General features: G+C 69.0%; 49 protein-coding genes and 3 pseudogenes. 28 read left to right on the top strand and 24 right to left on the bottom strand.

The features are described from left to right. The 3 genes and pseudogenes from MKL09_RS27550 to MKL09_RS27560 form a co-directional block, all read left to right on the top strand. Positions 1-351: pseudogene (locus MKL09_RS27550) on the top strand (porin); the annotation flags it as partial. A 1402-nt stretch (positions 352-1753) separates the two neighbouring features. Next, positions 1754-3355, top strand: a complete 1602-nt coding sequence (locus MKL09_RS27555; protein ID WP_244025162.1) for a porin — start codon at positions 1754-1756, stop codon at positions 3353-3355. Between the two features lie 224 nt (positions 3356-3579). Beyond that, a pseudogene (locus MKL09_RS27560) lies at positions 3580-5173 on the top strand (porin). 209 nt (positions 5174-5382) lie between these two features. Here MKL09_RS27560 and MKL09_RS27565 read toward each other — a convergent pair. Then, the gene (locus MKL09_RS27565; RefSeq protein ID WP_244025163.1) at positions 5383-5589 is read right to left on the bottom strand and encodes a hypothetical protein; all 207 of its coding nucleotides are present in this window, start codon (positions 5587-5589) and stop codon (positions 5383-5385) included. Between the two features lie 443 nt (positions 5590-6032). Here MKL09_RS27565 and MKL09_RS27570 point away from each other — a divergent pair, with 443 nt between their 5' ends. The 4 genes from MKL09_RS27570 to MKL09_RS27585 all read left to right on the top strand — a co-directional run bounded on the left by MKL09_RS27570 (position 6033) and on the right by MKL09_RS27585 (position 12816). Further along, positions 6033-7637, top strand: coding sequence for a porin (locus tag MKL09_RS27570; RefSeq protein WP_244025164.1), 1605 nt, complete (start codon positions 6033-6035; stop codon positions 7635-7637). Between the two features lie 558 nt (positions 7638-8195). Then, the gene (locus MKL09_RS27575) at positions 8196-9791 is read left to right on the top strand and encodes a porin (RefSeq protein ID WP_244025165.1); all 1596 of its coding nucleotides are present in this window, start codon (positions 8196-8198) and stop codon (positions 9789-9791) included. A 310-nt stretch (positions 9792-10101) separates the two neighbouring features. After that, entirely contained in the window at positions 10102-11484 is a 1383-nt protein-coding gene (locus tag MKL09_RS27580; protein ID WP_244025166.1) for a 2-hydroxycarboxylate transporter family protein, read from the top strand. Between the two features lie 24 nt (positions 11485-11508). Continuing rightward, on the top strand, positions 11509-12816 hold the full coding sequence (locus MKL09_RS27585) for an MFS transporter (protein WP_244025167.1): 1308 nt from the start codon (positions 11509-11511) through the stop codon (positions 12814-12816). A gap of 9 nt (positions 12817-12825) precedes the next feature. On the opposite strand, the gene MKL09_RS27590 is transcribed toward MKL09_RS27585, so the two are convergent. Continuing rightward, positions 12826-13479: a GntR family transcriptional regulator gene (locus MKL09_RS27590; protein ID WP_244025168.1), complete on the bottom strand. Its 654-nt coding sequence runs from the start codon at positions 13477-13479 to the stop codon at positions 12826-12828. Between the two features lie 100 nt (positions 13480-13579). On the opposite strand from MKL09_RS27590, the gene tcuA reads away from it, so the two are divergent. After that, positions 13580-15094: an FAD-dependent tricarballylate dehydrogenase TcuA gene (gene tcuA / locus MKL09_RS27595; protein WP_244025169.1), complete on the top strand. Its 1515-nt coding sequence runs from the start codon at positions 13580-13582 to the stop codon at positions 15092-15094. A gap of 177 nt (positions 15095-15271) precedes the next feature. Next, the gene (gene addB / locus MKL09_RS27600; protein WP_244025170.1) at positions 15272-18448 is read left to right on the top strand and encodes a double-strand break repair protein AddB; all 3177 of its coding nucleotides are present in this window, start codon (positions 15272-15274) and stop codon (positions 18446-18448) included. A 197-nt stretch (positions 18449-18645) separates the two neighbouring features. Here addB and MKL09_RS27605 read toward each other — a convergent pair whose 3' ends face one another. Both MKL09_RS27605 and MKL09_RS27610 read right to left on the bottom strand, forming a co-directional pair. Next, positions 18646-19875, bottom strand: coding sequence for an acyl-CoA dehydrogenase (locus MKL09_RS27605; RefSeq protein WP_244025171.1), 1230 nt, complete (start codon positions 19873-19875; stop codon positions 18646-18648). A gap of 109 nt (positions 19876-19984) precedes the next feature. Beyond that, positions 19985-20914, bottom strand: a complete 930-nt coding sequence (locus MKL09_RS27610; protein WP_244025172.1) for an AEC family transporter — start codon at positions 20912-20914, stop codon at positions 19985-19987. Between the two features lie 217 nt (positions 20915-21131). Here MKL09_RS27610 and MKL09_RS27615 point away from each other — a divergent pair, with 217 nt between their 5' ends. Then, positions 21132-21788 (top strand): class I SAM-dependent methyltransferase, encoded by a 657-nt coding sequence (locus MKL09_RS27615; RefSeq protein WP_279606157.1) that lies wholly within the window; start codon positions 21132-21134, stop codon positions 21786-21788. Between the two features lie 22 nt (positions 21789-21810). On the opposite strand, the gene MKL09_RS27620 is transcribed toward MKL09_RS27615, so the two are convergent. Both MKL09_RS27620 and MKL09_RS27625 read right to left on the bottom strand, forming a co-directional pair. Beyond that, positions 21811-22290 (bottom strand): hypothetical protein, encoded by a 480-nt coding sequence (locus tag MKL09_RS27620; RefSeq protein WP_244025174.1) that lies wholly within the window; start codon positions 22288-22290, stop codon positions 21811-21813. Positions 22291-22379: 89 nt separating this feature from the next. Beyond that, entirely contained in the window at positions 22380-23582 is a 1203-nt protein-coding gene (locus MKL09_RS27625; RefSeq protein WP_244025175.1) for a trans-sulfuration enzyme family protein, read from the bottom strand. Between the two features lie 138 nt (positions 23583-23720). Between MKL09_RS27625 and MKL09_RS27630 the strand changes: the two genes are divergently transcribed. Then, positions 23721-24239 carry a TspO/MBR family protein gene (locus tag MKL09_RS27630; RefSeq protein WP_244025176.1) on the top strand — a complete coding sequence of 173 codons (519 nt, stop codon included), beginning with the start codon at positions 23721-23723 and terminating at the stop codon, positions 24237-24239. A gap of 9 nt (positions 24240-24248) precedes the next feature. Here the strand turns inward: MKL09_RS27630 and MKL09_RS27635 are convergent, their stop codons facing one another. From MKL09_RS27635 to MKL09_RS27655, 5 genes are all read right to left on the bottom strand, one after another. Beyond that, positions 24249-24644: a CCDC90 family protein gene (locus tag MKL09_RS27635; RefSeq protein ID WP_244025177.1), complete on the bottom strand. Its 396-nt coding sequence runs from the start codon at positions 24642-24644 to the stop codon at positions 24249-24251. 65 nt (positions 24645-24709) lie between these two features. Then, entirely contained in the window at positions 24710-25240 is a 531-nt protein-coding gene (locus MKL09_RS27640) for a phosphate-starvation-inducible PsiE family protein (protein WP_244025178.1), read from the bottom strand. Positions 25241-25356: 116 nt separating this feature from the next. Next, the gene (locus MKL09_RS27645) at positions 25357-25914 is read right to left on the bottom strand and encodes a DUF4337 domain-containing protein (RefSeq protein WP_244025179.1); all 558 of its coding nucleotides are present in this window, start codon (positions 25912-25914) and stop codon (positions 25357-25359) included. Between the two features lie 86 nt (positions 25915-26000). After that, positions 26001-29141 (bottom strand): efflux RND transporter permease subunit, encoded by a 3141-nt coding sequence (locus MKL09_RS27650; protein ID WP_244025180.1) that lies wholly within the window; start codon positions 29139-29141, stop codon positions 26001-26003. Positions 29142-29151: 10 nt separating this feature from the next. After that, positions 29152-30393 carry an efflux RND transporter periplasmic adaptor subunit gene (locus MKL09_RS27655; RefSeq protein WP_244025181.1) on the bottom strand — a complete coding sequence of 414 codons (1242 nt, stop codon included), beginning with the start codon at positions 30391-30393 and terminating at the stop codon, positions 29152-29154. A 248-nt stretch (positions 30394-30641) separates the two neighbouring features. Between MKL09_RS27655 and MKL09_RS27660 the strand changes: the two genes are divergently transcribed. After that, positions 30642-30824: a hypothetical protein gene (locus MKL09_RS27660; protein WP_058193970.1), complete on the top strand. Its 183-nt coding sequence runs from the start codon at positions 30642-30644 to the stop codon at positions 30822-30824. 80 nt (positions 30825-30904) lie between these two features. Here the strand turns inward: MKL09_RS27660 and MKL09_RS32135 are convergent, their stop codons facing one another. From MKL09_RS32135 to MKL09_RS27680, 5 genes and pseudogenes are all read right to left on the bottom strand, one after another. Then, positions 30905-31027, bottom strand: a complete 123-nt coding sequence (locus tag MKL09_RS32135) for a hypothetical protein (RefSeq protein WP_279606155.1) — start codon at positions 31025-31027, stop codon at positions 30905-30907. A gap of 55 nt (positions 31028-31082) precedes the next feature. Then, a pseudogene (locus tag MKL09_RS27665) lies at positions 31083-31322 on the bottom strand (MerR family DNA-binding transcriptional regulator); the annotation flags it as partial. A 146-nt stretch (positions 31323-31468) separates the two neighbouring features. Continuing rightward, on the bottom strand, positions 31469-32512 hold the full coding sequence (locus MKL09_RS27670) for a glycosyltransferase (protein WP_244025182.1): 1044 nt from the start codon (positions 32510-32512) through the stop codon (positions 31469-31471). After that, positions 32509-33603 (bottom strand): glycosyltransferase, encoded by a 1095-nt coding sequence (locus MKL09_RS27675; protein ID WP_244025183.1) that lies wholly within the window; start codon positions 33601-33603, stop codon positions 32509-32511. The genes MKL09_RS27670 and MKL09_RS27675 overlap by 4 nt, the downstream gene beginning before the upstream one ends. A 352-nt stretch (positions 33604-33955) precedes the next feature. Further along, the gene (locus MKL09_RS27680) at positions 33956-35050 is read right to left on the bottom strand and encodes a glycosyltransferase family 4 protein (protein WP_244025184.1); all 1095 of its coding nucleotides are present in this window, start codon (positions 35048-35050) and stop codon (positions 33956-33958) included. A gap of 185 nt (positions 35051-35235) precedes the next feature. Here MKL09_RS27680 and MKL09_RS27685 point away from each other — a divergent pair, with 185 nt between their 5' ends. The 6 genes from MKL09_RS27685 to MKL09_RS27710 all read left to right on the top strand — a co-directional run bounded on the left by MKL09_RS27685 (position 35236) and on the right by MKL09_RS27710 (position 39150). Then, complete coding sequence (locus MKL09_RS27685) at positions 35236-35934, top strand: cytochrome b/b6 domain-containing protein (protein WP_244025185.1); 699 nt, start codon at positions 35236-35238, stop codon at positions 35932-35934. After that, positions 35931-36671 (top strand): molybdopterin-dependent oxidoreductase, encoded by a 741-nt coding sequence (locus MKL09_RS27690; RefSeq protein ID WP_244025186.1) that lies wholly within the window; start codon positions 35931-35933, stop codon positions 36669-36671. Before MKL09_RS27685 ends, MKL09_RS27690 begins: the two co-directional genes overlap by 4 nt. A gap of 43 nt (positions 36672-36714) precedes the next feature. Continuing rightward, positions 36715-37689, top strand: coding sequence for an SPFH domain-containing protein (locus tag MKL09_RS27695; protein WP_244025187.1), 975 nt, complete (start codon positions 36715-36717; stop codon positions 37687-37689). A gap of 3 nt (positions 37690-37692) precedes the next feature. Further along, positions 37693-38142 (top strand): NfeD family protein, encoded by a 450-nt coding sequence (locus MKL09_RS27700; RefSeq protein WP_244025188.1) that lies wholly within the window; start codon positions 37693-37695, stop codon positions 38140-38142. A gap of 146 nt (positions 38143-38288) precedes the next feature. Beyond that, positions 38289-38654, top strand: coding sequence for an ArsR/SmtB family transcription factor (locus MKL09_RS27705; RefSeq protein ID WP_244025189.1), 366 nt, complete (start codon positions 38289-38291; stop codon positions 38652-38654). Beyond that, on the top strand, positions 38632-39150 hold the full coding sequence (locus MKL09_RS27710) for an SRPBCC family protein (protein WP_244025190.1): 519 nt from the start codon (positions 38632-38634) through the stop codon (positions 39148-39150). Before MKL09_RS27705 ends, MKL09_RS27710 begins: the two co-directional genes overlap by 23 nt. Positions 39151-39431: 281 nt before the next feature. Here MKL09_RS27710 and MKL09_RS27715 read toward each other — a convergent pair whose 3' ends face one another. After that, positions 39432-42299 (bottom strand): phosphoenolpyruvate carboxylase, encoded by a 2868-nt coding sequence (locus MKL09_RS27715; RefSeq protein ID WP_244025191.1) that lies wholly within the window; start codon positions 42297-42299, stop codon positions 39432-39434. 108 nt (positions 42300-42407) lie between these two features. Here MKL09_RS27715 and MKL09_RS27720 point away from each other — a divergent pair, with 108 nt between their 5' ends. Then, positions 42408-42710, top strand: a complete 303-nt coding sequence (locus MKL09_RS27720) for a hypothetical protein (RefSeq protein WP_244025192.1) — start codon at positions 42408-42410, stop codon at positions 42708-42710. After that, positions 42707-43348, top strand: coding sequence for a hypothetical protein (locus tag MKL09_RS27725; RefSeq protein WP_244025193.1), 642 nt, complete (start codon positions 42707-42709; stop codon positions 43346-43348). Before MKL09_RS27720 ends, MKL09_RS27725 begins: the two co-directional genes overlap by 4 nt. A 121-nt stretch (positions 43349-43469) precedes the next feature. Here MKL09_RS27725 and MKL09_RS27730 read toward each other — a convergent pair whose 3' ends face one another. Next, a complete protein-coding gene (locus tag MKL09_RS27730; protein ID WP_244025194.1) occupies positions 43470-43829 on the bottom strand; it encodes a helix-hairpin-helix domain-containing protein in 360 nt (119 codons plus the stop codon). A gap of 226 nt (positions 43830-44055) precedes the next feature. Here MKL09_RS27730 and rpmF point away from each other — a divergent pair, with 226 nt between their 5' ends. After that, positions 44056-44244, top strand: a complete 189-nt coding sequence (gene rpmF / locus MKL09_RS27735) for a 50S ribosomal protein L32 (protein ID WP_003601373.1) — start codon at positions 44056-44058, stop codon at positions 44242-44244. Between the two features lie 308 nt (positions 44245-44552). Here the strand turns inward: rpmF and MKL09_RS27740 are convergent, their stop codons facing one another. Next, positions 44553-44867 carry a hypothetical protein gene (locus MKL09_RS27740; RefSeq protein ID WP_244025195.1) on the bottom strand — a complete coding sequence of 105 codons (315 nt, stop codon included), beginning with the start codon at positions 44865-44867 and terminating at the stop codon, positions 44553-44555. 121 nt (positions 44868-44988) lie between these two features. Further along, the gene (phaR, locus tag MKL09_RS27745) at positions 44989-45582 is read right to left on the bottom strand and encodes a polyhydroxyalkanoate synthesis repressor PhaR (RefSeq protein ID WP_244025196.1); all 594 of its coding nucleotides are present in this window, start codon (positions 45580-45582) and stop codon (positions 44989-44991) included. A 330-nt stretch (positions 45583-45912) separates the two neighbouring features. Here phaR and MKL09_RS27750 point away from each other — a divergent pair, with 330 nt between their 5' ends. The 4 genes from MKL09_RS27750 (at position 45913) to MKL09_RS27765 (ending at position 49350) form a co-directional block, all read left to right on the top strand. Continuing rightward, positions 45913-47097: an acetyl-CoA C-acetyltransferase gene (locus tag MKL09_RS27750; protein ID WP_244025197.1), complete on the top strand. Its 1185-nt coding sequence runs from the start codon at positions 45913-45915 to the stop codon at positions 47095-47097. Between the two features lie 116 nt (positions 47098-47213). Then, entirely contained in the window at positions 47214-47942 is a 729-nt protein-coding gene (gene phbB, locus MKL09_RS27755; protein WP_244025198.1) for an acetoacetyl-CoA reductase, read from the top strand. Between the two features lie 697 nt (positions 47943-48639). Then, the gene (locus MKL09_RS27760; protein WP_244025199.1) at positions 48640-49089 is read left to right on the top strand and encodes a hypothetical protein; all 450 of its coding nucleotides are present in this window, start codon (positions 48640-48642) and stop codon (positions 49087-49089) included. A 21-nt stretch (positions 49090-49110) separates the two neighbouring features. Beyond that, entirely contained in the window at positions 49111-49350 is a 240-nt protein-coding gene (locus MKL09_RS27765) for a hypothetical protein (protein ID WP_244025200.1), read from the top strand. A 206-nt stretch (positions 49351-49556) separates the two neighbouring features. On the opposite strand, the gene MKL09_RS27770 is transcribed toward MKL09_RS27765, so the two are convergent. After that, entirely contained in the window at positions 49557-50783 is a 1227-nt protein-coding gene (locus MKL09_RS27770; RefSeq protein WP_244025201.1) for a glycerophosphodiester phosphodiesterase family protein, read from the bottom strand. Positions 50784-50881: 98 nt separating this feature from the next. On the opposite strand from MKL09_RS27770, the gene MKL09_RS27775 reads away from it, so the two are divergent. Then, positions 50882-51796 (top strand): DMT family transporter, encoded by a 915-nt coding sequence (locus tag MKL09_RS27775; protein ID WP_244025202.1) that lies wholly within the window; start codon positions 50882-50884, stop codon positions 51794-51796. An 80-nt stretch (positions 51797-51876) separates the two neighbouring features. Next, entirely contained in the window at positions 51877-52809 is a 933-nt protein-coding gene (locus tag MKL09_RS27780) for a 2-hydroxyacid dehydrogenase (RefSeq protein WP_244025203.1), read from the top strand. Between the two features lie 20 nt (positions 52810-52829). Here the strand turns inward: MKL09_RS27780 and MKL09_RS27785 are convergent, their stop codons facing one another. Continuing rightward, complete coding sequence (locus MKL09_RS27785) at positions 52830-53258, bottom strand: cupin domain-containing protein (protein WP_244025204.1); 429 nt, start codon at positions 53256-53258, stop codon at positions 52830-52832. A gap of 78 nt (positions 53259-53336) precedes the next feature. On the opposite strand from MKL09_RS27785, the gene MKL09_RS27790 reads away from it, so the two are divergent. After that, positions 53337-53960 (top strand): ribonuclease D, encoded by a 624-nt coding sequence (locus MKL09_RS27790; protein ID WP_244025205.1) that lies wholly within the window; start codon positions 53337-53339, stop codon positions 53958-53960. A gap of 162 nt (positions 53961-54122) precedes the next feature. Here MKL09_RS27790 and MKL09_RS27795 read toward each other — a convergent pair whose 3' ends face one another. Together MKL09_RS27795 and glnA are read right to left on the bottom strand one after the other, a co-directional pair. Then, the gene (locus tag MKL09_RS27795) at positions 54123-54761 is read right to left on the bottom strand and encodes a VOC family protein (protein WP_244025206.1); all 639 of its coding nucleotides are present in this window, start codon (positions 54759-54761) and stop codon (positions 54123-54125) included. A 50-nt stretch (positions 54762-54811) separates the two neighbouring features. Continuing rightward, on the bottom strand, positions 54812-56221 hold the full coding sequence (gene glnA / locus MKL09_RS27800; protein WP_244025207.1) for a type I glutamate--ammonia ligase: 1410 nt from the start codon (positions 56219-56221) through the stop codon (positions 54812-54814). Between the last annotated feature and the right edge of the window lie 258 nt (positions 56222-56479).

Below are 56479 nucleotides of genomic sequence, written 5' to 3' on the forward strand. Positions count from 1 at the left end.
CAGGGCGCGATCTACAACCTCGTGAGCGGCTTGGCCGGCAGCAACCCGTTCGGCTCGAACGCGGTTGGCACGCCCGGCACCCGGTTCTACCAGCTGAGCCAGGCCCTGCGTGATACCTACCAGTTCGTGGCCGGTGCGAGCCTGATCTGGTCGCCGGTCAAAGACCTCGATATCGGCGTGGAAGGCTTGTACACGCAGATCGGCCTGAAGAATGGCCGGGCGATCGACCTCGATAAGAGTCCGACGGCCTACGCTAACATTGCCGGTATCAACGCCGGTACTTTTGCGGTCCGTACCGCGACGCAGGACGCGGTCTCACAGGTCCGCTTCCGCGTCCAGCGCGACTTCTAAGCCGCAAAGGCGGCGCCGGGGACGATCCCGGTGCCGCACCCCGTGCTCCACGGATCTCAAGGCCCAGCCCTCGGCTGGGCCTTTTTCGTTGCGGACGGGCCTGGGGAGCCTGGGCACCGCAGCCCGCCTGCAATGCCCGCCACGCAGACTCCGCGTCGGCGCAGGCCTGAGCGCGGAACCGCTTGGGCCGGGCGAGGGCGTCGAAACAGGCACTGAGAACCCAGCCCTTTCAAGGTGTTGGGCTGAGAGCCAGGACACGGCGTCGGGCCGGTCTGCGCGGCCCTTTTCCGGGGCGCATGCAGCGCCAGCGGAATGCGACCCGGACCCAGCACACGACGGCGCGCAGCGTCCGCCTGATCAACCCGCGCCGTTGGCGCGGCGCTTCGTGTGCTGGGTCCCAGATCAGGTTCCGCTTCGCTTCACCTGTCCGGGGAAAGGGCGCGCGTGATCTGCTCAGAGGCGATGATCCCACGACGCGCATCTGGCCAGACACCTTGAAAGGGCTGGCTGAGAACCCTTCCCGATTGCAGCGCGATCGATGGCGGTTCCGGCACCCGTCCCGACCCCCGCCCGCCGGCTCGCAGCAGCCTTCCAGTCTGAGATACGAATCGAGGCGTCGGCCGGCCGACGCGTGCATCAGGCGCCCCAGGGTCCTGACGGCGCCAGGCGGCGTCCAAGGCCGATAAAGGCAGGCGCCCGGGCGTGACCCCGACGGCCTTCCGCCCCCGTCTGCACGAAGGTCTCTGGTCGGCCGCCCTGGCCCCGCGCACCGATGCACCGCCGGCATCCGCGCCACCACTTCGTCTCGAACCTGATCCCATCGGAGCACCCTGCGGCCCCGACTCGGGCGCGCTGCCGCGGCGCTGAAACCAGGGGCGCCTCCCGAATCGCGGCGCCGATTCGTTCGAATCACCGCCGCGCCGGCCTTCGTGCTCGCTGCGTTCGGGCGCTGGGAAACCGAAAGCCGACGGCTCCGTTCCGGCGTCGGGTGCTGTCGCCCTGTCGATGCCGGCAGTCGTTCGCCGCGGCAGGGTCTCTGCCCGTTGCGGGCGGTCGACCTAAACTAAAATCTCCACCAGCGGATACATATCGATGGGCATGCAAAATAAATAATCGGCACCTATTTAGTATATACCTCGATATATGAATCAATATGTCTATAAAATACTTATATGACGTTGCGATCGTGCAACAACATTGAGCAATCATTGTCGATATATAAAATCGATGTTGCTCATATACGCAGCGACCCATCATATGAAACCGCATAGAGGCATCTCGGACACGGGGTATCTCTAAAATCTGCTATCAAAATTGCAGATTGAAACAAAAATAGACGCTGCGATGACCCGATAAACCGGGATCGTTGTGGTTATCGGGTCTAGAAGCTTTGGAGATATTTATGAAGCTCTTGAAGAGCTCGCTGCTCGGCTCAGCCGCCGCCTTCGCGGCGGTCGGAGCAGCCCATGCCGCCGACCTGCCGGTCAAGAAGGCCGCGCCGATCGAGTACGTCCGCGTCTGCACCGCTTTCGGCGCCGGCTTCTTTTACATCCCGGGCACCGACACCTGCCTGCGCGTTTCCGGCCGCGCCCGGTTCGAGGGCGGCTATATGGGCAGCAACTCCCGCAGGAGCGGGGATGGTGGCGACACATCGGGCTACCAGGGCCGCCTGCGCATCAACCTCGATGCCCGCACCCAGACCGCCTACGGCACCCTGCGCGCCTTCGTGCGCCTCGATGCCGGCAGCCGCACCGGCTATTCGGGTATCGGCCGGTCCGGTACCCAGGAGCGCATCGGCCAAGCCTACGGCGGCACCGGCGTCGATCAGGCCGGTCGCGATCAGCAATACGTGAACGTCGACAAGGCGTTCATCCAGTTCGCCGGCCTGACCGCCGGCCGCGCGTCGTCGTTCTTCGACTTCTACGCCCACGACTTCGAGATCACGAGCAACACCGCGGGTTCGGACATCGCCTCAACCAACCTGTTCGCCTACACGGCGACCTTCGGCAACGGCCTGTCGGCGACCCTGTCGGTGGAAGACCCGGTCTTCCGCCGCACGCCGATTTTCGCGCCGTCGGGCGGCACCGCCCCGGTCAGCCCCGTCTTCGTCGGCTACACCAGGGGCGCGCCGTCCAGCTTCTCCAACATCGACACCATCCAGCGCGAGCGTCTGCCCGACTTCGTCGGCGCCCTGCGCCTCGATCAGGCCTGGGGCTCGGCTCAGCTGTCGGCTGCCACGCATGAGTTGAACGTCGGCAATATCGCGCTCGGCGCTCCCACCGGTACCGGCACCCCTGTCAATCTCGCGCACACCAACAGCGTCCAGGGCTGGGCGGTGCAGGGTGGCCTAAAGGTGAATGCACCGTTCGTTGCGCCGGGCGACGCCCTGTACTTGCAGGGTGCCTACGGTGATGGTGCGCAGCTCTACACAGGCTATTCCGCGTTCAGCGGCTCCTACTTGCAAAATGCTGCGACGATCCAGGGCCAGAAGCTCAACCAGTTCTTCTCGGACGCGACGATCAATCCGTTCACCGGCCAGTTGCAGACATCGCAGAGCTTCACCGCGGTCGCGTCGTACCTGCACTACTGGACCCCGGAATGGCGTTCGGCCTTCTTCGGCTCCTATGGCGAGCAGAGCTTCTCGCGGAGCGCCCGCCTCGCCCAGGGCGCGGCCTATGCCCTTGTGAGCCCGACCGTTGCGACCGGCATCAATGCCGTCGGCGTGCCGGGCACCCGGTTCTACCAGCTGAGCCAAGCGCTGCGCGACACCTACCAGTTCGTTGCCGGCGCGAGCCTGATCTGGTCGCCGGTGAAGGACCTCGATATCGGCGTCGAGGGCCTCTACACGCAACTCGGCCTGAAGCGTGGCCGGGCGATCGACCAGGACAAGAGCCCGACTGCCTACGCGAACGTCGCGGGCATCAACGCCGGCACCTTCGTGCCGCGCACCGCGACGCAGGATTCGATCTCGCAGGTCCGCTTCCGCGTCCAGCGCGACTTCTGATTTGACACATCGGTGCCGGGGCTTCTGTCCCGGCCCCTTTCCCCGTGCATGTCGCCTTCCAAGGCCCGGTTCCGCGCCGGGCCTTTTTTGTTGCGAGCGTTCTTCCGCTGACCGGTCGCCCCCGATCTCCCGCCGCCTTCGGCCTCCGCGCAGAACAATACTCTGCAACGTGCAGAATATACCTGGCGTATGGGCGGAATTATCATCAAAAATTGAGGCTGTTGATGAAACGATTGCAGCATTATTTGCTCGGCTCAGCCGCCGCTTTCGCCGCGATCGGAGCCGCCCACGCCGCCGACCTGCCGGTGAGGAAAGCAGCGCCGATCGAATATGTCCGCGTCTGCTCGGCCTACGGCGCCGGATTCTTCTACATCCCCGGCACCGACACCTGCCTGCGCGTGTCCGGCCGCGCCCGATTCGAGGGCGGCTACATCACCGCCTATACCCGGCAGGCCGGCACCAACAGCGGCGACACGTCGGGCTACCGGGGGGTTGGCGCGCTTCAACCTGGATGCCCGCACCCAGACAGCCTACGGCACCCTGCGCGCCTTCGTGCGTCTCGATGCCGGCAGCCGGGCCGGCGCGGCCGGCGTCGGCCGATCCGGCACCCAGGAGCGCATCGGCCTCGCCTACGTCGCCACCGGCGTCGATCAGGTCGGCCGGGTGCAACAGGTCATGAATGTCGACAAGGCGTTCATCCAGTTCGCGGGGCTCACCGCCGGCCGCGCCGCGTCGTTCTTCGACTTCTACGCCCACGATTTCGAGATGTCGGGCAGCACCGCCGGCTCGGATGTCGCCTCGACCAACCTGCTCGCCTACACGGCGACTTTCGGCGGCGGCGTCTCGGCGACCCTGTCGGTGGAAGACCCGGTCTTCCGGCGCACGCCGATCTTCGCGCCCTCGGGCGGCGCCGCGCCGGTCAGCCCCGTTTTCGTCGGCTATACCCGCGGTGTACCGTCGAGCTTCGCCAACGTCGACAGCATTCAGCGTGAGCGCCTGCCCGACTTCGTCGGCGTCCTGCGCCTCGACCAGGCCTGGGGCTCGGCTCAAGTATCGGCCGCGATGCATGAGCTGAACGTCGGCACTCTCACGCTCGGCACCGGCGCGAACGCCGCCGTCGCGCGCACCAACAGCGTCCAGGCATGGGCGGTGCAGGGCGGTCTGAAGGTCAACGTGCCGTTCGTCGCGGCGGGCGACGCTCTGTACCTGCAGGGCGCCTATGGCGACGGTGCGCAGTTCTATACGGGCTACTCCGCGTTCAGCGGTTCGGCTTCACCGAACGCCGCCACGATCCAGGGCCAGAAATTCAACCAGTACTTCTCGGACGCGACGATCAACCCGTTCACCGGCCAGTTGCAGACCTCGCAGAGCGTCACCGCAGTCGCGTCGTATCTGCATTATTGGTCGCCGGACTGGCGCTCGGCCTTCTTCGGCTCCTACGGCGAGCAGAGTTTCTCCCGGAGCGCCCGGCTCGCCCAGGGCGCGGCCTATGGTCTTGTGGGTCCGGGCGTCATCACCGGTAACAACGCTGTCGGCGCGCCGGGCACCCGGTTCTACCAGCTGAGCCAGGCGCTGCGCGACACCTACCAGTTCGTCGCCGGTGCGAGCTTGATCTGGTCGCCTGTTAAGGACCTCGATATCGGCGTCGAGGGCTACTACACGCAGATCGGCCTGAACCGTGGCCGGACGATCGACCAGGACAAGAGCCCGACCGCCTACGCCAACGTCGCGAATATCAACGCCGGCACCTTCGTGCCGCGCACCGCGACGCAGGACTCGGTCTTGCAGATCCGCTTCCGCGTCCAGCGCGACTTCTGATCCGACGGACCGGTGCCGGGGCGTCAGGCCCGGCACTGGCTTCGTGCATCTCGCCTTCCAAGGCCCGGCCCCGCGCCGGGCCTTTTTGTTGCGGGCGTTATCGAGACCGCCGCTTATCGCGCTCCCGCGCCCCGTTATCCGTCTCGATCTCTGACCGCCTTTGGTCCGCCAGCACGGCTCCATGGCCCGCTGCCCGGCCGTTGGGATGGTCAGGGGCGCTCGCTGCGCAGGCGATGCCGCGCATCGCCGCTTCCGAGTCGATGCGCGGCATCGGCCCAAGACGTGACGGCCGGATTCGGAATCCGCGCGCCGCCGAAGCCCAATGGGATCGACAGCGCTTTCGAGTGGATCGATGGCCGATACGATTCGCCGGCGAGGATCTGCGTGGCGGTTTCTCGTGTCGATTCCCGCGCCATCAGTGCCTGCAGCCTGAGGGCTAGCGAGGATGTGGGTCCGATAGCGACGGAAGGCGCGCGCCGGCTCGCAAGCCGATCGCGTCGTCTGCAGACCCGTCATGATCCACGAACTGGCGCGGTATTTTTGAATTGACGACGGCAGTAACACAACTAAGCACGCAATAAAAATAATAAGTTCGAAGATCTTCGCAAATTTACTTCGTAATAATCAGTAGCTTGCCTGTTGTTTGTTTGCAACAAAACCAAAATTGCAAGGTCCCTCTCCAGAATGACCGTTGCCCCCTAAAGATCTACGATGCAGGATAATCATCTAAGTTCGCGTCATATGTGGCGGGATCAAGAATAAACATTTTTTCAAAACGCATAATGAGAGAAAAACGTTTGGCAGGAGGAGCGTCCCGAGAAGCGGTGCCGTTGTCGGCGTCAAACATCGGGGGATGTTGATGAGTTTGTTGGATCGTTTCTGGCTCGGTTCTGCTGCGGCCTTCGTTGTGATCGGAGCCGCTCCGGCTGCCGACCTGCCGGTAAAAAAGGCCGCGCCGATCGAATATGTTCGCGTCTGCACCACCCACGGCGTCGCGTTCTTCTACATACCCGGTACCGATACCTGCCTGCGCATCTCCGGCCGTACCCGGTTCGAGGGCAACTATCAGACGACCTACTCGCGCCAAGCCGGCAACGGCGACACTGCGGGCTATCGAGGGCTGTTGCGCTTCAATCTCGATGCCCGCACCCGGACCGACTTGGGCACCCTGCGCGCCTTGGTGCGCCTCGATGCCGGTTCCCGCACCGGTCTCATCCATTCCGGCACTCAACTGCGCATCGGGCATTCTTACGCCGCTACCGGGGTCGACGAGGCGGGCCGCGCACAGCAGCATGTGAATGTCGACAAGGCGTTCATCCAGTTCGCCGGTCTGACCGCCGGTCGTGCGGCTTCTTACTTCGACTTTTACGCCCACGACTTCGAGGTGTACGGCGCTACCTCCGGCTCGGATACGTCGTCGACCAATCTGCTCGCCTACACGGCCACCTTCGGCAACGGCTTCTCGACGACCCTGTCGGTCGAAGATCCGGTCTACCGCCGCACGCCGGTCTTCGCGCCGTATTCGATCACGGCCACGACTCCGGTCAGCCCCGTCTTCGTCGGATACGCCGGCGGCCTGCCGTCCCGCTACGGCACCGTCGACAGCATCCAGCGCTCCCGGCTGCCCGATTTCGTCGGTGCCCTGCGCCTCGATCAAGATTGGGGTTCCGCCCAGATCTCGGCCGCCACGCACGAGATCAACGTCGGCAACCTGAGTACCGCCGTGGCCGAAAGCGCCGGTGGTGTGGTCACCGGGATCTCACACACCAACTCGGTCCAGGGCTGGGCGGTGCAAGGTGGCGTGAAGGTGAACGCGCCATTCATCGCCCTGGGCGATGCCCTCTATCTGCAGGGCGCCTACGGCAACGGAGCACAGACCTATGTCGGCTATTGCATGATTGCCGGCTGCTACGCGCAGGCCAATACCGGATTCGGAGGACAGAAATTCGTGCAGTCCTTCGCCGATGCGACGATCAACCCGTTCACCGGTCAGCTCCAGACATCGACCAGCTTCTCTGCGGTCGCGTCGTATCTGCATTATTGGTCGCCGGACTGGCGCTCGGCCGTCTTCGGCTCCTATGGCGAGCAGGATTTCTCGGGCGGTGCCCGCTTGGCGCAGGGCGCGGCCTACAGCCTCGTGAGCCCGAACGCTGCCGTCTCCTTCGGCGCCAACGCCGTCGGCGTGCCGGGCAGCCGGCTCTACCAGCTGAGCCAGGCGCTGCGCGACACCTACCAGTATGTTGTCGGTGCGAGCTTGATCTGGTCGCCGGTGAGAGATCTCGATATCGGCGTCGAGGGTTTCTACACCCAGGTTGGCGTGAAGAGCGGCCGGGTGATCGACTCCGACAAGAGCCCGACCGCCTACACCAACGTCGCCGGCATCAACACCGGCAGCTTCGTGCCGCGGACCGCGACGCAGGACTCGGTCTCGCAGATCCGCTTCCGCGTCCAGCGCGATTTCTGATCCGACGGACCGGTGCCGGGGCTTCAAGCCCGGCACCGGCTTCGTGCATCTCGACGTCCAAGGCCCGGCCCCGCGCCGGGCCTTTTTGTTGCGGGTTCCGCCGCGAACGCCCGTCGTCCGCGATCCAGAGCCGCTTCGGCTTCGGTCCACGCCAGGCTCGATCGCCGCCTGAGCCTGCGAAGGCGTCACATTGGGGCGGGTGTGTGCAACGGCCGGCATGCTGTGATCAAACAATAAACACACGATCTAATTCATTTTGCCTCAATGGATAAGGTAAAACATCGACTTGAGATCAATTGAATCGGCAAACATATTGCGCATTAAACTGATAATTTTGTTTGTTGCACGTCTGCAACAACATCATAATTGTTCCATCACGTGCTTGAATGCGCATTGCTAGCTAAAAAATTGGATCGCACAATGGATTGTGAAAGATGAGTCTTGGACAATCCGCTCCAGAAAAATCTTCCGCTTAAAATATAAAAATAATAATAGCCTGCGATTGGCAGGGAAATGGGAAGCGTTGCCGCCGTCGGCTTCAAACTTCTGGGGGTCTTGATGCATTTGTTGAAGCGTTTCTTGCTGGGATCCGTCGCCGCACTCGCCGCGGCCGGATCCGCCCACGCCGCCGACCTGCCGGTAAAGAAGGCCGCGCCGATCGAGTACGTCCGCGTCTGCACCGCCTTCGGCGCCGGCTTCCTCTACATCCCGGGCACCGACACCTGCCTGCGCATCTCGGGCCGGGCCCGGTTCGAGGGGGCCTACCAGACCTCGTCCAGCCGCCAGCCGGGCGCTGCCGGCGACACGTCGGGCTATCGGGGGCTGGCGCGCTTCAACCTGGATGCCCGCACCCAGACCGCCTACGGCACCCTGCGCGCCTTCGTACGCCTCGATGCCGCCTCGCGCACGGGCGTCATCCATTCCGGAACGATGCTGCGGATCGGCCAAGCCTACGCCGCCACCGGCGTCGACGAGCGGGGCCGCGCGGAGCAATACGTGAACGTCGACAAGGCGTTCATCCAGTTCGCCGGCCTGACCGCCGGTCGCGCGTCCTCGTTCTACGACTTCTACGCCCACGATTTCGAATTCTACGGCGCCACCTCGGGCTCCGACAATTCATCCACCAACCTGCTCGCCTACACGGCCACCTTCGGCAACGGCCTGTCGGCGACCCTGTCGGTGGAAGACCCGGTCTTCACCCGTTCGCCGGTCTTCTCGCCGTCTGCGAACGCGGCCACCCCCGTCTTCGTCGGCTACACCGACGGCCGGCCGTCCCGCTACGGCAACGTCGACACCGTCCAGCGCTCGCGGCTGCCCGACTTCGTCGGCGCCCTGCGGGTCGACCAGGCCTGGGGCTCGGCCCAGCTCTCGGCCGCCACGCACGAGATCAATGTCGGCAACCTGAGCACCGCGACGCCTGCGGGCGCGGGCGGCGTGCTCACTGGGATCCGGCACGCCAATTCGGTCCAGGGCTGGGGCGTGCAGGGCGGCGTGAAGTTCAACCTGCCATCGATCGCCCCGGGGGACACCCTCTACCTGCAGGGCGCTTACGCTAACGGCGCGCAGAGCTATGCCGGCTATTGCATGATCGCTGGCTGCTACGCGCAGTCCAACACCGGCTTCGACACCCAGAAGTTCGAGCAGTACTTCGCGGACGCGTCGGTCAACCCGTTCACCGGCCAGTTGCAGACATCGACCAGCTTCTCGGCGGTGGCGTCGTACCTGCATTACTGGTCGCCGGAATGGCGCTCGGCCCTGTTCGGCTCCTACGGCGAGCAGGATTTCTCGGCCGGTGCCCGCCTGGCCCAGGGTGCGCTGTTCAGCTTGGTGAACCCGAACGGCGCCAACAGCTTCAGCACGAATGGCGTCGGTGTGCCCGGCACCCGGTTCTACCAGCTGAGCCAGGCGCTGCGGGACACCTACCAGTACGTGGTCGGCGGCAGCCTGATCTGGTCGCCGGTGGCCGATCTCGATATCGGCGTCGAGGCGTTCTACACCCAGGTCGGCGTGAAGAGCGGCCGGGTGATCGACCTCGACAAGGGCCCGGGTGCCTACGGTGCCGTTGCTGCCATCAACAACGGCAGCTTCGTGCCACGCACCGCGACGCAGGATTCGATGACGCAGGTCCGCTTCCGCGTTCAGCGCGACTTCTGATCCGACCGGCCGGCCCCGATCTTGGGGTCGGCCCCGTGCATCGCGACCGCACCGGCCCGGCCTCGCGCCGGGCCGGTGCGCGTCGGGCATCCGCGTGCCGTGATTGACAAGCCGGCTTGATCCCCGCCTCCAATACAGGTTGCACGCTTTGTTCCGCGGATCGCGTTGCCGGTCTCCGCGGGCGCTGATACGCCGGACTCGACTTTATCTCCGCCGACCGTGCGGCCCAGGTCGCGACCGTCGGGGCGGCCGGGGCCACGCGGCGAAGGCCGGAACGGCCCGCGCGTGGTCGGAAGTCCGGAGGAAGCCGATGACCAGTACCGCCTCGACCAGCCCCGTGCCGGCCCCCGTCGAATCGCCCATCGTCGAGCGCCGCGCGTCGCGATTCTGGCCGGAGGGCTGGTGGCGCCTCGTCGACATGAAGATCGGCATCATCCCGCTGCCGCTCTACGTGATCGTGGCGATCCTGCTGGTGGTCCTGGTCCAAGAGGGCGAGGTCAAGCCGGACGGGCCGACCATGATCGCCGTGCTGGTGATGGGCGGCTTCACCTGCGCCGAGATCGGCAAGCGCATCCCGATCCTGCGCAACATCGGGGCGGGTGCGATCTTCGCGACCTTCATCCCCTCGGCGCTGGTCTATTACAAGCTGGTGCCGCCGCAGATGGAGAAGGCGATCTTCGATTTCACGAAGTTCACCAACTTCCTCTACATCTACATCGCCACGATCATCGTCGGCTCGATCCTCGGCATGGACCGGGACGTCCTGATCAAGGGCTTCCTCAAGATCTTCGCGCCGCTCGCAATCGGCTCGGTGGTGGCGGCGATCGTCGGGACGCTGGTCGGCACGGCCCTGGGGCTCGGCCCCTACAAGACCTTCTTCTTCATCGTCGTGCCGATCATGGCCGGCGGCGTCGGCGAGGGCGCGATCCCGCTCTCGATCGGCTACGCGGCGATCCTCGGCCAGCAGCAGGGCCTCGTCTTCGCCCAGGTGCTGCCGCCGGTGATGCTGGGCTCGCTCACCGCGATCATCTTCGCCGGCACCCTCAACGCCGTCGGCAAGCGCTACCCGCATCTCACCGGCGAGGGCCGGCTCCAGCCCGGCGCGGAGGGCATGGAATCGAGCGACGCCCAGGCCCGATCCGAGGCGGCGAGGGGCCAGATCGATGCCGCCACGATCGGCGCGGCCGGGCTCACGGCCATCACCCTGTACCTGCTCGGGGTCATCGCGCACCACCTGGTCGGCCTGCCGGCGCCGGTGGCGATGCTGTTCCTGGCGGTGTTCGCCAAGCTCGGCAGCGCCGTATCGCCCCATCTCCAGGCCGGCGGCTTCGTGGTCTACAAGTTCGTCCAGGTCTCGATGACCTACCCGCTGCTCTTCGCCATCGGGGTGGCGCTCACGCCCTGGAACGAGCTGATGGCGGCGTTTACCCTGGTGAACCTGATCACCATCGTGTCGACGGTGGCCACGCTGATGGTCACCGGCTTCTTCGTCGGCCGCGCGCTCGGGATGTACCCGATCGAGACCGCCATCGTGAACGCCTGCCACAGCGGCCAGGGCGGCACCGGCGACGTGGCGATCCTCACGGCGGCCAACCGCATGGCGCTGATGCCGTTCGCCCAGATCGCCACCCGGATCGGCGGCGCCCTGACCGTGACCGGGACGATCCTCGCGATGAAATGGATCGGGGTCTGAGCGTGAAAGCGAGAGCGTTGCATCATGGCCGGTGATCCGGGCGCCGTCGGGGCGACCCTGCAATCCAGGATCGGGGCGATCCTCCGCGCCACGAGCGGCAACTTCCTGGAGATGTTCGACTTCTTCCTGTTCGGGTTCTACGCCAGTTCCATCGCGCGGGCGTTCTTCCCCTCGGGCAACGAGACCACCGAGCTGCTCCTGACCTTCGGGACGTTCTGGCTCGGCGCGCTGATGCGGCCCCTCGGGGCGATCGTGCTCGGCGCCTATATCGACCGGATCGGGCGTCGGAAGGGGCTGATCGTCACCCTGGCGATCATGGCGAGCGGAACGGTGCTGATCGCGTTCTGCCCGAGCTACGGGACGATCGGCATCGCCGCGCCCCTGATCGTGCTGGCCGGGCGCCTGCTGCAGGGTTTTTCCGCCGGCGTCGAGATCGGCGGCGTCTCGATCTACCTGTTCGAGATCGCCACGCCCGGACGAAAGGGCTTCTACACCTCGTTCCAGTCGGCGAGCCAGCAGGTAGCGATCCTGTTCGCGGCCGTGATCGGCTACGGTCTCAATGCTTACCTGACCAAGCAGCAGATCGGCGATTTCGGCTGGCGCATCCCGTTCTTCATCGGCTGCCTGATCGTGCCGTTCATCTTCTTCATCCGGCGCTCCCTGCAGGAGACCCAGGAATTCGCCCGGCGGACCCACCATCCGAGCACGCGCGAGATCCTCACCACGGTGGCGGCCAATTGGCGGATCGTGCTGCTCGGCATGATGCTGTCGACCATGACCACGGTGACCTTCTACATGATCACCGTCTACACCCCGACCTTCGGCAAGACCGTCCTCAAGCTCACCGAGACCGACAGCCTGATCGTCACCCTGTGCGTGGCGATCACCAACTTCATCTGGCTGCCTGTGGGCGGCGCACTCTCGGACGCGGTCGGGCGCAAGCCGGTGCTGCTGACGATCTCGATCCTGTCGCTGCTCACCACCTACCCGGCCCTGCACTGGCTGGTGGCCGACCCGACCTTTGCCAAGATGCTCGGCGTCGAGCTGTGGCTGTCGTTCTTCTTCGGGGTCTACAACGGCGCGATGATCGTCTCGCTGTCCGAGGTCGTGCCGGCGCATGTGCGGGCCAGCGGCTTCTCCCTGGCCTACAGCCTCGCCACGGCCTTGTTCGGCACCGCGACCCCGATGGTCTCGACCTATCTGATCGACCAGACCGGCGACCGGGCGGCGCCGAGCTACTGGCTGATGGCGGCGGCCGCCTGCGGGATCGTTGCGACGCTCGCCCTGTTCCGGGGCGGCCCGCGGGAGGCGCGGATTCCGGCTCACGCCTGAGGGCGGGGGCTACACCCCCTGCCAGATCCGGATCCGCGCCTTGAAGGCGGCCCGGATATGCGCCCGCGCCGCCGCCTCGGCACCGTCGCCGTCATGGTCCCGGATCGCCGCGACGATCGCGGCGTGCTCGTCGAGCGATTCGCCGGCGCGCTCGGGCGCGGCGAGGGTCGTGGCGCCGGGCAGCAGCACCAGCGACAGGCGCATCGTCTCCAGGGTGGCTTGCAGGAACCGGTTGCGGGCCGCCGCGTGGATCTGCCGGTGGAACAGCCGGTTGCTTCGGGCGAGCGCCGTTGCATCCCCGGTCAACGTCCGGTCGCGAACAATCATCTCCTCCAGGATCTCGGTCTCGACCGCGCTGGCATGGATCGCGGCGAGCCGGGCCGCCGTACCCTCCAGAACCGCGCGCAGGTCGTAGAGCTCGCTGACCTGCCCGTAATCGAGCTGTGCCACGCTGGCGCCCCGGTGGGGCTCGTGCGCGACGAGTCCCTGCGCCTCCAGGCGGCCCAGCGCCTCGCGCACCGGCGTGCGGCTGATCGCGAACCGCTCGGCCAGCTCGGCCTCGCGCAGGCGGCTGCCGGGGGCGAGTTCGCCTTCCTCGATCGCCTGCAGCAGCCGTTCATAGGCGGCGGCTCCGTTGGAGCGCTCCGATTCGCTCGCCTTCATACCCGGCTCTCCTTGAGCGTGGCCATAGCGCGAAACGCAGCTGCGCGGAACACTTGCCGCCAATTGCATGCGAGCGTATACAATCGAGGAGCGAGTTCATATGGTGGAGGCGGCGATGCAGGATCGGCAGGCGGGACCCTTCGATGTCGTGGTGGTCGGCTCCGGCAACGCCGCCATGAGCGCGGGCCTCGCCGCCCTGGAGCGCGACGCCTCGGTGCTGATGATCGAGAAGGCGGAGCCGGACCTCGCCGGCGGCAACACCGCCTACACGGCCGGCGCCATGCGCTTCGTCTACCAGGGCAACGACGACCTGATCCCGCTCTTGGCCGACCCGGACGATCCGCGCCTGCCGCGCACGGATTTCGGTGCCTACACGGCCCAGACCTTCGAGTCCGACCTGCTCGGCTTCAACGACGGACGGCCGCTCTCGCGCGAGCAGCGCATCCTGATCGACGAGAGCGGGGCGGCCCTGCGCTGGCTCTCGACCCAGGGCGTGAAGTTCGAGCCGATCTATTCGCGGCAATCCTTCGAGAAGGACGGGCGCTTCGTGTTCTGGGGCGGCCTGACGCTCGCCACCCACGACGAGGGGTTCGGGCTCGCCCGGGCCGAGCTGGAGGCCTTCACCAAGGCCGGCGGCGAAATCCGCTACGGCTGCCCGGCCACCGGGCTGATCGTCGAGGCGGGCCGCGTCGTCGGTGTGGAGACGCCCCAGGGCGCGGTCCGGGCCAAGGCCGTGGTCCTGGCCTGCGGCGGCTTCGAATCGAACCCCGAGCTGCGCACTCGCTTCATCGGTGACGGCTGGGACAAGGCTCGGGTCCGCGGCACGCCGCACAACCGCGGCGACGGGCTGGAGATGGCGCTGGCGCTCGGCGCCAAGCCGCACGGCTTCTACGGCGGCTGCCACGCCACGCCGATGGACCTGCACACCCCCGATTACGGCAATCTCGGCCTGCCCCACGGCGAGCGCAAGCACTACCGCAAGATCTGCTATTTTTTGGGCCTCATGTTGAATGCTGACGGGCAGCGGTTCGTTGACGAGGGCAAGAACTTCCGCAACTACACCTATGCCCAGTTCGGCCGCTCGATCATGGAGCAGCCCGGCCACGTCGCCTGGCAGATCTTCGATGCCAAGGTCGATCACCTGCTCTACAGCGAGTACCGGTTCCACGACGCCCATTTCGCCGAGGCCGACACGCTCGACGGTCTCCTGGACAAGCTCGACGGCATCGACCGCGCGGCGGCCAAGCGCACCATCGCGGCGTTCAACGAAGCCGTGGACGGCACCGTGCCGTTCGACCCCACCGTGAAGGACGGCCGCGGCACCAAGGGGCTCCCCCTGCCGAAGTCGAACTGGGCGCAGGCGATCGAGACCGGGCCGTTCAAGGCTTACCCGGTCACCGGCGGCATCACCTTCACGTATGGCGGCGTCGAGGTCGGGGAGGGCGGCGGCGTCCGGCGCGAGGACGGCAGCGAGATCCCCGGACTCTACGCCTGCGGCGAGATGGTCGGCGGCGTGTTCTTCAACGGCTATCCCGGCGGCTCGGGCCTCACCTCCGGCGTCGTCTTCGGGCGGCGGGCGGGCTACGGCGCTGCCGCAGCTGTGCGGGGGGCGTAGGCTTCCGCCGCCTACCGTCATTGCGAGCGGAGCGAAGCAACCTAGGGAAACACCACGTTCGGAAATCGTGCGCTGCACTGGGTTGCTTCGCTGCGCTCGCAATGACGGCGCGTGTCATCGCTCGCCAGCGTCGCACGCCCCTGTCCCGGTCCTTCGCGCGCGCGTACAAGGCGCTCCATGTCAGACCGGCAGGCCGTCTTCACCATCACCCGGGGCGTCCCGTTCCTGCCGACGCTGGCCGAGGCGCTGCTGTCCGGCCGGCTGGTCGGGCCGGTGGCGGAGGATCCGCTGGCGCTGGCCGCGGTCACGATCTACCTGCCGACCCGGCGAGCGGCGCGGGCGCTGGGCGCCATCCTCGCCGACCGGCTCGGCCGCCGGGCGCATGAGCGCGGCGCGCCGGGCTACGCGGCCCTGCTGCCCCGGATGATCCCCCTGGGTGAGGCCGACGAGGCGGAGCTCGACCTCGCCTCCGAGCCGCTGCTCGAGGACAACGATCCGCTCAGCACGCCGATGCCGCCCCTGGAGCGCCGGCTGATCTTGGCCCGCCTGGTCCAGGCCTGGGCGAAGTCGGTGGACCGCACGCTGCTGCCGCTGGATGCCGAGGTGCCGTTCCTGGTGCCGTCCTCCCCCGCGGACGCGGTCGGGCTCGCGGGCGATCTCGAGCGGCTGATGGATGCGCTCACCGTCGAGGGCCTGCCCTGGTCGGAGATCGGCGCCGCCGTCGAGGCCGAGTATTCCCGCTATTTCGGCCTGACCTTGGATTTCGTGAAGATCGCCGCCGAGAACTGGCCCAAGCTCCTGGCCGAGCGCGGCCTGTCCGATCCGGTCGCCCGCGCCCGCGGCCTCGTGCTCGCTGAGGGCCAGCGCCTGGCGCGGACGGCCCCGACGGACCCTGTCATCGTCGCCGGCTCGCTCGGCTCCGTGCCTGCCACCGCCCGGCTGATCGCGGCCGTGGCGAAGCTGCCCCGGGGCGCCGTGGTGCTGCCCGGGCTCGATCTCGACCTCGACGAGGCTGGCTGGTCCGGCATCGACACCGGCGAGGGTTTTTCGCGCATGATCGCCCACGGACATCCCCAGGCGGTGCTGCACCGGCTGCTCGGCCCGGACAATCTCAGCCTGTCGCGGTCGGATGTCGTCGCGCTGGGGGATCCCGATGCCGGACGGGCGGCCCGGGCCGCTTTGCTGTCGCAGGCCCTGCGCCCGGCCGACACCACCGACGCCTGGGCTGATCTCGACCCGGACAAGCGCGACGCGATCGCCGAGGCCGGCCTGGCGGGCCTGGCCCTCGCCGAGGCCGCCGATGAGCGTGAGGAGGCTTTGGTCGCGGCGCTCGCCCTGCGCGAGACCCTTCAGGTGCGCGGCGCCACCGCGGCCCTGGTCACGCCGGATCGCGGGCTCGCCGGCCGGGTCGCCGTCGAACTCCTGCGCTGGGGCATCGTCGCCGAGGACTCGGCCGGGCTGGCGCTCGCCGGAAGCCCGGCGGGGCGGCTCGCCCGGCTCACCGCGGAGCTGGCCGCCGACCTCGCCCGCAACCAGGCCGAGGCAATCCCGGCCCGGCTGATCGCGCTGCTCTCGCACCCGATGGTCCGCCTCGGCCTGCCCCGGTCCGACGTGGTGCGCGGTGCCGCCGCCCTGGAGATCGGGCTGCTGCGCGGCCCCGTCCCGGCCCCGGGTTTTTCCGGGCTGCGCAATGCGCTGGCGGCCGAGCGGGTCGGGCCGCTGGAGCGCCGCCCCCGGGCCAAGCGCCGCCTGAAGGATATTGATTGGGATCTCGCCGCTGACCTGCTCGCCCGGCTGGAGCAGGTCTTCTCCGAGTTCCCCGGCGCGGAGGGCGCGGGCGAATGCGATCTCGTCGCCACCGCCGCCCGGCACCGCGCCGCCTGCGATTGGCTGCTCGACGGCCCGGAGGATGCCCCCGAGGAGGCTGAGGACGGCTCCCTGTCCTGCCTCGACGCCCTGTTCGACGATCTGGAGATGGCCGAGCCCGGGCTGATGCCGGGGCGGTTCGACGATTACGCGACCTTCTTCACGTCGCTCGCCCGGGAGCGCCTGGTCGGCTGCTCCGGCGAGGCGCCGCATCCGCGCCTGCGCATCCTCGGCCTGCTGGAGGCGCGGCTGCTGTCGGTGGACCGGGTGGTGCTCGGCGGGCTCGACGAGGGCGTCTGGCCGGTGCGGACCCTGACCGACGCATTCCTCAACCGGCCGATGCGCGAGCGGGTCGGCCTCAACCCGCCCGAGCGGCGCATCGGCCAGATGGCGCACGACTTCGTGCAGGCGCTCGGCTGCCGCGACGCGGTGATCACCCGGGCGCTCAAGCGCGAGGGCTCGCCGACCGTGCCGTCGCGCCTGATCCAGCGTCTGCGCGCGCTTGCCGGCGATGCCCGCTGGGAGGCGGTGCTGGAGGCCGGACGGCGCTTCACCGGCCTCGCCGCCAGCCTCGACGCGGCCCCGCCCGAGAAGCGGCTGAAGCGCCCGGCGCCGCGGCCGGACCCGGCCCTGTTCCCGCGCTCGCTCAGCGTCACCGAGATCGAGACGCTGGTGCGCGATCCCTACAGCATCTTCGCCCGCCACGTGCTCGGGCTCGATCCCCTGGAGCCGCTGGCGGCGGCGCCGAGCGTCGCCACCCGCGGTTCGCTGGTCCACGACGTCTTCGCTGAATTTGCCAGCCGCCATCCGCAAGACCTGCCCCAGGATCCCGAGCAGCGCCTGCTCAACCTCGCCGTGAACGCCTTCGCGACGATCGAAGCGGAGTATCCGGAGCTCTACGCCGAGTGGTGGCCGCGCTACGAGCGCATGGCCGGCGCCTATCTCGCCTGGGAAGCGCAGCGCCGGCCCGGCTTGCGCCGCATCCACCCGGAGGTGTCCGGGCGCTGGGTGATCCCCCTAGGCCGCGAGAGCTTCACCCTGCGCGCCCGGGCCGACCGGATCGAGATGCGCCCGGACGGCAGCGCCTGCATCGTCGATTACAAGACTGGCACGCCGCCCTCGGCGAAGATGATCTTTTCGGGGTTTTCGCCGCAGCTCACCCTGGAGGCGGCGATGCTGATGCACGGCGCCTTCGACGGCCTGCCGCCGGTGAAGACGACGCCGGACCTGCTCTACGTCCACGCCTCGGGCGGTCGGAAACCGTTCGTCCCGGCCCCTGTGAAGCCTCCGCGCGGCGAGGAGCGCAGCGTCGACGCGATCGTGGCCGAGCACGCCACCCGCCTGAGGGGGCTGGTGGCCCGCTTCCTCACCGGCGAGGCCGCCTACACGGCCCGGCCCTACCCGCAATATGCCAGCCAGTACGGCGCCTACGACCACCTGGCGCGGGTGCTCGAATGGTCGCTGGGCGGGGAGGAGGGTGGGGAGTAGCGGCGTTCCTACCGACACCGTTCCTATCCCACCCGCGCCCTCATCCTGAGGCGCCGGAGCGTAGTGGAGGCCTCGAAGGAGCCCTCCAGCCAGCCCCGCGATTTATGGAGGGCTCCTTCGAGGCGGCTGCGCCGCACCTCAGGATGAGGGGGTGGGTGAGAGGTGACGGGGCGGGGGAGGGGCTCCGTCCCCAAGTCTTAAAAGAAAGCCTGCAGCCCGGTCTGCGCGCGGCCCAAAATCAGCGCGTGGACGTCGTGGGTGCCCTCGTAGGTGTTGACCGTCTCGAGGTTCTGGGCGTGGCGCATCACGTGGTACTCGCCCATGATGCCGTTGCCGCCGTGCATGTCGCGGGCGGTGCGGGCGATGTCGAGGGCCTTGCCGCAATTGTTGCGCTTGATCAGCGAGATCATCTCCGGGGCCATCCGGCCCTCATCCATCAGCCGCCCGACCCGCAGCGAGGCCTGGAGGCCCAGCGTGATCTCGGTCTGCATGTCGGCGAGCTTTTTCTGGATCAATTGCGTCTGGGCGAGCGGCCGGCCGAACTGCTTGCGCTCCAGGGTGTAGTTGCGCGCCCGGTGCCAGCAATCCTCGGCCGCGCCCATGGCGCCCCAGGAGATGCCGTAGCGCGCACGGTTGAGGCAGCCGAACGGACCTTTGAGACCCGAAACGTTGGGGAGCAGCGCGTCCTCGCCGACCTCGACGCCCTCCATGACGATCTCGCCGGTGGTGGAGGCGCGTAAAGACAGCTTGCCCTTCAGGGTCGGGGCGGAGAGGCCCGTCATGCCCTTCTCGAGGACGAAGCCCCGGATCGCGCCGTCATGCGCGTCGGACTTCGCCCAGACCACGAACACGTCCGCGAAGGGGGCGTTCGAGATCCACATCTTGGCGCCCGAGATCCGGTAGCCGCCGTCGATCTTTTCCGCCTTGGTCTTCATCCCGGCGGGATCGGAGCCCGCATCCGGCTCGGTCAGGCCGAAGCAGCCGATCCACTCGCCCGAGGCGAGCTTCGGCAGGAATTTCTGGCGCTGTTCCTCCGAGCCGTAGGCGTGGATCGGGTACATCACCAGGGAGGATTGCACGCTCATCATCGAGCGGTAGCCGGAATCCACCGCCTCGACCGCCCGCGCCACCAGGCCGTAGGCGACGTAGGAGGCGCCGGCGCAGCCGTATTCCTCGGGCAGGGTCACGCCGAGAAGGCCCAATTCGCCCATCTTCCGGAACAGGCCGGGATCGGTCTTCTCCTCGGCATAGGCCTCGACGATGCCGGGCAGGAGCTGCTCCTGCGCAAAGCTCTGGGCGACGTCGCGGATCGCCCGCTCGTCCTCGGTGAGCTGGTCGTCCAGCAGGAACGGGTCCTCCCAGACGAAGCGGGCAGAGGCCGGGGCCGACGGGGAGGCGCTGCCCGGGGGGCGCATCGGAGCGTTCATGGGATTTCCTCGCCTGCAGGGTGTGGCGGGCTTCGGCCCCGCGCTTGGCGTCACCCTAGACCCACACGGCCTGCGGTCCAACGCGCCCGGTGACGCTGGGCTTCGAGCGTCACGCCCGGCCGAGGATCGTCAGCCAGAGGAGCGTCGTCAGCGGGGCCATCAGGGTCGAGACCAGCACCGAGGCCGCGACCATCCCGGTCTCGGTCCGGTAGCGGGCCGCCAGCAGGTAGGCGTTGATCCCCACCGGCATCGCGGCGAACAGGGTGGCGACGCCCGCATAAGCCGGCGGCATCGCGAAGACGTGGAAGGCGAGCACCCACACGGCCAGCGGATGCAGCAGGTTCTTCAGGCTCGCGATCACCAGCGCACCCTTCAGGTCGAACAGCACCCGGTAGCGCTTGAGCCCGGCGCCGAGCGCCACCAGCGCGCAGGTCGAGGCGGTGCCGGCGAAGGCGTCGATCAGGGCCTTGGGGATGCCTGTCGGGGTGACGCCGAGACTCTTCATCGCCATGCCGATGAGCAGAGCCACGAAGATCGGGTTCTTGAGCAGCACCAGGGCGAGGCCGCGGATGCGCGCCAGCACCGGCAGGCCGGAATCGGATTCGATCAGGAAGGTCGCGCAGCCCATCATCAGCGGCAGATGGACCGCGAGCAGCATGAACAGCGGGAAGGCGCCGTCCTCGCCGTAGGCCTGGAGGATCATCGGCACGCCGACGAACACGGTGTTCGATTGGCTCGCCGCGAAGCCGTGCAGGATCGCGCCGCGCCGCTCGATCCCGGCCCGCCGCCTTGCGATCAGCGTGCCGACGAACCAGGACAGGCCGGCCCCGCCGAAATACGCGGCCCAGTAGGTCCAGGCGATCTCGCCGGTCATCCCCGGCCGGGTCAGCGTGGCGACGATCAGGGCCGGCACCGCGACGGCGAAGACGTATTCCGACAGGCCGTCGCTCACCTTGTCGGAGAGCAGCCCCGCGAGCGCCGCGCCCCAGCCGATCAGGACGATCCCGAAGATCGGGGCGATGATGGCGAGGGCGTTCACGGATCCGGCGGGGCTGGGATTGGAAAGGGCTCGTCCAGGCGCATAGCATGGCGGCGCAGGCGTTTGCGCAGATTCACGGAGCATCCGGGGCATGCCACGAGACAGCGAATCCGAAATTCATCGAGCTGCCGCGGGCGGCTACAATGCACAGGCGGCCGCCTACGTCACGGGCCGGCCCGATTACCCCGCGGCCGTGGCAGACTAGCTCACCACGGATCTGGATCTTCGCCCGGGTCGTTCCGTGCTCGATCTCGGATCGGGCACCGGCAAATTCCTGCCTTACTTGCGGGCGACCGGCGCGACGATTGTGGCGGTGGAACCGGTCGCCGCGATGCGCGCGCAACTTGCGATCCAGCATCCCGACATGGCCGTGCATGCGGGGACCGCGGAGGCCATCCCGCTGGACTCGGGGAGCCTCGACGCGGTCGTCTGCGCCCAATCCTTCCACTGGTTCGCCAATGCAGGGGCACTTGCCGAGATAGCCCGGGTCCTGCGCCCCGGCGGCCGGCTTGGTCTAATCTGGAACGCGCGCGACGAGTCGGTATCCTGGGTCGCCGCTCTGTCGCGGATCACGGATCCCCACGAGGGCGGCGCGCCGCGCTACCGCACCGGCGCGTGGCGGACCCTGTTTCCTGCTCCCGGCTTCGGCCCCCTGCGCGAATGCCACTGGCCGCATGCGCATCGCGGGGCGCCTGAAACCGTGATCGTCGACCGCACCTTCTCAGTGAGCTTTATCGCGGCCTTGCCGGACCCGGAGCGCGCAGGCATCGCTGCGGCGGTGCGGGCGCTCGTCGCCGACGCCCCCGAACTCGCCGGCAAGGATGTCGTCGCGTTCCCCTACGTGACGGCCGCGTTCAGCTGCGTGCGATCCTGACGCCGGGTGGCGTCGCCGCAGCCTACTTGTTCTCCAGGACCTCGATCGGGTTCGTGCGCTGGGTCGCGGGCGGTTCCTTGGTGATGCTGGCGCCGCCTTCCCGCTGCGCCTTGACGTCCTTGGGCGAGCCCGGGCCGCCCACTGCCGTACCGCCCTGGCCGGACTGGGTCGGCACGGAGCCGGAGGCCAGTTCCAGGCAGGTCACCATCTCGACATAGGACGGGTAGCCGCCGGCCTTGAACTGGTTCTCGCACTGGCGCTTGGCCGCGGAGGTGTAGCTGCCCCAGTGGCTCTCGGCCTCGCGCTTGGCCTCGCGCTCGGAGCGGAGGCAGCCGTCGTAGTTGGCTTGGTCGCTGATCGAGGTGTTGGCGACCTGCGCCGACTTGCAGGTCGTCTCCACGTCGAGGTTCGGCACCGTGTCGGCCCGGGCGGATCCGGAGGCGAGGGCCAGGGCGAGGAGCGCGAGCGCCCCGGGGACGGAGGCACGGAAGGGGACGGGCATGGTCGTCAGGCTCGCGGTCTGTGGCGATGGTCGCCGGCGGATTTGCCGGCACAACGCGCCAGGACGGCCTTCGGCACCACGCGCGCTCATCAGTCTCCATGCGCGCTGCGCAGCGCTTGGTCGAGGTCGCCGTACAGGTCCTCGGTGTCCTCGAGACCGGTGGACAGGCGCAACAGGTCCGGCGGGCAGGGGCTACCCGGCCCCTCGACCGAGGCCCGGTGCTCGATCAGGCTCTCGACGCCGCCCAGCGAGGTCGCGCGCTTCCACAGCCGCACCCGCGCCGCTGTGGCGATCGCCCCGGCCTCGCCGCCCGTCACCCGGATCGACAGCATGAAGCCGAAGCCGTCCTGCATCTGCCGGCGCGCCACCGCGTGCCCGGGATCGTCGGGCAGGCCCGGATAGAGGACGTGGCTCACAAGTGGATGCCCGTTCAGGCGCTCGGCGAGCTGCAGGGCGCCGGCCGATTGCGCCGCCGCCCGCAGGTGCAGGGTCCGCAGCGACCGCATCAGCAGATAGGCCTCGAACGGGCCGAGGATCCCGCCGCTCCCGGCCCGGATCCCGCGGATCCGCTCCCAGAACGCGTCCGCCTTGGCTCCGGCGAGCACGCCCGCCACCACGTCGGAATGGCCGTTCAGGATCTTGGTGCCGGAATGCATCACGATGTCGGCGCCGAGCTCCAGCGGGCGGGTATGCACCGGAGAGGCCGCCGTGGAATCGACCGCCAGCCGCGCCCCGGCCGCGTGGGCGATCTCGGCGGCGGCCGCGATGTCGGTCACGGTCCAGAGCGGGTTGCCGGGGGTCTCGATCCAGACGAGCTTGGTCCGGCCGGGCTCGATCGCGGCACGCAGGGCGGCGGTGTCGTCGGTATCCACGAAGGTCAGGCCCAGCCCGCGCCGGGGCGCCTCCTCGCGCAGCCAGCGCTTGAGCGCCCAGTACATGACGGTGCCGGCGACGACGTGGTCGCCCGGCTCCAGGGCGCCGAATACGGCGGTCGCCGCCGCCATGCCGGAGCCGAACAGCAGGGCGCCGGCCTGCGCGCCCTCCAGCATCGCCAGGACGCTTTCCGCCTCGCGCACCGTGGCGTTGTCGGGCCGGGCGTAGCAATAGCCCGAGGAGTAGCCGTTGTCGGGATCGCGGATGAAGGTGGTGGAGAGGTGCAGCGGCATCACCACCGCGCGGGTCTCGGGCTCGATCCGGCCCATGGCCTGCGCGGCGAGGCTGCGGCGGGAGAACCCGGTCGGCGTACCGTTGCCGGTATCCGTATCCCGGTGAGGCGCGTTAGGGTCTGACATCTGGCGATTCCGGCGGATGGAAGCAGGCGCGTGCCACGGCGCACGGGCCCCTGCAACCTGCGCCCTGACCCTGGATCCTCTTGCCCGAAGGCCGGCATCCATCTTTCGGGATGATGCTTGAGCGGAGAACGACCGACGATGCTTGCCGCGACACAAGTCCCTGTCCGTCCGGCCCTGCCGCGCTGGCTCCGGCTGGCGGCCGCGATCGTGCCGGTGATGATCACCGCCTCGATCGGGTCGGCCGCGACCCAGGCCGAGATCCCGGGCTGGTATGCGGGTCTGAACAAGCCGTTCTTCAACCCGCCGAACTGGGTCTTTCCGGTGGCCTGGACCCTGCTCTACACGATGATCGCCGTCGCGCTGTGGCGGCTGCTCGGCGCCATGCCGCGCACCGGGCCGAGCCGCGAGGGCTGGTGGCTGGCGCTGGCCGCCTTCCTGGTCCAGCTGGCGCTGAACGCCGCCTGGACGCCGGTGTTCTTCAGCGCCCACGCGATCGGCGCCGGGCTGATCGTGGTGGCGATGCTGCTGGTCATGGTGCTGTGGACCATCCGCCTGTCCTGGCGGTTCGACCGGGTTGCGGCCTGGCTGCTCGTGCCCTACGGCGCCTGGGTGGCGTTCGCGACCTTGCTCAACGCCGCGATCCTGCGGCTGAATTGAAGGGGCCGCTCAGTGCGGGCTCTTGGTCAGCGCGACGATCGCGCCGACGACCACGATCGTCTGGAAGCCGATCGCCGAAAGCACCCACTTCAGGATTTCGTACCTCGTGTCGGCGATCTCGGTTCTGAGATCCGAGCGCACGAGGGAAATCTCTGACTTGAGTTCCGATCTCAAAAGTGCGGATTCCGCATTGAGATCGGACCGAACCAACGCGGTGTCCGTACCAAGCTCAGATTTCAGAAGGCCGAGTTCGGCTTTGAGATCGACCTTGGTCACCAGCGTCGACAGGTCGGCTTCGTGGGCGTCGCGCAGGACACCGGTCATAGCCTCAGCCTGGACGTCCGAAAAACCGGCCGCCTGAAGCTTCCGTGCGATTGCCAGCGTGTCGAGGGAGACGAGGCTCATGGAATCGAAGGTAGCACGCAGGACATGCGTTTGCAGTCGATTCGCTCTCGGTCTCGATGCCGCCGTCAGCTCCCGCTGCTCGTGGTCTCGTCGCCCGCCGGCTTGCCGTCGTCCCGGGCGCGGTGGAGCATGAAGATCGCGAGCACCATCGTGAGGATGAGGCCGGCCAGCACGCCGAGCTCGATCATCGAGGCGTTGAACAAAGCCTGCTTCTCCTGGGACCAGTCCTTGGCGTGGGTGATCTCCGAGGATTGCAGGGTGATCACCAGCACCCGCCGGATCGAGGCGATCAGGCCGACGATCAGGAACGGCTCGCAGGTCAGCTTGCCCGACCGCATCGAGACCCGCACCGTGTGCAGGATCTCGATCAGCATCAGTAGGAACAGCAGCCGGTCGATCACCTCCAGGATCTTCTCGGCACCCCCGAGCGCCCGCAGGGCCTCCCAGGTCAGCCCGGCGGCATCGATCAGCGCGGTGAGCGCGGTGATCGCCAGGAGCAGGCCCAGCGCGGCGTAGATCGTGTGCTCGGTGTGGAGGAAGATCCCACTGGCGATCCGCGTCAGGGGCCCTTGCTGTTCGTCGTCCCTGTCGGCCATCGTGCAACGTCCCCCGGTAAAGCAGTGACAACAGGCTAAGGCCTCACGCCGGGCGTGCCCATGACCAGGTTAGAGTCACGCCCCGGCAGACGATACCTGTCTTTCGGGGGGATGCTTCAGTGGAAGAACGGCAGCGCATGCGGCGCAAGGTAGCCGAACCCGAGCAACGCCGCTCCGGCCAATCCCAAAAAACCGCCGGCGAAGACCAGGATGGCGATGCCGGTGATGACCTCGGCCGAGGCCAGGACGATGCCGATCTGGAAGGCCGCCGAGGCCAATTCGTAATGGTGGTAGCGCAGCAGCGACAGATCGCGCCGCTCCTCCGAGGCCCGGGCCTTCGCGGTCAGCTCCTTGCGGCCCTCGCCGGTGGCGGGCTCGGATTCCCAGCGCGCCAGGGTCTTGGCCCACTCGGCGCGCTTGGCCGCGATCGCGTCCTGGTTCGGGCCGGGCGGCATCAGGGCCAGCGCCTCGTCGGCGGTCTTGAGCACCGTCGAGCGGATCGTGCGCGCCTGGAAATAGGCCCATTGGTTGGCGGCCTCGACGTTCGAGCCGATGGATTCCGTCTGGGCGGCCTTGCCCAGGGTCTCGCTGAAGGCGAGGAACAAAGCCAGGATCGAGATCAGCAGCGCCACGCGCTTGTTCGAGCCCTCGATCGCCCCGTGACCACCCGACATTGTTTCGCGAGTCCCTGTTGATTCGTCGACCGGAGTCACAGCCCATCGCGGGGCCGTGCGCAATGCGGCGGCGCCTGCTTGAAAACCTATTCCGCGGCGATCCGCGGCGGCAGCGCCCGGCCGTCATTGGCCGGATGCCGCGCCTCGCTGTAGCCCGGCTCGTCCTGCGGGTCGTCGCGCTCGCCCACGAAGCGGCCGAACAGCCGTCCGAGCAGGCGCGAGAGATCGTCCATCAGCACGAAGATCGCCGGCACGAACACCAGCGACAGCACGGTCGAGACGATCAACCCGCCGATCACCGCCACCGCCATCGGGGCGCGGAACTCGCCGCCGATGCCGAACGCCATGGCGGACGGCACCATGCCGGCGGCCATCGCGATGGTGGTCATCACGATCGGCCGGGCGCGCTTGCGGCCGGCATCGACGATCGCGGTGGTGCGGTCGACCCCGGCGCGGATCTGCTCGACGGCGAAGTCGACCAGCATGATCGCGTTCTTGGTGACCACGCCCATCAGCATCAGGATGCCGATCACCACCGGCATCGAGATCGGCATGTGGCAAATCAAGAGCGCCAGGATCGCGCCGCCGATGGAGAGCGGCAGCGAGAACAGGATGGTGAGCGGCTGCAGGAAGTTGCCGAACAGCAGGATCAGCACGCCGAACACCATCATCAGGCCGGCGCCCATGGCGAGCGCGAAGCCCTCGAACACCTCGCCCATCACCTCGGCGTCGCCGGTCTGGCTGATCGTGACGCCCGGCGGCAGGTTCTTGGCGGTGGGCAGATTCATGACCTGGCCGATCAGCTCGGCCAGCGCGTCGGTGCCCTGCATGTCGCCCTCGATGGCGACGCGCACCGAGCGGTCGTAGCGGTCGATGCCGGTGGGGCCCTGGCCGAGGCTGATATCGGCCACCGTCGCCAGCGGAACGGCGGCGCCGCCCTTCACCGGGACCTTCAGGGTCTCGAGCTCGGACAGCCGGCCGCGCAGACTATCGGGCAGCTGCACCCGGATCGGCACCTGCCGGTCGGTGGCGTTGAACTTGGCGAGGTTCATGCCGATGTCGCCGATCGTCCCGACCCGCACGGTCTCGGCGATGGTGTCGGTGGAGACGCCGAGATCGGCCGCGACCCCGGGCTTGGGGCGGATACGGATCTCGGTCCGGTCCAGCGGCGCCGTCGACATAACATTGACGAGGTGCGGGATCTGGGCGGCCTCGCGCTGGAGCTTGGCCGCGACATCGGCCACCACGGCCTTGTCGGGGCCGGCGATGATCAGCGCCATGTCGCGCTGGCCGCTCTCGCGCAGGGCCCAGAACCGGATGTCGGGCTCCTCGCGCAGGATCGCGGCGACTTCGGCATCGACCTGCTTCTGGGTGCGCGCGCGGGCGTTCTTCGGCGTGAGGTTGATGGTCAGCGTCGCGAGCCGCACTTCCTTCTTGCCGGGCAATTGCCGGCCGCCGTCCACGAACACGCTCTTCACCTCGGGCAGCGCCCGGATCTTCTGCTCGATCGCGTCGCTGAGCTTCACCGTGTCGGGCAACCGGGCGCCCGGGGGCAGTTCCAGCACGAACAGGGTGCGGGCCTGGTCCTCCGCCGGCAGGAAGCCCGCCGGCAGCAGGCCCGTCGAGGCGATCGAGCCGGCAAAGCACGCGATGCCGAGGATCAGCGTGATGAACTTGTGCCGCACCGACCACGCCACCAGCCGCGTGTAGCCCCGCATCACGACCCCGTCGGTCGTGTGGTCGGGGCCGTGGTCGCGCAGGAAGTAGGCGGCGAGCAGCGGCGTGATCAGCCGCGCCACCAGCAGCGACATGAACACCGCGGCCGCGATGGTCAGGCCGAACTGCTTGAAATACTGGCCGGCGATGCCGCCCATGAACGAGACCGGCGAGAAGATCGCGATGATCGTCGCCGTGATGGCGATGACCGCGAGCCCGATCTCGTCGGCGGCTTCGAGCGACGCGCGGTAGGGCGATTTCCCCATCCGCATGTGCCGGACGATGTTCTCGATCTCCACGATCGCGTCGTCCACCAGGATGCCGGTGACCAGCGTGATCGCCAGCAGGCTCACGGCGTTGAGCGAGAAGCCCAGCGCGCTCATCACCCAGAAGGTCGGCAGCACGGAGAGCGGCAGCGCCACCGCGGCGATCAGCGTCGCGCGCCAGTCGCGCAGGAACAGCAGCACCACGACCACCGCCAGGGCCGCGCCTTCGATCAGGCCCATCATGGCCGAGTGGTAGTTGCCGATGGTGTTGACGACGCTGGTGTCGATCAGGTCGAAGCGCACGTCCGGATTGGCCTCGTGGAGCGCCGCGATCTTCTTGGCGATCCCCACCGAGACGTCGGCGTCGCTGGCACCGCTGGCCCGGGAGACCGCGAAGGCCACCACCGGCTCGCCGTTGAAGCGCGCGAAGGTGCGCGGCTCCTCCGCGGTGTCCGACAAGGTCGCCAGCTCGTCGAGCCTGACCTTGCGGTTGCCCGGCACCACGATCGAGGTCTTGGCCAGGGTGTCGAGGCTGGCCGAGGCGGCGAGCGCGCGGATCGACTGCTCCTGGCCGCCGACCTCGCCGCGACCGCCCGCCATGTCGGCGGAGGTCAGGCGCAGCTGCCGGTTCACGTCCGCCGCGGTGATGCCGAGCGCCAGCAACCGGTCGGGCTTGAGCGTCACCCGGATCTCCCGGGCGACGCCGCCGAGCCGCTCGACGCCGCCGACGCCCTTCACGCTCTGCAGGCCCCGGGCGACCACGTCGTCCACGAACCACGACAGGTCCTCGGGCGTCATGGCGGGCGCGGAGGCGCCGTAGATCATGATCGGCAGGCCGGCGATCTCGACCCGGGAGACGATCGGCTCGTCGATGGTCCGCGGCAGGTTCTGGCGGATCTTGGCGATGGCGTCCTTGACGTCGTTGGTCGCCCGATCCTGGTTCACCTCCAGGCGGAACTCGATCGTGGTGGTCGAGATGCCCTCGGTGATGGTCGACAGGATGTGCTTGACGCCCTTCACCCCGGCGATCGAGTCCTCGACCCACTTGGTGACCTGGGTCTGCAACTCGGCCGGCGCCGCGCCCGACTGGGTGATCGTCACCGAGACGATCGGGATGTCGATGTTCGGGAACCGGGTGATCGGCAGGGCGCGGAAGCTCACCAGCCCGAGGATCATCAGGACCAGGAACAGCACCACCGAAGGCAGCGGCTTCCGGATCGCCCAGGCGGAGACGTTGAGGCGCATGACTCGTGTCCTACCGCGGGGCCGCGTCGGCCATGGGCGGGCTGGCGGGGGCGCTCATGGGCGTGCTGCCCCCCGGCGCGGAGACCGCCCGCACCCGGTCGCCGTCGCGCAGGAAGCTGCCCGCCCGCGCCACGACGCTCTCGCCGGCCGCGACGCCCGACTGGAGTTCCGTATAGCCCTCGGACGACAGGCCCGGGGTGACGGCGCGCGCCTCGACGCGCCCGTCCCTGGCCACCAGCACGCTGGCCTGGCCGTCCGCCGCGTAGAGCAGGCTGGAGACCGGGACCGCGATGCCCTCCCGGCGCGCCACCTCGACGGTGCCGCGGGCGAAGGCGCCGATGCGCAGGGCCGGATCGTCGGTGAGGCGGATGCGGACCTTGCCGAGCCGGGTCGCCCGGTCGACCTCCGGATAGACCCGTCGGACCTTGCCGCGCAGCTGGCGGCCGTCGTCGAGATCGAGGCTGGCCGGATCGCCGACCGCGATGCGGGCGAGCGAGGTCTCGGGCACCTCGCCCTCCAGCTCGATCTCGCCGCGGGCGATCAGCCGGAACAGCGGCTCCCCGGCGGACGTGACGGAAGCGCCGACCCGGGCGGTGCGGCGGTTGACGATGCCGGCCTCCGGGGCGCGGATGTCGGTGCGGGCCCGGCGCAGGGCGATCTCGGACCCGGCCGCCCGCGCGGTGGCGAGGTCGGCCTCGGCCGATTGCAGGCCGCCTTTGGCTGCGGCCAGGCGGCCCTCGGCCCCCTGCGCCGCCGAGACGCGCTGCTCCAGCACGGCCGCGGTGGCGTTGCCGGTCTTGGCCAGCGACTGGGCTCGTTCCAGCGACTGCTTGGCCTCGACATTGGCGGCCTCGGCCTGGACGATCTGGCTCTTGGCCTGGACGATGGCCGCCTCGGCCCGGGCGACCGCGGCGACGTTCGAGGCCTCCTGGGTGACGATCATCTCCTGGGACAGGCGCGCGAGCACCTGGCCCTTGGTGACGCGGTCCCCCTCCTCGACCAGCAATTCGGTGATGCGCAGGCCCTCGACCTCCGGTGCGACCAGGATCTCGTCCCGGGGGACCAGCGTGCCGGTGACGACGGCGCGCTCCACGATCTCGCGGCGCTGGGCCGGGACGACCGTGACGGCCGGCGCGATGGCGGCGGCGTCGGGAACCGCGGCGGTCTCGACGGCGCGCGCGGGCGTGGCAGCGAGGAGCGCGAGCCCGCACAGGAGGTAGAGGTGGGACGCGCGCCCGGAACATGTCGGCAAAACGGAAGCCTCGCTGGCGGCTCTGTAATGTGGTCGTGCCTCTCCGTCGCTGGGCAGATCGGCGTTTTCATGGCGCGAGAACGCGCGTTCACGTCAGAATAGCGGCTCGGTCGGGTTCCGTCCCAGGACCGGGAGCCGCAGGTCGTCCGTAACCCGAAAGAGTCGGTGTTTACGTCCATTGACCTGCAACCGACTGCGCAAGACGCCGTTATTAGATCACTGGTCTTCGTGCGGCCGGGGAGGGGTCAATGAGCATCTTTCAGATCAAGCAGGTGAAGAGCGGCGCCGTGGTCTGGACGGGGGCGGCCGACGACGAGCAGACGGCGCTCGACGCCATGGCCCGCGAGGCCGGGTATCGCGACTTCTCGGCCCTGCCGGACACGATCCGCGCCAACGGGCTCGAGGCCGCCAAGCTGGACCTGATTTCTTAAGACAATCTTCGCCATCGCGAAGACACCGGCCGGCGTCCGTCTTCGATGACGGGCGCCTTTTCGTGCGGGTTCGGTGAGGATCAGGGCACGGGCTGAAGAGCCTTGAGGGCACCGTTCAGCCAGCGCCAGACCGTGCGGTCGATGGCGATGGGAAAGTCCTTGCCCAGGATGCCCAGAAGCTCGCGGTATCGGCCGACGCGCAAGCAACCGCCCGATCGTATCGAGCCCGACCCCGGCCTCGCGCAGCGCGTGGATCAGGTCGGGCTTGGCCACATCCGCCTCGGTGTAGACCCGGTAGTTCGACGCGGATCGCAGGGTCGGCGGCAGCAGGCCCTTGTCCGAGTAGAACCGGATCCGCCGCACCGGTTGCCCGGAGAGGCGCGCCAGATCACCGATCGTGTACGTCTTCGCTCCCATGGCGACTCGATTACGGGTTCCACCACGTGGAGGGTCAAGGCCGGTGCGCACGGCCCGCGATCGGAGGTGCGTCACCGTCATTGCGAGCGCAGCGAAGCAACCCAGGGAAACGCCACGTTCGGGGAGCGCGCGCTGCACTGGGTCGCTTCGCTGCGCTCGCGATGACGGGGTGGGACGTTCGACCGAGCTATCTGATCGGAGACAAGAACACTGCCGATCGGTGCGTCTCAGGCGTGGTCGCGTTGCCGAATCAAGTTTTCGATCGCCGCCGCGCAATCCTGGACCGCGCTCGGCCGGTGCAGGCTGCGGATCACCGCTGGGTCGAGGGCCAGTCCGGCGCGCACCAACCCGGGCCAGGCCTCGGTGCTGGGCCAGCCCGGATGCACGACGGCGGCGCCGAGCTTTCGCAACGCCTCGGCCTTCTCGGTCTGCTCGCCGTAGGCCCGCTCCTCGGGCAGGCAGACGAACCGCTTGGCTTGGCCCGCGGCGAGGGCCACCAGCCCGTCGCCGCCGCCGCCGACCAGCAGGGCCGCCCGGGCGACGCGGGCCTCCACGTCGTCGACCCAGCCGTGCAGGTGCAGGTTCTCCGGGACTTCGCCGGCGCCCGAGACGGGGCCGAGCACATGCCAGGGCCGCTCCGGCACGGCGCGGGCCGCCGCGGCCAGCTCGGCCAGGTCGCCCCCCGCGCCGCCGCGGCCGAACACCACCAGGATGTCGTCGCCGGCCTGCGCGGCCGCCTGCGCCGGGGCGCCCAGGAAGCCGGCATAATGCGTCTTGGCGCGGATCCAGTCCGGCACGCCCGCACCGTCGAGGGCTTCGGGGAAGGGCGCGAGCAGGCGCGCGGCGCTGCGGAAGGCCTCACAATGCGGCCGGTCGGTCCGGGTACCGGCGAGGCGCACCACCAGGGTCGGGACCGACAGCAGCCGCGCCAGCAGCGCGATCTCCACCGAGACGTCGACGACGATCAGCGCCGGATTCGTCCGGGCGGCCCATTCGGCGATGCGCGCCATCCGGGTGCGCACGCCCGGATGGTTCAGGGGCGCGTAGTGCAGCGCCTCCGGCCGCTCGGCCTCGCCGTCCCGGCCGTCGAACGCCGCTCCGCCGAGGGGCCGGTCGTCCGGCAGGTCGAGCACGTCGAGGCCGCTCGTATCGAACTCCGCCAGGGTGCCGATCAGCGTGCACGGCCGGGGCAGGGCGGCCGCGACCGCGCGGGCACGCTGGAGATGGCCGGCGCCCTGGTGGTGGACGTACCAGCCGATCCCGCGGGTCACGCGGCCTCCCGCAGGGACAGAGCGAGGGCGTCGAGGTCGGCCAGCGCCCGGTCGAGGGGGCATTCCCGGGCCGGCCGTGAGCGCGATTCGAGGAGGCGGTCGGCTCGCTCCACGAAGGCGATGTCGTTGGGGCAATCGCCCAGGGCGGCCAACTCGTCGGCACGGAGCCCGAGCCGGGCACAGGCCTCGGACCGGGCCGGCCCGGCGAGGGGGAACGCCCGGCGCAGCGCAGCCCGGCGCAGGACCAGAGCCTGCCAATGGGCCGCCTCGGGCAAGAGGTAGGGTTCGCCGGCCAGCACCCGGGCGCGGCGCGCCATCTCGGTGGCCATGCCGCCCGAGACCCGGCCCTGGTGGCGGGCCGAGACCATCACGCGCACGTCCGGGCAGTGGCGCAGGCGGGCGCCCCCCGCGCGCAGCAGCCCGACCAGGGCGTTGTCTTCCCCGCAGGGCAGGGGCGGCAGCCCGCCGACCGCGCGGTAGAGCGCCACCGGAACGGCGAGGCTCGCACCGGTATGGTCGCCGTGGCGCGGGGCCGGGTCGTGCGGCGGCGGATCGAGGATATCCTCCAGGCGCCGGACCCCGGCCCAGTAGCGCTCGATCCGCGCGTGCAGGTCGGCGAGCCGCGGATCGGCGGCGCCGTCCGCGTCGATCACCAGGCGGCCGCCGACCACGTCCGCGCCGCGCAAAGCCGCCAGGTTCGCCGCGACCCAGTCGGCCGGCACGCGCGCATCGGCGTCGGTGGTGAGCAGGATCCCGTCCGGGCCGGTCTCGGCGTCGAGCCAGTCGGCACCGGCTTCGAGGGCCATGCGCCGGGCGGTGCCGACATGGGCCTGCGCGCCCTCCAGCGCCGCCTCGATCACCCGCAGTCTCAGGGCCGCGAGCGCGCCCGATTCCTCCTGGGCGCGGATCGCCGCGACCGTGCGGTCGGTGCAGTTGTTGGCGATCACCACCACCCGCAGCGGCGCCTCGGCCGAGAAGCCGTTCTGCCGGGCCAGCGTGGCGAGCAGGATCGGCAGCCGCTCTTCCTCGTTGCGCGCGGGGATGCAGACGACGCAAGGCCGGGCGATCGGGGCGGCGGTTGCGAGGGGCATAGCGGTTTTCCCAACCTCATCGTCGCGAACGCAAGACGCGGCGCATTTCCCTGTTTCGCAAAGGTGCGGTCCCCGCAGATACGAGGGGGGCACGTTCGCAGGCCGGGCGCATCCCTAAGCTTCCGTAGGCGGTATGATGCCTGCACAACGCTTCGTTCAGGCCACAACGTACCCCCTCTCCCGTGCGGGAGAGGGTTGGGGTGAGGGATCAGGTTTCTCCGGAGCGGTCGCATCCCTCACCCGGCTCTCTGCGAGAGCAGACCTCTCCCGCACGGGAGAGGGGGCCCGCGCCTTGTCCCGAAAGGTGTAAAGCCACTCGCCCTGCCGGGAGAGCGGTCCGCACTGCTTTCGTTTACGCCCGCCCCCCGGCTACCCGCAGCGTCGGCCGTGCCCGCTCGGCGCAGCGCGCCATCACGGCATCGTAGGTCTCGAGATAGCGCTCGGTCATGGCGGCGGCGTCATAGAGCGCCTCGGCCCGGTCGCGGCAGGCGCGGCGCGACAGGCCGGCCGCCTCGCGGATCGCCACCGACAGGTCGTGCGAATCGTCCGGCCGCGCCAGGCGGCCGCAATGCGCGTCGAGGATGTCGGGCATCGCGCCCCGGCGGAAGGCGGCCACCGGCGTGCCGCAGGCCAAAGCCTCGGCGACCACGAGGCCGAACGGCTCCTCCCAGCGTGGCGAGACGATCGCCACCCGGGCGCGGCCGATATGGTGCGCGAGGTCCCGGTGCGAGAGGTGCCCGAGATGGGTCAGGTCCGGCCCGAGCCGCGGGGCGATCTCGGCCGCCCAGTAGCCGGGATTGAGCTTCGGCCCGGCAAATCGCAGCGGCAAGCCGGCCGCGCGGGCGGCGTCGATGGCGAGGTGGAGCCCCTTCTCGGGCACGATCCGGCCGGACCAGAACACGAAGGGCGGATCGTCGGGCGCGTCGGAATACGCGAAGGTCGAGAGGTCGACGCCGTTATCGACCACTTGGGCGCCCGGCACGAGGGATTGCCATTCCTGCGCGAGCGACGGCGACACCGCCAGGAAGGCCATGTCGGGATCGGCCACCTCCACGCCCGAGACCAGGGCGTCGAAGGGCGGCGTGTGCAGCACCGTGACCCAGGGCAGGCCGAGCCGGGCGCTCAGCTGCAGGGGCAGGGCGTGTAGGGAATTGTTGTGCACGAGGTCGAAGCCGCCGGCCGCGACCATCTCCATCATCCGCCGGTAGGCGTCGTACTCGGCTGCGTCGATCGCCTCCTCGCGCTCGGGATCCGCCAGGGCGTCGCCGGTCGGGTCGCACAGCATCACCGGATCGAGTGCCGGGTCCGAGCCGCAGCTCGCGAACAGGGTCACATCGTGCCCGTGCCGCTTCAACGCCACGGTGAGGAGATGGGTATGCATCTCCAGACCGCCGGCATAGGGCTGGCCGATCGGGTACTTCAGATGTGCCAGGACAGCGATCTTCACGCGTGCACCGAATCCGGTTGTGTGGGGATCTTTGCCGGCCGCAGCGGAGCGAGAGGAATTTCGTCCGCAGCGAGCGTGGCGGGTATCATGCCCATCTTTTCTTCATCAAGCGTTGCGTCATCGAGGCCGGGAGCGACGACGGACGCAGCGCGTTCCTACCCTCATAAGGGCCGCGGTCTGAACCGATGATGATCGAGACGACAGGTCGGCCATTCAGCCGGGTGCGCCATCCGGCCTGGGTGCGCCTGACCCACTGGACCGGCGCGGCCGCGACCCTGGCGCTGATGGTCAGCGGCACCGCGATCCTGCTGGCCCTGCCGAAGCTGTTCTGGGGCGAGACCGGGGCCAACGACGCGCCGGCCTGGATCACCCTGCCGCTGCCGGTCGATCTCGAGCAGACCGGCTGGGCGCGCAACCTTCATTTCCTGGCCGCCTGGATTTTTGTCCTCAACGGCGCCGCCTATCTGGGTCTCGCCCTGCTGCGCGGGCACCTGCGCCGGCGCCTGCTGCCGGAGCCGGCCGAGATCCGGCCGCGGGCGCTTCTGGGCGAGGTTCGGGCGCATCTGCGCCTGCGCGGCGGCGCGCCGCCCAACGGCCGCTACAACGCGCTCCAGAAGATCGCCTATCTGGTCGTCCTCCTGCTGCTGGCGCCGCTGATGCTGCTCACCGGCCTGACCCTGTCGCCCGGCGTCACCGCGGCCTGGCCGGAGCTGTTCACCCTGTTCGGCGGCCGGCAATCGGCCCGGACGATCCACTTCCTGTCGGCCTTCGGGATGGTCGCGTTCCTGGCCATTCACATCTGGCAGGTGCTGGCCAACCGGCCGGTGGACCTGATGCGCGGCATGACCGTCGGGCGCACCGGCAACCCGGAGGAGACCCGATGAGCGCGCTGACCCGTCGCCGCCTGATCCTCGGGACCGCCGGATTCGGCGCGGCCGGCCTCGTCGGCGGCTGCGATCCCGGCGCGCCGCAGCTGCGCCCCAACCCCTACGGCCTGAGCGACTGGCTGACCTTCGCGGGGCAGCGGTTTTTGCTGGCGCGCCAGCCGCTCGCCCGGGAATTCGGGCCCGAGGCGATCTCGGCTTTGTTCCCGACGATCAACACCACCGACCCGGACGACCCGGCCTATCGCCGCTCGAAGGCCCTGGGCTTCTCGGACTGGCGCCTGCCGGTCACGGGCCTCGTCGAGCGGCCGGGGGCGTTCTCGCTCGCCGAGCTGAAGGCGATGCCGGCGCGCACGCAGATCACGCTTCATTCCTGCGAGCAGGGCTGGTCGGCGATCGGCCAGTGGACGGGCGTGCCGCTGTCCCAGGTGCTCGCCGCCGCCGGGATGCGCCCGGAGGCGCGCTACGTGGTGATCCGCACCGTCGACGGCTGGTGGGACAGCTACGACCTGTTCGATGCCCTGCACCCCCAGACGATCCTGGCCTACGGCATGAATGGCTCCGACCTGCCGGTGGCCCACGGTGCGCCTTTGCGCCTGCGGGTGGAGCGCCAGCTCGGCTACAAGTCCTTGAAATACCTCGCCAGCATCGAGGCTGTGGACCGGGTCGACGGCATCGGCCACGGCCGCGGCAGCATGGTCGCGGGCCTCGGATTCAGCTGGTACGCTGGCATCTGAGCCGCCCGTCGCGCGGCGGGCAAGGGGACGAGGCTTGGCGGCGATGGATCTCACGATCGGTCTGAGCACGTTCGCGGTCGGCGCCGCGGCGCTGGCGGTGGTCACGTTGGCGGCCGGCGTGAAGATGATCCCGCAGGGCTACGTCTACACGGTCGAGCGGTTCGGCCGCTACGCCCGCACTCTGGAATCCGGCCTCGGCCTGATCATCCCGTTCGTCGAGCGCATCGGCCGGCGGGTCAACGTGATGGAGCAGGTGGTCGACGTCCCGAGCCAGCAGGCCTTCACCCGCGACAATGCCGGCGTGACCATCGACGCGGTGGTGTTCTACCAGGTGCTCGATGCGGCGCGGGCCTCCTACGAGGTCTCGAACCTCGACCTCGCCATGACCACCCTGACCATGACCAACATCCGCACCGTGGTCGGCTCGATGGACCTCGACCAGCTCCTCGCCCACCGGGACGAGATCAACGAGCGCCTGCTGCGGGTGATGGATGCGGCGGCCTCGCCCTGGGGCGTGAAGATGAACCGCATCGAGATCAAGGACATCGTGCCCCCGGCCGACCTCGCCGGCGCCATGGCCCGGCAGATGAAGGCCGAGCGCGAGAAGCGCGCCTCGATCCTGGAGGCGGAGGGCCAGCGGGCCGCCGACATCCTGCGGGCGGAGGGGCGCAAGCAATCGGCGATCCTGGAGGCGGAAGGCCGCCGCGAGGCCGCGTTCCGCGATGCCGAGGCCCGCGAGCGCTCCGCCGAGGCCGAGGCGGCGGCGACCGGGATGCTCAGCCGGGCGATCGCCGAGGGGGACATCGCGGCTGCCAATTTTTTGGTGGCGGAGAAATACGTCGACGCGGTGCGGGCGCTCGCCACCGCGCCGAACCAGCGCGTCGTGGTGGTGCCGATCGAGGCGGCGGCGTTGGCCGGCACCCTGGGCGGCATCGGCGAGCTCACCCGCGCGGTGTTCGGCGAGGCGAGCCCGCCCCGGCGCGCGGGCACGCCGCCCAACGTCGCGCCGCGGACCTGAGCCATGGCCGATCCGCTGGCGATCCTGGCGGCCCTCGGGCCGGCCTGGAGCTGGGTGATCGCCGGCTTGGTCCTGGCCGGCGCCGAGATCGTCGCGCCGGGGGTGTTCCTGATCTGGTTCGGCCTCGCGGCGCTGGCGACCGGCCTCGCCGCCGCGCTGATCCCGATGCCGTGGCAGGGCCAGACCCTGCTGTTCGCCGGCCTCGCCGTCGCCCTGGTCGGGATCGCCACCCGCCTGCACCGCCGCGCCGGCGCTCACACGCCGATCCTTAACCGCGCCGACCGCGGCCTGATCGGCCGCGAGGGCGTGCTCGCCGAGCCGATCGTCCAGGGCACCGGCCGCATCCGCTTCGACGATACCCTGTGGCGGATCGAAGGACCGGACCTGCCGGCCGGGGCGCGGGTGCGGGTGGCCGGGCTTGCCGGGACGGTGCTGCGGGTGGAGGCGGTGTGAGGGGCGCGCTGGGCGCTGCCGGGCGGGTTTGTTGAGGACTGCTTTCGACTCTTCAGCGACGCTAGGAAGGTCTGCTTCCGACGTATCCGCTTGTCCGATTACAGGACATTGCAGGATGCCGATCGGCCCGCTATAAACTGAACACAATGGTTCAGTTTTTGGCAGCGCACCTCGATGCCTCTTTCGCCGCTCTATCGGACGCGACGCGTCGGGGCGTTCTGGAGCAGCTTGGGCGTGCCGATGCTTCGATCACGGAGCTTGCAGACGCATTCTGCATGACCCTGACAGGCATGAAAAAGCACGTCGGCGTCTTGGAGCGGGCGGGGCTGGTCACGACGCAGAAGGTCGGACGCGTGCGCACCTGCAAGCTAGGCCGCAGCATGCTCGCGGAAGAGACGGCCTGGATCGAAGAATACCGCCGGCTTTGGTCTTCGCGTTTCGACGCGTTGGATCAGGTCGTCGAGGAACTGAAGCAGAGGGAGACGTTCGATGGACGCAGGTCAACGGAGTGATCCCGCCGCTGGGAAGGCCCGTACGACGGTGGAGCGGGCATCGGATAAGGAACTTGTCGTCACGCGAACCATCGATGGTCCGGCTTGCCTCGTGTTTGAAGCATGGACCAAGCCCGAGCTGTTCCAGCAATGGTGGGCGCCCAAATCGTTCGGCCTCTCCTTGATCTCATTCGAGGCCGACATTCGCACAGGCGGAACGTATCGGCTGGTGACGGGCCATCCTTCCTCGGAGCAGCCCATGGCGTTCTTCGGTCGATACATCGAAGTGACCCCGCATGCCCGCCTGGTCTGGACCAACGACGAAGGCGGCGAGGATGGCGCCGTTACAACGGTGACCTTCGAGGAAAAGGATGGCGCGACACAAGTCGTCGTGCAGGAGCGCTACCCCTCGAAGGAAGCGCTCGACGAGGCCTTGGCCTCTGGAAGCACCAGCGGGTGGGGCGAGCAGTTCGAGCAGCTGGACCACCTGATCGTCGGCCTGGACGCGGAGGCCTGACAGCTAAGGGGGTGCGCTTTCCCGTTCGTCAGCGGAACGAACGAGCCCTCCCGGACAAGTCGTGCACCGGCTCCCTACGAAGAAATCGGATCGCAGACGCAACAACCACTTCGGGGCGAACGGCCAGGGTCCGGGATAGCCATCCAAAGCAGCCTCCTCTGGGACCTAAGGCCCGAGGTCTCGACCAAACGCTGCAACCGCCCGCGCTGCATGGATGAACTGTCCGGCCCCACACGCGTCCGTCGAGCCCGGGCGGTAGGCTCTCGCCGATCCAGATTCCCCTACCCGAACGCCCCGACCTCGTGCTGGATCATCCCCGAGATCTCGCGCACCTGGTCGAACAGGCGGCGGATCGGCTGGAACAGGTTGGCGTGCTCGGCCTCGTAGGTGCCGACATCCCGGGGACCGGCGGGCTCGCCGAAGTTGAGGCCGAGCGTCGGGTCCGGGGTGACCGGGAAGATCTCGTCGAGAAGCTTCAGGCAGCCGTCGATGTCGAGGCGCAGGAAGCGCTCCAGCAACTGCTCGCGGGAGATGCCCGCCTGCGGGCGGAAGCCCGGAATGTGCACCGCCAGGAACCAGATCCGGTGGATCAGCGCGAGCCGCAGGGCGTGCAGCAGGGTCAGCCGGGCCGACATGCCGGGCAGGTCCGGGGCCGCGGTGGTGAGCGCCAGCCAGTCGCGGGTCAGGCGGCCGAACAGGCCGCGCAGCGAAGCAGCGAGGTCGAGGCGCTCCAGGGCGCCGGCGATCACCACCAGCTCGTCCCGGCGGAAATCTTTCTGGGTGCGGCGGGCCCGCTCCAGCCAGACCGCCGGGTCGAGGGTGTCGATATAGGCGCGCAGCACGTCGAGATCGCCCGCCGCCGCCGCGTGCTGGACCAGCCGGAACGCCCGTGAGAACCGGACCGAATCCCGGCGCATGTCGCGGAACAGGTCGGGGCCGCGCTGGGCGGCCCGGCCGATCCCGTGGAGGGAGTTCGCCAAAAAACCGAGCTGGTGCAGGATCGCGTTGTTGGGGATCGCCCGCATCTGGCGAGGATGGGTGACGCGGGCCGGGCCGCCATTGTCGGTCTGGCGCGCCACCGGGCGGGAGCCGGTGCGGTCGATCAGGCTCGGGCCGAAGGTGCCGAGCAAGGCGGCGTAGCCGGCATCGTCGACCAGGGCCTCCATGTCCTGCCGGGCGGCGGTGAAGAATTCCAGGGCGAAGTCCGGCTCCGAATAGATCGGGTCGTCCTTGACGTCGCCGCCCGCGGCGGCGTCGTTCAGGGCATAGTCGGAAAAGCTGTCGTCCTCGGCGATGTCGAGGGCGTAGACGTGCTCGGCGATGCGGGCGACGCTGGCCTGGGCCAGGGCCTCGGTGCCGTAGAGCAGGTAGCCGTCGGTGCCCTGGAAGCTCGATTCGAGCCGCACCTTGAGGCCGGCCTTGCGGGCGCGGTCGCGGGCATCCTCGGGGGCCAGGTAGGCGAGGCGGTCGCGCAGCGAGGTCGGGTGGGCGCCGCGGCCGATCGATTCGCCGTGGGTGTCGAAGATCGCGAGCTCGACATCGGCCAGGCCGTTCTGGACCAGCATCTCGGTGATGCGCAGGCGCAGCCGCTCGATCCAGAAGGTCGCGGCGAGCTGGCCGACATAGCGGCCCGAATCCGAGTAGCCGAACTGCACGGTCAGCCGGCCGATCCGCTTGAGGTACTGGCGCCAATGCGGGTTGCGCAGCGCATCGTCGAGCACCCGGATGCCTTGCTCCAGGGCGCTCGCGGTCTCGAACAGGGGCGTGATCTCGAGCTTGTCGGCGATGCCGTAATGGCGCGCGAGCCACAGGGCGGCGAGCAGGGTGTAGCCGGTCTCGGTCTCGGCGATCAGGAACCGCACCGGATGGGTGCCGTCCACATGCTTGAGGATCTGGGCGATGGTCATCATCAGCCGGGCGGCCGAGGCTCGCTCGGCGGCGAGCGCGCCGAAATCCACCGCCACCGGGCGGACGTCGTTCAGGAGCGTGTGGATGGTCGCGAGATGCGAGCGGCGCTGGGCCGAGTCGGTGGGTTCGCCTTCGAGGTCGATCACCCGGCGCACGGCGTTGTGGATCTGGCTGGCGTTCAGCCGGAAATGCGGCAGGGCGTTCGACAGGCCGTGTGTGGCGACGCCCGAGCGCAGGATCGCGATCGCCCGCTTGTCGGACTCGTCGGCTTTCTCCAGCGCCGCGGTGAGGCCGGCCACCAGGGCGCCGGCATCGGTCTGGGCGCGCTCGCGCTCGATGATCAGCGCCAGGGCGAAGCGGTGGACCGATTCGAGCGACGGCTTGTCGCCGAGCCGGGGCGCGACCGCAAGCTGGCGGTTGACCGCGGCGAGCGCCCCCTCGGCGAGGCCCCGGACCTCCCGGCAGGCGGGGCTGTCGGGCAGGTCGCGCATCACCCGGTCGAACTGCATGCGCTTGGAGATCAGCCGGTAGCGCAGGGTGTCCCACCAGCCGATATCGGTGCGCCCGTCGGTGTCGCAGCCGACCCAGCTGGCGATGGCGAAGGGGCGGGGCGTCAGCGCGGTCCAGCCATCCGGCCAGCGAGCGCGGGCGGCGTCGAGCAGGGCGCCGTTGAACGCGTCCAGCGCGAGCCGGCCGTTATTGGCCGCCGCGCAGGCCTGCTCGAACTCCGCATCCAGGGTGATCGGCGCGTCCGGCCGGGTCGAGAGGGCGGCGGCGCGGGCGATCAGGTCGGCCCGGGCCTCGGCGTTCGGCAGGCTCGCGGCCTGGGCGAGCAGGCCCGCCACGACTTTCGGCATGCCGAAGGTCGGGTGGGCGGTGAACACCACCGCGAAGGCGGTGCGGTGAATGAAGGCCGCGAACGCCTCGACGCTCCCGGGCGCGGCGGCGACGAGGCGCGCGGGGGTCGCGGCCTGCGGGTCGGCCGGGCCGGCCTCCAACCCGACATAGCCGCGCAGACGCTCGGCCCGGGCCGCGAGGGCCGCGGCGCGCAGGCGCACGAACAGGCCGTCTAGGTCCCCCGCCGCGATCTCGTTGCGGTCGAACCGGCGGGTGATCGCCAGGGTCACGGCCAGGACGGGGTTGCGGAACGGGTCCTCCCGGGCCTGCTCCCGGGCGCTCTCGATCAGCCCGAGGAGGTGGCTCTCCAGTTCCTCGGGCTCGCGGCTCGGCTCATGCTGCATCGATCGATCCCGGTTCCGGCCTGCGCGCGTCTTAACGCTACACGCAAGGCGTGTTCCACGCATGACGGGGTGACGGGACTCCTGCGGGCGTCTAGAGCTTCACGCCTGATGGAGCGCCTGCTGATCATCCTGGCCGTGCTGATCTGTGTCGTGGCCGGAGTCGCGGTCATCGGCATGTCGGCCCGCAGCCGACGCGAGCCCCTGCGCATGGGCGCCGAACTCGACGCCGAGGACGAGCACCTGCTGATCGGTCCGGTCGGCCCGTCCCCAAGCCTGATCGACCGCGACGCCGAGGTGCTCGACCCGCGCCTGCTGGATGTGGAGACGTTCGACCTGGAACCGATCGCAGCCCCCGAGCGGACGAAGCGGATCGAACCGCCGCGTTCCGCAAACTCGGATTCCGGACGATGAGGATTGGGCTTCCCGGCGCGGCGGCAATGCTGACGCTCGCCCTCCTGGCCACCCCAGCGGCGGTCGCGGCACCGGCTCCGCCGTCCCCGGGCGCGCCGCCCGCGGTCCAGGGCGCTCCCGCGCCGGCCGAGCCCGCGCCAGATCCCAATCCGGCCGCCGCGCCGCCGGTCGAGCAGCCCTGCGGGGCCCGGGCGGCGCGCTACGAGGGCGGCAAAGGGTTCACCATGGTGGTCACCCGGGCCGGGCATGTGAAGACGACGAACCCGCTCCGGCCGCTCACCCCGGAGGTGAACGAGGTCCTGCAAGTCGTGATCGCCGGCAAGGTCGCCACGGCGTACGGGCCGGATTTCTCGACCCTGCGGCGCGGCACCGCCCCGGCCGCCATCGAGGCGATGCTGGGCGGCCCGATCCATTGGCAGCCGGCCCTGCCGACCCTGCCGGATCCGATCGCCATCGTCACCGAGGAGGGGGCGACCCTGGCGCAACTCGCCTTCCGCGTCTGCGAGGATCTCCCCGCCGTCAAGGCGGCGCCGAAACCCCAGGCCAAGAAGAAGGCCCCGGCCAAGCGCCCCGCCGCCAAGCCGGCCGAGAAGGCGCCCCCGGGCTTCTCCGTGCCCCAGGGGGCGATCGCCGAGTAGGCAATGCAAGACCTTTCGCAGCAGGCGGAAACGATCTGCGCTGCCGCGGTTCCGAATCTGGCGCGGGTCCCCTCACCCGTGCGGGAGAGGGGGCCGTTGCGGGCCGCCGCGCCCGAAAAAATTACTTCTGCTTGGCGATGATCTTGTCCTTGATGCCGTCGTAGACACCCTGCGGGATGATCTTCTTGGCCACGAGGTCGTCCTTGCCGCGATAGGGCCGGCCCTTGATGATCGCAGCGGCGCGGGCGGCACCGATGCCCGGCAGGGCGTCGAGCTCGGCGGCGCTGGCGCTGTTGAGGTCGATCAGGGCGCCCTTGGCGGCGTTCGGCGGCCCGGCCACCGGCGCGCTCGGGGCGGTCGGCCTGGCGGGCGCGGTGGGGGTCGCGGGGCTCGAGGTCTGGGGCGCCTGCGCCCAGGCGGGCGCCGCCGCGAGGCTCGACAGCAGGGCGAGGATGGCGAAGGTCTTTTTGGAGGAAGCCATGGCGTTTCTCCCGAGGGGTCGGCCCGCTGCGCGGCGCCGTCTCACCCGATGTGGGTCCGGCGACTTGAACCCGGGCTTAACGGTTGTGTCGCCGCACCTCTAGCCACGGGCGGGCGCCGACGCTATAAGCGCGCCCTCATCCGTATCCCGCGGTGTGCGAGGCGATCCTCGATCGAGGAGCCGCCCGCGCGCCGCTTTGCCCGCGGCATCACGAAGGATTTTTGCCATGGCCGTTCCGAAGCGCAAGACCTCCCCCTCCCGCCGCGGCATGCGCCGCTCGGCCGACGCCCTCAAGGCGCCGACCTATGTCGAGGACAAGGATTCGGGCGAGCTGCGCCGTCCCCACCATATCGACCTGAAGACCGGCATGTATCGCGGCCGCCAGGTGCTGAAGGTGAAGTCCGCCGAGGCGTAAGCTTCGGAGTCGGTTCGGGACCTGGGACATCCCGGTCTCGGCCTCGTCCTGAGGTGCGCGCGCGAAGCGGGCGCCTCGAAGGATCTTTCCAGACGCCGTAGAGATCCCTGGACCCCTCTTTCGAGGCCTGCTGATGCGGTCACCTCAGGATGAGGGGAGGGAATGGGATGTGCGTTCAGGCCCGCATCCCGCTTACCGTCATTGCCAGCGCAGCGAAGCAACCTAGGGCAGCGCGCGCTCTGCGGACGTGGCGGATCCCTGGGTTGCTTCGCTGCGCTCGCAATGACGGCACAGGCCGCCAAAAACCATCAGGCCAGCCGGCGCGCGGTCTCCGCGTAGCGCGCCGCAGCCGCCCGGGTCCGTTCCAGCCGCGACGGCCTGAGGGTCGGATCGCTGGCGATCAGCAGTTGCGCGACGAAGCCCGCCGAGGCGCGGCCTCCCTCGAATCGGTCCGTCGCCACGATCGTCGCGCGCGCCTCGCGCCGTCCGCCATCCAGCACCACCAGCGCCCGGACCGGCGGGATCTCCTCGACGGACCCGACCTGGCCCGTAACAGCGCCCGCTTGCCGCGCGGGCCTGCTCCAGGTTGCACCGGTCCGGCCGACAGTCCCAATCCGCGCCATCGCGACACCCTCCGCACGTTGCCGTGCCCGTGTTGCAAACGTGGGACCGCCGTTAAGGGTTCGTCAACTTATCGAAAACGCTTAGAAGCGCCGGTGATGATTGGTTTTGGCACAGCCAATGTCACTTTTTGGCGAGGTCCTCGAGCCGCTGCTGCATCTCCAGCATCTGCCGCTTGAGATCGTCGAGTTCGCCGCCGGCATAGGAGGCCGGGGCGGCCGGCGGGGCAGGGGGCTGCGTCCCGCCGGCGGGCGGCGCGAAGCCGGTGAACATCTTCATGGCATCGCCGAAGAAGGTCATGTTGGTGCGCACCGATTGCTCGATCGCGTTCTGGAACGCCGCCGGCCCGAAGCTGTGGGCGAATTTCTCGCGCAGGCCGTCCTGGTCCTTGGCGAAGTTCGCCATCGAGAATTCCAGGAAGCTCGGCACCATGGTGCGCATGCTGTCGCCGTAGAAGCGGATCAGCTGGCGCAGGAACGCCACCGGCAGCAGGTTCTCGGCGCCGGCCTTGTTCTCCTGCTCGAAGATGATCTGCGTCAGCACCGACCGGGTGATGTCGTCGCCCGCGCGCGCGTCGTAGACGACGAAATCCTCGCCGTTCTGGACCATCGTGGCGAGGTCCTCCAGCGTCACGTAGGTCGAGGTGCCGGTGTGATAGAGCCGTCGGTTCGCGTATTTCTTGATGACGGTCTGGGTGGCCTTGACGGTATCCGCCATCGGGAACGGCCTTTCTGGACTCGGGACTCAAGGGGCGTCTCAGGCACACGCGATGCGGCCCGGCGGGGATCGTCTTCGCGCCCGCAGCACGATCCTTAAAGCCTTACACGGGCGCAGAAAACAGCAAACTGCGCCTCTTCAACGCAGAATAATGCCGGGTGCCGGCCTGCGCACAGGCCATTTCAGTCTCTCCGCCGCGTCATCGGGCCGTTTTCAGGCAGGAACGTCGATCCTTGACTTCGCCGACCTCAGGCCCTTCATCGCGGGACAGGCTTTAGAGCGCGCCCGGATCGAGGGAGGCGCGCCGGCTCGTGAGAGGAGAACGTTCACATGGCAGGCAGCGAAGAGATCGTCATCGTCGGGGCGGCGCGCACGGCGGTCGGCTCGTTCGGGGGCGCCTTCGGGGCGGTTCCGGCCCACGACCTCGGTGCCACCGCGATCAAGGCCGCCCTGGAGCGGGCCAACGTGTCCCCGGATGACGTGGACGAGGTGATCTTCGGCCAGGTGCTCACCGCGGGCGCCGGGCAGAACCCGGCCCGCCAGGCCGCGATCAAGGCCGGCATCCCCGAGAAGGCCACCGCCTGGGGCCTCAACCAGGTTTGCGGCTCGGGCCTGCGCACCGTCGCCATCGGCATGCAGCAGATCGCCAACGGCGACGCCACCGTGATCGTGGCCGGCGGCCAGGAATCGATGTCGCTCTCGCCCCACGCCCAGTACCTGCGCGGCGGCCAGAAGATGGGCGACATCAAGCTCGTCGACACGATGATCAAGGACGGGCTCTGGGACGCCTTCAACGGCTACCACATGGGCCAGACCGCCGAGAACGTCGCCCAGGCCTTCCAGCTCACCCGCGAGGAGCAGGACCAGTTCGCCACCCGCTCGCAGAACAAGGCCGAGGCCGCCCGCAAGGAAGGCCGCTTCAAGGACGAGATCGTCCCGGTGACGATCCCCGGCAAGAAGGGCGACACCATCGTCGACACCGACGAGTACATCCGCGACGGCGCCACCATCGAGGCGATGGCCAAGCTGAAGCCGGCCTTCTCCAAGGAGGGCACGGTGACGGCCGCCAACGCGTCCGGCCTGAACGACGGCGCCGCGGCTTTGGTGCTGATGTCGGCCTCCGAGGCCGAGCGGCGCGGGCTGACCACGCTCGCCAAGATCAAGTCCTGGGCGACCGCCGGCGTCGATCCGAAGGTGATGGGCACGGGCCCGATCCCGGCCTCCCGCAAGGCCCTGGAGAAAGCCGGCTGGAAGCCCTCCGACCTCGACCTGATCGAGGCCAACGAGGCCTTCGCGGCTCAGGCGCTGGCGGTGAACAAGGACATGGGCTGGGACGATGCGAAGGTGAACGTCAATGGCGGCGCCATCGCCATCGGCCACCCGATCGGGGCCTCCGGTGCCCGCGTGCTGGTCACCCTGCTGCACGAGATGAAGCGGCGCGACGCCAAGAAGGGCCTCGCCACCCTGTGCATCGGCGGCGGCATGGGCGTCGCGATGTGCCTCGAGCGGCCCTGATCGTTTTGTAACGCCAGGTTCTCCACCAATATAGACTTGAGACCGAACTGAGAAAAAATCGCGTGCGGACGCCATCCGCACGCGGCATCAGGTGATGCGAACAGGAGGAAACAACAATGGCTCAAGGACGCGTCGCGCTCGTCACGGGCGGCACGCGCGGCATCGGTGCCGCGATCTCGAAGGGCTTGCAGGCCAAGGGCTACAAGGTGGCGGCCAATTACGCCGGCAACGACGAAGCGGCCCAGGCCTTCAAGAACGAGACCGGGATCCCGGTCTTCAAGTTCGACGTCGGCGATTACGAGAGCTGCCAGGCCGGCATCAAGTCGGTCGAGGCGGAGCTCGGCCCGGTCGAGGTGCTGGTCAACAATGCCGGCATCACCCGCGACGGCGCTTTCCACAAGATGGATTTCGCCAAGTGGCAGGCGGTCATCAAGACCAACCTGGACTCGGTGTTCACCTGCACCCGGCCGGTGATCGAGGGCATGCGCAGCCGCGGCTTCGGCCGGATCATCATCATCTCGTCGATCAACGGCCAGAAGGGCCAGGCCGGCCAGACCAACTACTCGGCCGCCAAGGCCGGCGTGATCGGCTTCGCCAAGGCGCTCGCGCAGGAAAGCGCCTCCAAGGGCATCACGGTCAACGTGATCGCGCCGGGCTACATCGCCACCGACATGGTGATGGCGGTGGCCGAGGACATCCGCAACAAGATCATCGCGACGATCCCCACCGGCCGCCTCGGCAAGTCGGAGGAGATCGCCCACGCGGTGGAATACCTGGCGAGCGACGAGGCGGGCTTCATCAACGGCTCGACGCTCACCGTGAACGGCGGCCAGCACTTCGTGTGATTTTTTTCGGGTGTGACAGGGTGTGCCCTGTTCCGCCGGGGCGCCAAGCTTATCACCGACGCCGCGTTGCCCTGCCGGGCTGCGCGGCGTTTTTTGTGACTGGCGCCGGACGCCGCTTCGATCGGGGGGCCTGTCAGACGGATCTTAGAGGCTGTTTGACGGCGCGATCGCAGTCGAAGGACGGTTCTGATCGACGGAGATCCTGATCTCTCCCCTCATCCTCAGGTGCTGCGCAGCAGCCTCGAAGGAGCCCTGCAGGCATCGCGCGGCTGGCTGGAGGGCTCCTTCGAGGGCTCCGCTCCGCTACGCCACGTCAGGATGAGATTGAGGATGGGAATGACCGGGATTGGTATTTTGTCTGAGGCCGTCGTGCCCCGCGCCGTCATTGCGAGCGCAGCGAAGCAACCCAGGGCAGCACGCGATCCCAGACCGCTCCCCGTCGCTCGCAAAACCTCTGCACGCCATCCGGCCAACGAAGGGTTTCGATCGGCGAAGACGTCGCAGGCCGGGCTATCCTGACGAATCCGTTTCTACGCCGCGGATTCATCAAGTCCGCATGTGGATCTGTGCATTGCGGGTGCGGACGCGCGAAATCGCACACGTGTTCCGACACACGAACAATTTGAGCCGTCCCGGATAGGTCTCGTTTCAGCCGGACATGGTTGTTCGCGCCGGCACAAACGAAGGCCCCAACACGATGAACACCACATTCACCACGCGCTGTGTCGGTGAAACTCTTGTCGCTGACCGGACCGGCAACGCGCGTGGCGTCTCGACGCTCGCCAAGCTCGGTCTCGCCGCAGCCTGTGCGCTCGGCCTCGCGGCCTGCGTCACCCCGCAGGAGCGGCACGCCAGGGATGGCGGCCAGTGCTACGAGTTCGGCTTCGAGCCCGGCACCGACGCCTTCGCCCAGTGCATGATGGATCTCCATCAGCAGCGCGCGCTCACCCAGGCCAACCGGGACCTGTACTGGCAGTCCCACTTCGCCGAGCAGACCCGCCGCCGGGAGGCGCAGCAGGATCTCGACAAGCAGATGAGCTTGCAGCGCAGCGGCGACACCCGCTTCCCCGTCTGCGGCGCCGCATCCGACGGCGGCATGGACCGCCGGACCATGACCTGGTTCGGCCCGAACTGCCGCGCCCGCTGATCCCGATCCGGAGAGACCCCCATGTCCGATGTCGTCACCCACGGCCCGCGCAATCCGAGCCGGCTCATCTTTATCGCCACCGCCCTGGTCGGCGCCGCGACCGGACTCATCACCGGCGACTTCGGGTTGTTCGCCCTGGCCGTTCTCGGATGCGCGTCCCTGCTGAGCCTGAGCTACGCACTGGTCCAGCGCCACCTCGGTTGGCGGCCGCTGAAGTTCGGCGAGCTGTTCGACATGGTGTGGCTGCTGTCGCCGCACTGACCCGCTTCCCTTCGCGGGCTCCGCGAAGGGACTCCGGCACGACCGGCCCAATTCTTCGAAGGCTCGTCGGTCACGCCCCCATCATCGTCGTCGAATTCACGCCCCCGAGCCCGCCATGACCCTCGCCCTGATCCTCGCCAGCATCCTCCTGGTCAATGTTCTGATGGCCGGCCTGTTCTCCCTCGTCGCCCTCTGGGCCGATTGAGCTACGGCGCGCCGACGCAATTCGCGTGGAAGGTCGTGGTCGCCGGCCAGTCCGAGAACACGCCGAGCACCCCGACCTGGTCGTGCAGCACATCCAGCAACCGCAGGATGTCGCCATCCCCGGTCACCACCGGTTTGATCGACTGGTAGTAGTATCCGCCGCCCTCTTTCAGCGGCCCCGAGCGCTCCAGCGACCAGGCGATCAGCCCGAGCCCGGCCTTCTTCGCCTCCCTTGCATAGGTCGACGGCTCGATCGCACCGTCGGCCCCCGGACGGACCAGCATCCACAGAGGCGGCGCCAGGATCTTGACGCCCTTGGCGGCGAGTTCCGCCATGCCGGGCTTCCAGGTCTCGGGCTTCTCCGGGTCGAACCCCTTGGTGGTCTCGTCGCGGTCGTCGAGGAAGATCGCCTGGCGGCCGAAATCCGGGTCCTTCTCCAGCCAGTACAGGATATCCCGCAGCTGGAAGCTCTGCGGATAGACGTATGACGCCGGGATCCCGGCCTGCTTGTACTCGTCGATCAGCTGCTGGGCGTATTGGTCCTGGGTGTAGCTACCCTCGAACGGCATCGGGACCTGGGGCGCCTTCAGCTCGGGGGTGAACTTGCGCCCCATCCCCTTCACCAGGGCGATGTATTCCTTGTGGGACATCAGCGTGCCGGTGGTGGCGTAGAGGTCGGTGCGCCAATGCGGCGTCGCGTTCATGTAGGCGGCGACTGTGGTTGCATCCGGGTCGGCCGCGTCCATCTTGCCGTTGAGCGACTTGAACTCGGCCAACGTCAGGTCGCTGGTGCAGCACGTGGCCGAGGCCTTGCGGCCGGTCGCCGGGTCGGCCGGCTCGAACCCCTTCGTGCACTTGGCCGCGAGGTTCGGCCGGGCCAGGATGTCGGTGGTCGTGTGCAGGTCGCACTGGCTGTGCCGGCAGACCAGCTGGCGGTCCTTGGTGAAGGCGACGTCGCACTCGATGATCCCGGCACCCATCCGGTAGGCGGCGAGCAGCCCCTCCCGTGTATGTTCCGGGAACATCAGCGGCGCGCCCCGGTGCGAGATCGAGAAGGTTCTCGGGGTGTAGGGCCTGTCGATTCCGCAGGCGGACAGGTGCTCCTTCAGCGGCCCGGGCTTCAGCTGATCGACGAGGTAGAACGGCCGCGGCCCGAGCTGCACGCCCTCGCCGGCGAGCGCCGGCCCTCCCGCCAGCAGCAGCCCAAGGACGGCCAGGATCGCGCGCATCGACAGAACTCCCACTTCGAGCCGCCGGTAGAGGGCGACGATGACAGGGGCGTGACCCGCTCTCGCCGACTCAACCGCCCGCGTGCTAGCGGCGATCCATGAGCGGGACAGCCACATTTTCCAGCCGGGCCACCACACGCTCGGCAGCCACCCTGGCGGGGTTCGGAGCGATCCTGCTGTGGTCGCTGCTGGCCTTGTTCACCGCGGCCTCCGGGACGGTGCCGCCGTTCCAGCTTGCGGCGATGACGTTCGGGGTCGGCGGCCTGTGCGGCTGCCTCACCTGGATCGCCCGGCCGGCTCGGGCTCGGGCCCTGCTCCAGCCCTGGCCGGTCTGGCTGCTCGGGGTCGGAGGCCTGTTCGGCTACCACGCCCTGTATTTCAGCGCCCTGCGCCTGGCGCCGCCGGCCGAGGCCGGGCTGATCAGCTACCTCTGGCCGCTGCTGATCGTCCTGTTCTCCGCCCGTCTGCCGGGCTCGGGCGGGTTGCGCGCCGGGCATCTCGCTGGGGCGGCTCTGGGGCTCGCCGGCGTCGCTGCCCTGTTCGTCGGCCGGGGCGAGCTCGGTTTCACCGCGGGCGCGCTCCCCGGCTACGCGGCCTCCCTGGCGGCGGCGTTCGTGTGGGCGGGATACTCCGTGCTGTCGGCCCGGGTCGGCCAGGTGCCGACCGATGCGGTCGCGGGGTTCTGCCTGGTCACGGCGGCCCTGAGCCTGGCCTGCCACCTCGGCTTCGAGACGACGGTCTGGCCCGCGGACGCCACCCAATGGGGCGCGGTGCTCCTCCTCGGGATCGGGCCGGTCGGGGGCGCCTTCTATCTCTGGGATATCGGCTGCAAGCGCGGCGATGTCCGCCTGCTCGGCGTCACCGCCTATGCGGCGCCGGTGCTGTCGACGCTGATCCTGGTGGCGACCGGCTATGCCAGCCCCGGTCCGGCGCTTGCACTCGCCTGCCTGCTGATCGTGGCCGGCGCGCTGACAGCGGTACGGGCCTCGCGAGCGGCGCCGAAGCCGGTCTGATCCGGCATCGGGCGTCGATCCGGATTCACGGTAGGAGAGATATGCTGATGGATGATCCGTCAAGGTCGGAGAGGCCGGACGTGCTTCTCGCGGTCGATCTGGCGCCGTCCGCGCTCGATCAGCTGAGTGCGATTTGCACCGTCAACCAGGCGGTCACCGCGGAGGCACGCACGGCGCTGGCTGAGCGGATCGGCGGCCGCATCCGGGCCGTCGTGACGAACGGCACCACGGCGATCCCGGCCTCCCTGATCGCGGCGCTGCCGAACCTCGGGATCATCTGCGCACAGGGCGCAGGCTACGAAGGCGTCGATTGCGAGGCGGCACGGGCAGGCGGGATCGTCATCACGCATGGCCCCGGGGTCAATGCGGACTGCGTGGCGGACCACGCCCTCGCCCTGCTCCTGGCGGCGCTGCGCGACGTGCCGCGCTTCGATGCGGCCGTGCGCGCCGGACGGTGGCGCGAGGGCGGGACCGCGCGACCGAGCGCTTATGGCAAGCGCGTCGGGATCCTGGGTCTCGGCGGGATTGGGCGACGCATCGCCAAACGGTGCGCCGGCTTCGATATGGAGATCCGCTACCACAACCGCCGTGCCGTGCCGGACGTGGCATGGACCTACATGCCGAGCGTCGAGGATCTCTGCGCCTGGGCGGATTTTTTGTTCGTGGCCCTGCCTGGCGGCGCTGCGACCCGCCACAGCGTCGGCCGCGCGGCCCTCGCGGCGCTCGGGCCGGAGGGCTTCCTCGTCAATGTCGGGCGCGGAACCGTCGTGGATACCGCAGCCCTGGTGGAGGCCTTGAGCACCGGCCGGCTCGCGGGCGCCGCCCTCGATGTGGTCGAGGGTGAGCCCGACGTACCGCCCGCGTTGCGGGACCTGTCCAATGTCGTGCTCACGCCGCACATCGCCGGGCGCTCGCCGGAAGCGATGGCCGCGGCGATCGATCAAGTCCTCGGCAATCTCACCGCCTTCTTCGCGGGCAAGCCCGTCCTGTCGCCGATCCCGGCACCCACCTGATCGAACGGGCGCCGCGGGAATCACCGCCGCGGCGTCGGCCGCCAATCCGGGGGCGCCATCTCGAAGCCCGCGAAGTCGAAGCCCGGCGAGACCGTGCAGCCGACCAGCGTCCAGGCGCCGAGGCTGGTGGCGGTCTGCCAATGGCCGGCCGGGACCACGCATTGCGGGCGCTGCCCGGCGGCGAGGTCTGGCCCGAGATGCTGGGCGGTGGCGTCGTGGCCGTTCGGGCTGGTGGTGATCACCAGCGGCGCGCCGGCATGCCAGTGCCAGATCTCGGCGGCGTCGACCCGGTGCCAGGCCGAGGCCTCGCCGATGTCGAGCAAAAAATAGATCGCGGTGCCGACCGAGCGGCCGTCGACCATGCGCGGGTCGCGAAAGGTCTCGCGGTAATGGCCGCCCTCCGGATGGGGCTTCAGCCCCAGCGTCGCGATCACCTCGGCTGCCGTCATGGTCTCGCGTCTCCGTCCATCGCTTGCCGGGTCTTGGCACCAATGGTACCGGCCCGACACCCTCAAGGTCCGAAAAACATGCCGAGCCCGATCGTACGCCTCCACCGTGGCGACCTGCCCGCCGATTACGATTCGGGCCGGGCAGTAGCCATCGACACCGAGACGCTCGGGCTCAATCCGCACCGGGACCGGCTCTGCGTTGTACAAATTTCCACCGGCGACGGGACGGCCGACGTGGTCCAGATTCCCCAGGACGGCCCGGAGCCGGTCGTGCTCAAGCGCGTCCTGGCCGATCCCGACGTGCTCAAGATCTTTCACTTCGCCCGGTTCGACGTGGCGGTGCTGTTCAAGGCGTTCGGGGTGATGCCGGGACCGGTCTACTGCACCAAGATCGCCTCGAAGCTCGCTCGCACCTACACCGATCGCCACGGGCTCAAGGACGTGGTCCGCGAGCTCGTCGGCGTCGACCTGTCCAAGCAGCAGCAATCCTCCGACTGGGGCGCCGAGACCCTGACGCAGGCCCAACAGGATTATGCGGCCTCCGACGTGCTCCATCTCCACGCCGCCCGGGAGCGGCTCGACGCCTTGCTGGCCCGGGAGGGCCGCACCGATCTCGCCGCCGCCTGCTTCGCCTTCCTGCCCACCCGCGCCCGCCTCGACCTCGACGGCTGGCCGGAGACCGACATCTTCGCGCATACGTGAGCGATGGCGCGGGACACCGCGCGATTCCTGTGTGCTGGGGACGTATCGGCGACCGCAGCATGATGGACCCCTGCTAGGTTGCCCGCGCCGGGGCTCGCGAGTCCAGGCCGGGCACGCCTCGCCGGTCACCCACCCGATCAGGCCGGCAAGGAGGGGCCGTCCTCAGGTCAGCGTGCGCAGGCCGGATGGCGTCGCGATCCGGGCGGTCCAGCGCAGGGTCGGGCCGGGTTCGATCCGCGGCGGGTCGGTCAGGCCGAGGCCGGCGTAGAGCGCGGCCATGGCCTCCGGCTCAGGATGGGTCAGCCACATCTCGTCGAGCTGGGCTCCGAGATCCGGCATCGTCCCGGCCGGGTGCGGGCGGGCGCCCCAATCCATCGCGCAGGGCGCGGCGCCATCCGCCGGCCAAGTCCCGTCCGGGCGCAGGCCGAAGCGCCACGACAGCGTGCCCTGAGTCATCGTCGCCGCCGTCCCGAGCCGGTCGGGATGGGCCGGGAGCAGGGTGTCGAGATCGTCGGTGCGGGCGACGAAGCCGCGCAGCCGCCGGCCGGCCTCCCAATCCGCCCGCACCCGCGCGGCATCGTCGAGGCCGAACCAGCGGACGCGCGCCGGCGGCGCCGCCTCGGGATCGACGGCGATCAATTCGAGGAAGGTCGACGCGCCGAGGCGGAGCAGATGGTTGCGGGTGCCCATCTCGGGATGACGCCCGCCCTCCGGCATGTCGAGGCCGAGGCAGGCCCGGACATGGGCCGCGCCCTCCGCGAGGTCGGGGGCCACGACGACGAGGTGGTCGAGGGTGAGCATGGGCTCTTCACGAAATGGGGGCCGGGCTCCATGCCCGGCCCCCTCTCACATCACAGCGAGTAGTACTGCACGAACTCGATCGGGTGCGGGGTCATCTCGTAGCGCAGCACCTCGGTCATCTTCAGCTCGATGAACGAGTCGATCTGGTCGTCCGTGAACACGCCGCCCTCCTTGAGGAAGGTGCGGTCCTTGTCGAGGCTGGTGAGCGCCTCGCGGAGCGACCCGCACACGGTCGGGATCTGCTTCAGCTCCTTCGGGGGCAGCTCGTACAGGTCCTTGTCCATGGCCGGGCCCGGATCGATCTTGTTGCGGATGCCGTCGAGGCCGGCCATCAGCAGGGCCGAGAAGGCCAGGTAGGGGTTGGCCATCGGGTCGGGGAAGCGGACCTCGACGCGCTTGGCGTTCGGGCTCTTGGTCCACGGGATCCGGCAGGAGGCCGAGCGGTTGCGCGCCGAGTAGGCGAGCAGCACCGGCGCCTCGTAGCCCGGCACCAGCCGCTTGTAGGAGTTGGTCGACGGGTTGGTGAAGGCGTTGAGCGCCTTGGCGTGGCGGATGATGCCGCCGATGTACCAGAGGCATTCCTGGCTGAGCCCGGCATACTTGTCGCCGGCGAAGACCGGCTTGCCGTCCTTCCAGATCGACTGGTGGACGTGCATCCCCGAGCCGTTATCGCCGAAGACGGGCTTGGGCATGAAGGTCGCCGACTTGCCGTAGCTCTGGGCGACGTTGTGGATGCAGTACTTGTAGATCTGCATGTGGTCGGCGAGCTTGGTCAGCACGTCGAACTTCATGCCGAGCTCGTGCTGGGCGCTCGCCACCTCGTGGTGGTGCTTCTCGACCTTCACGCCCATGGACTGCATCGCGGCCAGCATCTCGCCGCGCATGTCCTGGGCCGAATCCTGCGGCGGGACCGGGAAGTAGCCGCCCTTGGTCTGGACCCGGTGGCCGAGGTTGCCGCCCTCGTAATCGGTGAAGCCGTTGGTCGGCAGCTCGGTCGAATCGAGCTCGAAGCCGGTGCGGTAGGGGTCGGCGGCGAACTTCACGTCGTCGAACACGAAGAACTCGGCCTCGGGGCCGACATAGATCGTGTCGCCGATCCCGGTCTGCTGCAGGTAGGCCTCGGCGCGCTTGGCGGTGCCACGGGGATCGCGGGAATAGGGCTCGCCGGTGGCCGGCTCGAGCACGTCGCAGACGATCGACAGGGTCGAGGCGGAGAAGAACGGGTCGAGGCAGGCGGTGGAGGGATCCGGCATCAGCAGCATGTCGGACTCGTTGATCGCCTTCCAGCCGGCGATCGAGGAGCCGTCGAACATCGTGCCCTCGGCGAAGATCTCGTCGTCGATCAGCGACACGTCGAACGTCACGTGCTGCCACTTGCCGCGCGGGTCGGTGAACCGGAAGTCCACGTAGCGTACGTCGTTGTCCCGGATATTCTTCAGAACGTCGGCCGCAGTCGTCATCGTGGGCATCCTCCTGGAAGGTCGTCGGGGATTCTCGCGCGGGGCGGGCACCTTAGAGTCGGGCCGCACCGGCCGCGCCGCTTGATATCCGTCGTGAGGCCGCCTTGCCACCCGCGGACCGGCGGAATCGCTCACGGAGCCGGACGTTTGGCCCACAATGGCGACCGCTCTCGGTTCCGTGAGCGCCGGAGTACGGGAATCTACCCCGGCTGCCCGCGGGCGAAGACTGTCCTGGCATGCTCCATGCAAAGCCGGCAG

Origin of the sequence: Methylobacterium sp. J-048 (genome assembly GCF_022829515.1) — a bacterium.
Classification (GTDB): domain Bacteria; phylum Pseudomonadota; class Alphaproteobacteria; order Rhizobiales; family Beijerinckiaceae; genus Methylobacterium.

Bases quoted from the DNA above. Each gene is read 5' to 3' on its own strand.
- MKL09_RS27590 (WP_244025168.1), bottom strand. From the start codon at position 13,479: ATGAAGGCGAGCGAATCGGAGCGCTCCAACGGAGCCGCCGCCTATGAA.
- MKL09_RS27630 (WP_244025176.1), top strand. From the start codon at position 23,721: ATGCTTGCCGCGACACAAGTCCCTGTCCGTCCGGCCCTGCCGCGCTGG.
- MKL09_RS27605 (WP_244025171.1), bottom strand. From the start codon at position 19,875: ATGAACGCTCCGATGCGCCCCCCGGGCAGCGCCTCCCCGTCGGCCCCG.
- MKL09_RS27720 (WP_244025192.1), top strand. From the start codon at position 42,408: ATGGAGCGCCTGCTGATCATCCTGGCCGTGCTGATCTGTGTCGTGGCC.
- MKL09_RS27565 (WP_244025163.1), bottom strand. From the start codon at position 5,589: ATGGCGCGGGAATCGACACGAGAAACCGCCACGCAGATCCTCGCCGGC.
- MKL09_RS27570 (WP_244025164.1), top strand. From the start codon at position 6,033: ATGAGTTTGTTGGATCGTTTCTGGCTCGGTTCTGCTGCGGCCTTCGTT.
- MKL09_RS27620 (WP_244025174.1), bottom strand. From the start codon at position 22,290: ATGCCCGTCCCCTTCCGTGCCTCCGTCCCCGGGGCGCTCGCGCTCCTC.
- MKL09_RS27555 (WP_244025162.1), top strand. From the start codon at position 1,754: ATGAAGCTCTTGAAGAGCTCGCTGCTCGGCTCAGCCGCCGCCTTCGCG.
- MKL09_RS27635 (WP_244025177.1), bottom strand. From the start codon at position 24,644: ATGAGCCTCGTCTCCCTCGACACGCTGGCAATCGCACGGAAGCTTCAG.
- MKL09_RS27705 (WP_244025189.1), top strand. From the start codon at position 38,289: ATGGTTCAGTTTTTGGCAGCGCACCTCGATGCCTCTTTCGCCGCTCTA.
- MKL09_RS27715 (WP_244025191.1), bottom strand. From the start codon at position 42,299: ATGCAGCATGAGCCGAGCCGCGAGCCCGAGGAACTGGAGAGCCACCTC.
- MKL09_RS27785 (WP_244025204.1), bottom strand. From the start codon at position 53,258: ATGACGGCAGCCGAGGTGATCGCGACGCTGGGGCTGAAGCCCCATCCG.
- phbB (WP_244025198.1), top strand. From the start codon at position 47,214: ATGGCTCAAGGACGCGTCGCGCTCGTCACGGGCGGCACGCGCGGCATC.
- MKL09_RS27790 (WP_244025205.1), top strand. From the start codon at position 53,337: ATGCCGAGCCCGATCGTACGCCTCCACCGTGGCGACCTGCCCGCCGAT.
- MKL09_RS27695 (WP_244025187.1), top strand. From the start codon at position 36,715: ATGGATCTCACGATCGGTCTGAGCACGTTCGCGGTCGGCGCCGCGGCG.
- MKL09_RS27795 (WP_244025206.1), bottom strand. From the start codon at position 54,761: ATGCTCACCCTCGACCACCTCGTCGTCGTGGCCCCCGACCTCGCGGAG.
- MKL09_RS27675 (WP_244025183.1), bottom strand. From the start codon at position 33,603: ATGCCCCTCGCAACCGCCGCCCCGATCGCCCGGCCTTGCGTCGTCTGC.
- MKL09_RS27740 (WP_244025195.1), bottom strand. From the start codon at position 44,867: ATGGCGCGGATTGGGACTGTCGGCCGGACCGGTGCAACCTGGAGCAGG.
- phaR (WP_244025196.1), bottom strand. From the start codon at position 45,582: ATGGCGGATACCGTCAAGGCCACCCAGACCGTCATCAAGAAATACGCG.
- MKL09_RS27765 (WP_244025200.1), top strand. From the start codon at position 49,111: ATGTCCGATGTCGTCACCCACGGCCCGCGCAATCCGAGCCGGCTCATC.
- MKL09_RS27700 (WP_244025188.1), top strand. From the start codon at position 37,693: ATGGCCGATCCGCTGGCGATCCTGGCGGCCCTCGGGCCGGCCTGGAGC.
- MKL09_RS27750 (WP_244025197.1), top strand. From the start codon at position 45,913: ATGGCAGGCAGCGAAGAGATCGTCATCGTCGGGGCGGCGCGCACGGCG.
- MKL09_RS27585 (WP_244025167.1), top strand. From the start codon at position 11,509: ATGGCCGGTGATCCGGGCGCCGTCGGGGCGACCCTGCAATCCAGGATC.
- glnA (WP_244025207.1), bottom strand. From the start codon at position 56,221: ATGACGACTGCGGCCGACGTTCTGAAGAATATCCGGGACAACGACGTA.
- MKL09_RS27640 (WP_244025178.1), bottom strand. From the start codon at position 25,240: ATGGCCGACAGGGACGACGAACAGCAAGGGCCCCTGACGCGGATCGCC.
- rpmF (WP_003601373.1), top strand. From the start codon at position 44,056: ATGGCCGTTCCGAAGCGCAAGACCTCCCCCTCCCGCCGCGGCATGCGC.
- MKL09_RS27685 (WP_244025185.1), top strand. From the start codon at position 35,236: ATGATGATCGAGACGACAGGTCGGCCATTCAGCCGGGTGCGCCATCCG.
- MKL09_RS27760 (WP_244025199.1), top strand. From the start codon at position 48,640: ATGAACACCACATTCACCACGCGCTGTGTCGGTGAAACTCTTGTCGCT.
- MKL09_RS27575 (WP_244025165.1), top strand. From the start codon at position 8,196: ATGCATTTGTTGAAGCGTTTCTTGCTGGGATCCGTCGCCGCACTCGCC.
- tcuA (WP_244025169.1), top strand. From the start codon at position 13,580: ATGGTGGAGGCGGCGATGCAGGATCGGCAGGCGGGACCCTTCGATGTC.
- MKL09_RS27645 (WP_244025179.1), bottom strand. From the start codon at position 25,914: ATGTCGGGTGGTCACGGGGCGATCGAGGGCTCGAACAAGCGCGTGGCG.
- MKL09_RS27725 (WP_244025193.1), top strand. From the start codon at position 42,707: ATGAGGATTGGGCTTCCCGGCGCGGCGGCAATGCTGACGCTCGCCCTC.
- MKL09_RS27660 (WP_058193970.1), top strand. From the start codon at position 30,642: ATGAGCATCTTTCAGATCAAGCAGGTGAAGAGCGGCGCCGTGGTCTGG.
- MKL09_RS27690 (WP_244025186.1), top strand. From the start codon at position 35,931: ATGAGCGCGCTGACCCGTCGCCGCCTGATCCTCGGGACCGCCGGATTC.
- MKL09_RS27650 (WP_244025180.1), bottom strand. From the start codon at position 29,141: ATGCGCCTCAACGTCTCCGCCTGGGCGATCCGGAAGCCGCTGCCTTCG.
- MKL09_RS27730 (WP_244025194.1), bottom strand. From the start codon at position 43,829: ATGGCTTCCTCCAAAAAGACCTTCGCCATCCTCGCCCTGCTGTCGAGC.
- MKL09_RS27710 (WP_244025190.1), top strand. From the start codon at position 38,632: ATGGACGCAGGTCAACGGAGTGATCCCGCCGCTGGGAAGGCCCGTACG.
- MKL09_RS27625 (WP_244025175.1), bottom strand. From the start codon at position 23,582: ATGTCAGACCCTAACGCGCCTCACCGGGATACGGATACCGGCAACGGT.
- MKL09_RS27770 (WP_244025201.1), bottom strand. From the start codon at position 50,783: ATGCGCGCGATCCTGGCCGTCCTTGGGCTGCTGCTGGCGGGAGGGCCG.
- addB (WP_244025170.1), top strand. From the start codon at position 15,272: ATGTCAGACCGGCAGGCCGTCTTCACCATCACCCGGGGCGTCCCGTTC.
- MKL09_RS27775 (WP_244025202.1), top strand. From the start codon at position 50,882: ATGAGCGGGACAGCCACATTTTCCAGCCGGGCCACCACACGCTCGGCA.
- MKL09_RS27580 (WP_244025166.1), top strand. From the start codon at position 10,102: ATGACCAGTACCGCCTCGACCAGCCCCGTGCCGGCCCCCGTCGAATCG.